Raw genomic sequence first — 54880 nt, forward strand, 5'->3', positions numbered from 1 at the left:
GGTGTACGCCTTGACGATGCCGACGATGCGGTCGAGACGGTTCGGGCCGACGCCGGAGCCGGATGCCGCCCCCGCCGCGGTCGCTGTGGACGAGGTCACGAACGGGTAGGTGCCGTGGTCGATGTCGAGCATGGTGGCCTGGCCGCCTTCGAACACGACGACGTCGCCGCGCTCGAGCGCCTCGTCGAGCAGGTGGCCGGTGTCGGCGACCATCGGACGCACGCGCTCGGCGTACGAGAGCAGGTCCTCCACGATCTCGTCGGCGGTGATGGCGCGGCGGTTGAAGATCTTCACGAGCAGGTGGTTCTTCTGGTCGAGGGCGCCGTCCACCTTCTGGCGCAGGATGTTCTCGTCGAACAGATCCTGCACGCGGATGCCGACGCGGTTGATCTTGTCGGCGTAAGCGGGGCCGATGCCGCGGCCGGTGGTGCCGATCATGCGCTTGCCCAGGAAACGCTCGGTGACCTTGTCGAGCGTGCGGTGGTACTGGGTGATCAGGTGCGCGTTCGCGCTGATCCGCAGCTTGGAGACGTCGACGCCGCGTGCCGACAGCGCCTCCAGCTCGCTGAACAGCACCTCGAGGTCGACCACGACGCCGTTGCCGATCACGGCGTTGACGCCGGGGGTGAGGATGCCGGAGGGCAGCAGATGCAGGGCGTACTTCTCGTCGCCGACGACGACGGTGTGCCCGGCGTTGTTGCCGCCGTTGAACTTCACCACCCAGTCGGTGCGCTCACCGAGCAGGTCGGTCGCCTTGCCCTTGCCCTCATCGCCCCACTGGACGCCGACGATCACGATTCCTGGCATGGGTGGACCCCCCTGATGCTGCCGCTGTTCGCCGGGGTTGCACCGGCCGATGAGCTGGCCCGAACGGGCGACCCCATCCTATCGGAGGGGTGATTCCGGCTCGGGGAACCGCTCGGATCAGGCGCCTCCGTTGCCCTCGGCTCGCTAAGGTGACCTGCGGAGGCGAACATGACGACCTGGTGGCCCATCGCGCGGCTCGTGGCAGCGGCGCTCATCCTCGCGGCGATCCTCGCCCAGCTGCAGCGCACCCTCGAGATCGCGCTGCGCGCCGAGACGCCGTGGGCCTCGCACCTGCCCACCGTGATCACCAACTTCTTCAGCTTCTTCACCATCCTGTCCAACCTGTCGGCCGTGCTCGCGCTGTTCATCGCCGTCGTCTGGGCGTGGACGGCGGGACGGGATGCCGTCGCCGAACCGCGGTGGCTGGCGATGCTGCTCGTGTGCGCGAGCACCTACATGATCATCACCGGGGTCGTCTACAACACGCTGCTGCGCGGCATCGAGCTGCCGCAGGGCCAGACCGTGCCATGGTCGAACGAGGTGCTGCACCTCATCGGCCCGCTCTTCCTGCTGCTGGACGTGCTCGTCGCCCCGCGGCGCCGCGCCCTCCCGTGGGCGACGGTGCTGGCCGCGGCGGTCTTCCCGATCGTGTGGGCGGTGTACACCCTGGTGCGGGCGAACATGATCGTCTCGCCGGGCACCGGCAACCCGTACTGGTACCCGTATCCGTTCCTCGACCCGCACCAGCCCGGCGGGTACGCCATCGTGGCCGTGTACGTCGTCGGCATCGCGGCCGTGATCATCGGTGTGAGCGCGGCTGTGGTGTGGGCGGGCCGCCGACGCGCGCAGCGGGTCGGCGACGTCGACGAGCCTCTCGCCCTAGTGGATCGGGAATGACCGAGAACCTGCTCGGCTCGCTGTTCGGCGACGTCCCGCCTCTGCGCCGGGACGCGCGCCGCAGCCTGGTGGCGGCTCCGCTCCCCGCGGCGGCGCCGGTCGCTCACGCCCCGGCGGCCCGCCCGCAGGGTGCGCTCGCCCCCACCCGGCTTCTGTTCGCGGGCGTCGCCGCGGCCGTGGCCGCCGTGGTCGCCATTTCGGGCGGCATCCTGCTCGGTGGCGGCGGTGACGACCCGACGTCAGCCGCGTTCACCGTAGAGTCGCGAGAAGCGGATGCCGCCGAGCCGGCGCCGTGCGCGGGTGCGCGCGCCGGTGAGGGCGGAGGTCTGTCCGGTCTCGCCCGCTGTCGGGGCGTCGCGGAGCCGGCGGCGACGGATGCTCCACGGCCCGCGGAGACGATGTCTCCGGTGGGTACGAGTCCGCATGCCGAGGCGCCGAAGTCCGGAGAGACCCGCGCGCCGGCGCCCCTGCCGGAGGCCCCCGGCGCGGAGGGTCAAGGCGCGGAGGGTCAAGGCGCGGAAGGCCCGGGCGCCCAGCACCCGCCGGCGACCCCGCCACCTGGGCCGGGCGCGCCGGCACCGGAGACCCCGGCACCGAGGCGGCCGGCCCCGCCGCCCGCACCGGACCCGCTGCACTTCCTGGGGCTCAGCGAGAACCACACGGTCGGGCTGCTCGGCATCCGCGTGCTCGGCGGCTACACGCTCACGGTCAGCGGAGAGCCGGGCGCGACGGCATCCGTCAGTTACGGCGGCGAGCCTGCCGGGTCGCTGACGTTCGACGCCACCGGCCGCGGGTCGATCACGTTCGGACGCTCGCTCGTCGACCTGGGGCTCGACAACCCGATGATCCGGGTGGCCTACTCCGACGGCACCGCAGGCGCGGCTATCCAGGCTCGCCGCGACGACATCTGAGCGCTCCCGTTGGCGCACTGCGTCCCGAGTGCACGGCGGTGCAGTCGGGACCGGCCCCGGTCACTCCTGGCGGCGGTCAGCGCCCGGGCGTGAACCGGATCGGGAAGCGCACCGGCCCGGTGTTGCCCGACACGGGCAACCACTCGCCGGTGCCGTCAGGCTCGGCATCCGGCATCCGCTGGGCGAGCAGCGGCAGCGCGACCGACATGTCGGTGCGGGCGACGAAGTGGCCGAGGCAGTGGTGGATGCCGCCGCCGAAGCCGGAGTGCAGCGGGCGATCCTCGACGCGCAGGTCGAATCCGGGCTCGTCGCCCATCTTCGCCGGATCCGTGCCGATCGCGTGCGACAGCACCTGCACGATGCCGCCCTTGGGGATGTGCAGGCCGTTGAGATCCACGTCCTCGAGCGCCTCCCGGGTCACCCAGGTCACCGTCGGGTTCACGCGCATGACCTCCTCGACGGCCCGCCCGCCAAGCTCCGGTCGCTCGGCCAGCAGCGCCCACTGATCGGGATGCGCGAGGAAGGTCTGCAGCGCGAGGCCGAGCTGGTTGCGGGTGGTCTCCATGCCGGCGAACGCGAGGAACACCAGCGCGACGCTGAGCTCGCGGCGGCTGAGGGCGTCGCCGTCCTCGTGCGCCTGCACCAGCGTGGTGACCAGATCGTCCCGCGGGTGCGCGATGCGGTCGGCGATGACCTCTTCGATGTAGCCGGTGAGCCCCTCGAGGGCTGCCTCGATGCGGGGCAGGTCGTCACGGACCCGGATGCCGAAGGACTTTCCGAGATCGTCCGCCCAGTGCGCCACCTGCGGCCACTCGTCATCGGGCAGCCCGAGCAGGTAGCAGAGGATGCGGGACGCGTACGGCTCGGCGAACTCCGAGACGAACTCGACGCGGCCGCGCGGTGCGAAGGCGTCGATGAGCTCGTTGGCGAGCGCCTGGAACCGTGGGCGCATGGCCTCGATGGTCTTGTTGCGGAACGCCGGGCCGAGGAGCTTCCGCAGCCGCAGGTGGTCGGCACCCTCCAGGCTCAGCAGCGTCTCACCCCACCACTGCTGCCACGGCCCGTCGTGGATGCCGTTCTGTGCCGGCCAGCGCGCGTTGCCCTGCTGGAAGCGCCGATCCTTGAGCAGCGCCGTGCCCTCCTCGTAGCGCAGCACCGCCCAGCCGTACGGCGTCTCCGCGTACCAGCTGGTGTCGCGGGCCTCGTGCACGACGTCGGAGTTCACGTCGAAGGCGGTGTCGGCGAGGTCGAGGAACGGCACTGTCCGGCTCATGCCGCGATTCTAGGGGCGGACGGTGCGGTCGCAGGTCCCCGTGACGGCGCCCGCGACGTCGTTGCCGCCGCCACCGGCCTGGACGCCGGCGGCGCAGCGCAGGTCGGCGCCGATCGTGGTGTCCACCACGGTCGCGCCGTGTCCGCCGTCGATCGCGAGGGTGCCCGCGATCGTCGAGACCTTCACGACCGAGCCGCCCCGCGGGTCGAGCGTGAGGTCGCCCCCGAAGGAACCGTCGATGACGACCGCCTCCTCGGCGCCGCTGATCTCGACCGTCCCGTCGAACGACCCGCCGACCAGCTTGACGACCCGGTACGAGGTGAAGCGGAGATCGTCCGCCGCCGTGACGCCCTCGAGCACGCACGCCTCGCCCTCGCCGCGAGAGGACTCGGCGCAGAGCACGTCGGCCGCCGCCACCGGGTCGACGGATGCCGGGGAGGCGGGCGCCGCCGCCGGAGACGACTCACGGGTCCCACCCGTACCGGCGCCGCCGCCCGAGGAGGGCGCGCAGCCCGCGAGGACGGCGGCGGCGAGAACGGCGAGAAGCATGGCGCTGGTGTGACGAGGCATCCGACCATCCTCTCCCGACGGTGCGGCGGACGACGATTCGGAGCGACTCCGGGTGGGGAGCGCTCCCCAGCCGTACGCACGCGTGCGACGGTTACCCTGTACCCGGGGGACACCTATCGTCGCCGGTCCCCCGGTTCGCGAGGAGAGTGCCGATGACCGACTTCCCTGTGCCTGCGCCCGCCGCGGCCTCACCGCCTCCTCCCCCGGCGCCCACGCGTCCCTCGACCCCCACGAGCGCCCCTGCGCCGACGAGCGCCGGATCCCGGCATCCCGCCCCGACGCAGGCGGAGCTGACCCGCGCGCACGAGATCCTCAAGATCATCACCGACTCGTACGCGGTGAAGATGGTCGGGCAGGACCGGTTGCGCACCAGCCTGCTCGTCGCCCTCACCGCGGGCGGGCACATCCTGCTGGAGAGCGTGCCGGGACTGGCGAAGACGACGGCCGCCTCCACCCTCGCCGACACGGTCAAGGCCAAGTTCAAGCGCATCCAGTGCACCCCCGACCTGCTGCCCAGCGACATCACCGGCAACCAGATCTACGACGCCTCGTCCGGCACGTTCCGCACGGTGCTCGGCCCGGTGCACGCGAACTTCGTGCTGCTCGATGAGATCAACCGCTCCAGCGCCAAGACGCAGAGCGCCATGCTCGAGGCGATGCAGGAGCACCAGACCACCATCGGCGGGGAGGTCCACCCGCTTCCCAAGCCGTTCCTGGTGATCGCCACCCAGAACCCGATCGAGCAGGAGGGCACCTACGAGCTGCCCGAGGCGCAGATGGACCGCTTCCTGCTGAAGGAGATCGTCGAGTACCCGAGCCCGGCCGAGGAGTTCGAGATCCTGAACCGGATCGACTCCGGCGTGCTCGACCCCGACCGGCACGTCCCGGGCGCGATCAGCCTCGACGACGTCGAGGAGCTGCAGGACATCGCGTCGCGCATCTACGTCGACCCCGCGATCCGCAACTACATCGTGCAGCTCGCCTACGTCACCCGGAATCCGGGTCCGTACATCGGCGAGGAGCGCGCCCGGTTCATCAAGTACGGCGCCAGCCCCCGCGCCAGCATCGCATTCCTGCAGGCGTCGCGCGCCCTCGCGCTGCTCAACGGCCGCGCGCACGTGCTGCCGGAGGACGTCCGCGCCCTCCGCCACCTCGTGCTGCGGCACCGCGTGCTGCTCACCTTCGAAGCGGATGCCGAAGGCGTGCGCAGCGAGGAGATCATCGACCAGATCTTCGCCTCGGTCCCCACGCCCTGACCCTTCGACAGGCTCAGGGCCCTTCGACAAGCTCAGGGACCTAACCAGGACAACGAATGCCGATGCTGATCACCCAGGTGAAGAGCAAGCTCTTCATCCGCTCATCGCAGAAGTCGATGCACGCGCTGGACGGCGCGTACGCCTCGCTGCTGCGCGGGCGCAGCCTCGACTTCGAAGACCTCCGGCCCTACGAGTACGGCGACCAGGTACGCGACATCGACTGGCGTGCGACCGCCAAACAGGGCGCTCCCCTGGTCAAGCGCACCCGCGCCACGCGGATGCACACCATCCTGTTCGTGGTGGATTCCGGCCGCGGCATGAACGCCCTCGCCGAGGACGAGCGCCCGAAGCGCGAGCTCTCGGTGCTCGTCACCGGTGCGCTCGGGTTCCTCACCGTGCGGCACGGCGACGACTTCTCCATCGTGTACGGCGACGCGTCCGGCATCCGGCGTCTCGCACCTGGGCGCAGCGAGGGCGCCCTCGAGCACGGCCTGCGGGCCATCGAGAAGGCGACCCGCGAGAGCACGGCGCCGAGCGACCGCGACGGACTGCTGCGCTACGTCGCCCGGCACATCGCCCGCCGCATGATCGTCGTCGTGGTCACCGACGAGGCGCCCATCACCGACGAGACCGAACGGCTGCTGCGACGCCTCGATGTGCAGCACGACCTGCTCTGGATGACCCTGCGCGACGCGCCGCCGGTGCTTCCCGCCGGCCGCCCGGCCGCCCGCCGCCGCGACGTGGACAGCAGCTGGGCGGTGCCGGACTTCGTGCACGGCGACCCCGACGTCACCGCCGAGCTGGCCGCCAGGGAGGCGGCCGACACGGCGCACCGGCACGAAGTGCTGCGCGGGATGGAGATCACGCACACCGAGATCGGCGGGCAGGATGCCGCTGTGCCGGCCCTGCTCACCATGCTCAACAGGAGGTCGCATGCCCGCCGCTGACGAGCTGTATCCCCCGGTGCAGTACGGCTGGGGATGGGTGGCGCTCGCGCTCGGCGTCCTCGTGCTGCTGGCCGCCGCCGCCTGGCTGGTGATCGCCCTCACCCGACCTCGGCGGACCATAACGCTCGCCGGCGCCCCCGCGTATACGCCCCTCACGGCCGATGTCCTCAGCCGGCTGCGCACCGAGTACCTGACCGACGTGCAGCGCGTCGAGGACGCATACCGTGCCGGGAATATGGACCCGCGACGCGCCAATCTCGAGCTCAGCCGTCTGGTGCGCCGGTTCGTGAACGAGTACTCCGGCCTCGAGGCGCCGGTGCTCGCGCTCGACGACCTGATCGCCCGCGGCGTCGACCCCGCGCTCATCGACGCCATCCGCCGGCACTACTACCCGAGCATCTTCCAGCGCGGCCCGGCCATCGACCCCGTCTACGGCGCCGAGGCGGCGCGCAGGGTGGTGACGACGTGGCACTGAACCAGTGGTGGATGCTGCTCGTGGCCGCCGGCGTGCTGGTCGTCGCGATCGGTCTCGGCGTGCTGCTGGGCCTGCGCAGCCATCGCCGCACCGACCCCGGTCAGGCGGCCCTGGTGTCGCGTGCCGAGCGGCTGCGCACACTCCCGTCGTTCCGGTCGTCGGTGCGGCGACGCATGGCGATGCTCGGAGGCATCCTCGCGCTCGGCGCGGTGGGGGTGCTGCTCGGCGGCGTCGTCGCGGCTCGCCCGATGGCGCCGAAGACCATCCAACCCATCGACACCAGCCGGGACATCATGCTGTGCCTGGACGTGTCCGGCTCGATGTCGGACGTCGACGTCGAGGTGCTGGACGTGTTCCTCGAGCTGCTCGAGGGCTTCGAGGGCGAGCGGATCGGCCTGACGATCTTCAACAGCTCGCCGGTGCAGGTGTTCCCGCTCACCGACGACTACGCGTTCGTGAAGGAGCAGCTCAGCCGCGTGCGCGAGAGCTTCGACTACACCAGCGAGACCCCCGAGCACTGGGTCGGCACACTCAACGGCCCCGGGGCGTCGCTGATCGGCGACGGCCTGGCGGCGTGCACCCTGCGCTTCGACCACGCCGACGACGAGCGCAGCCGCTCGGTGATCCTGGCCACCGACAACGAGCTCGCCGGCGCGTCGATCCTCACCGTCGAGGAGGCGGCCCAGTACGCGACGGCGAAGGAAGTGCGCGTCTACGCCATCAACCCGGTGCAGGGCAAGGACGCCCAGGTCAGCGCCGAGCTGACGAACGCGGCCGAGCTCACCGGCGGGCAGTCCTACGCCCTGCGCGACACCACGACGGTCGGCGACATCATCGCCGAGATCCAGAAGCAGGAGGCCACGGCCCTCAAAGGTCAGGCGCAGGTGATCCGGGTCGACGACCCCGACCTGTGGATCGCCGCGATGCTGGCGGGCGTGCTCGGCTTCCTGGTGCTGCTGTGGAGGGTGCGCGCATGATTCTGCACCCCGTCCTGCATCCGCTGCTGCTGGTGCTGCTGTGCGCGCCGCTCGCCTACCTCGCGGCACGAGGTCTCATCCGACGCCCGGCAGCGGGGAGCGGTCAGGCGCCGCGCTGGATCTGGGCGGTGCGCCTGGCGATGGTGCTCGTCGTGTTCGGGATGCTGCTGCGCCCCGGCATCCCTGGCGGCACCGCACAGACCCTCGCGACCGACACCGACATCGTGCTCGTCATCGACACCACCGCCAGCATCGTCGCGGAGGACTGGGACGGCGACCGCCCGCGCCTGGACGGCGTCCGCGCCGACGCGCAGTCGATCGTCGACGAATACCCGGGGGCGCGTTTCTCGCTCATCACCTTCGACGCGGCGGCCCAGCAGCGTCTGCCGCTGACGACGGATGCCACCGCGCTGATGTCGTCGCTCGACGTGCTGCGCCCCGAAGTGACCGATCAATCCCGCGGCAGCTCGATCGGGATCGCGAACCGGATGCTGGCCGAGACGCTCTCGGCCGCCGCGCAGTCCGCGCCGGAACGCAGCCGGATGGTGTTCTACTTCGGCGACGGGGAGCAGACGGCGTCCACCGAGCCGGAATCCTTCTCGTCCAGCGCGAAGTACGTCGACGGCGGCGCGGTGCTCGGGTACGGCACCACCGAGGGCGGCCCGATGAAGAAGACCACCGGGCGGCTCTCGACGGGCTCGGGTGCCCAGGCCGAGGACGAGTACATCCAGTACCAGGGCGAGCCGGCGCTGTCGGTGCGCGACGAGGACAACCTGCGGCGCATCTCCGAGCAGCTCGGGGTGCCGTACCAGGCCCGCTCGGCCGACGCAGAGATCGCGCTGCCGGAGGCCCCGACCAGCACGACCGACTATTCGGTCTCGGGCGAGGTCGGCAACGTGATCGAGCTGTACTGGATCCTCGCGCTGGCGCTGATCGGTCTCATCGCGGTCGAGTTGGTGCGCGCCACCCAGCAGGTGGTCGGCCTGCGCGGGCTGACCGCGCCCGCTCCCGCTCCCGCTCCCGCTCCCAGGAAGGGAGACGCGCGATGACCCTCGTCGTCGAGCAGCCGACCGCGCCGACGCAGGCGGATGCCGCAGCGGCACTCCTCGCCGCGAACCGGCGTCGCCGCCGGGTGCGGCGGTGGATCGCGATCGGCACCCTGCCGCTGACGCTGGCCGCCCTGTTCTTCGTGGCCAAGGTGCTCAGCATGTACGCGTTCGCCCACCACTCGATCAGCTCGTTCATCGTCGGCGGCTATGCGGAGTCGGAGGCGGCCGCCCGAGGGCAGGACTGGCTGAACTGGTTCGAGCAGTTCAAGGCGCCGTACAACATCGGCACCGCGCTGGCCGGAGGGGACTCGCTGCCGCAGGCCCGGTCCGAACTGGAGGAGGCGCTGCCTCTCGCCCAGGGCCTGGAGGTCTGCTACGTCCGCATCAACCTGTCGCTGGTGATGGAGCGGATGGGTGATGCGGCGCAGGCCGATGGCCGCGCCGCCGCAGCGGCCGAGCTGTACGGCGAGGCCCTGCAGATGACCGTGGAGACTCCCGAGGAGTGCAGCAGCGAATCCGCCCAGGAGCGATCGCCCGACCCGAACCGGAACATGAGCGACACCCTCGAGCAGAACGAGCAACGCCAGCAGGAGAAGCAGCAGAACAGCCAGCAGCAGCAGAACCCGGACCAGGGCGGCGGTGAGCAGCCGCAGGAGTCCGAGGAGCCGCAGCCGTCGCAGGAGGACCTCGACGACATCGAGGACCGGCTCAACCAGGGCGCCCAGGAGCGCGAGGACCAGCTCGACGGCGACCAGGGCGACGGCGGGGGCGGCGGGACGGACAAGCCATGGTAGAGAAGCAGCGCACGAAGTACGTGGGCGGCTCCGAGGGGGCGCCGCCGCTGCCCCCGCCCGGCGGATATCACGGGGCGCGGCGGGTCGCCGCATCCCTGGACGCCGCAGCGGGCCTGCCCACGGCACCCGGCGCGACGGCATCCGGCTCGGTGACCTACACCGACCCCCAGGTGGGCGAGCGGGGGACGAACACGATCGGGCTCGCGGCGATCATCGTCACCGTCCTGTTCACCATCGCGCTGCTGATCATGATGGGTGCCGGCGGCACCGACGCACTGTACGGTCCGACCCTGCTCGTGGTGCAGCTGGTCGTCGTCGGAGTGATCGTCGCTGCCCTGCTCACCCGGCGCGGGCGGATGCTGGGGGCGATCTCCCTCGCGGTGACGCTGGTGCTCAACGTGGCCACCGTCGGCGCGCTCGGCACGCTGGTGTCGGCCGCGACGCACGACTACGACGGCACGAAGAGCGAGGAGCAGCGGCACGAGCAGGCGTATCCCGGCATCAAGGGCGTTTCGGAGGGGCAGATCCTCGACCAGCCGTCGCTGGAGAGCGTGCAGGCCGAGGGCGATGCGCTGATGGCGGCGATCCGCGACCGGCTGTCGGACGAGTTCGGGTACACGTGGGTGCAGAGCAGCGAGGTCGACGTCAGCCCTGAGCGCAACGGCTACGGCGGCGAGTCGATGCTGAAGCGGTACACGTCCACATCGTGGACCACCGAGCAGCCCGTGCAGGACAACGATCGCAAGCGCGCGGTGATGGCGGTCATCAGCGAGGTGCTGGTCGAGCGCGGGATGTACGAGCTGTACGCACTGAATCAGCGCGGCACCGGCATCTCCGACGACATGATCGCGAAGCTGTACGGGTCGGCCGACGAGGAACGCCAGCACACCTGGGAGTACTACAGCGACACCTACCCCGACCCCCTGCGGTTCTACGCGAACGTCTACGACCTGTCCAAGGACACCACCGGCGACTTCCGCATCCAGCGGCAGGCACTGGCGGATCAGACCGGCGAGCCGCTCGAGGGCGTGCAGCTGACCATCTTCGGCCGGCAGCTGCTGAGCGAGAAGGACCGCGCGGAGTTCGAGGAGCGGATGCAGGAGTACCCCGGGTTCTAGGGGGCGTCTGCCACTCGAATGGTATTCTGATGGTATGAAGACCACCATGGACAAGGCCGGCCGGATCGTCATCCCGGCTGCCATCCGTGAGAAGGTCGGGCTCGTCCCCGGCCCGGTCGACGTGGTGATGGACGGAACGGGCGTGCGCATCGAGGCCGAGGCGACGGGCCGGTTCGTGGAGCAGGACGGCAGGCTCGTTCTGCCGGCAACCGGCAGCGCCCTGACCGACGACGACGTCCGCGAGTTGCGTCTTGCCGACCAGCGCTGATCTGCTGCTCGACACGAGCGCGGCGGTCGCCCTGCTCGCCGCGGATCACGCCGCACACGCGGTCATGCGCGAGGCCTGCGCCGGTCTGGTGCTCGGGCTCGCCGGCCACGCCCTGGTGGAGACGTACTCAGTGCTGACCAGGCTGCCCCGCCCCGATCGCGTGAGCGCCGCGGAAGCGGCGCGCGCGATCACCACTGAGTTCCCCCGCTCCGTGGCGCTTCCCGAGACTCTGGCGCTCAGTGCTGTCGCCGACCTCGCAGCTGCCGGCATAGCGGGGGGCTCCGTCTACGACGGGTTGGTCGGGCTCGCCGCCGGCCACGCCGGCATTCCGCTGATGACGCGCGACCGCCGGGCGCTCGGCACCTACGCCGCGCTCGGCGTGGACGTGCGACTGGTCTGAGCGTCACGCGCCACGGGCGGCCGCGGCCCCGCCGATAGACTGGAACGCATGTCCAAGGTCCTCCAGTCCCTCCCCGTCGGCGAGCGCGTCGGCATCGCGTTCTCCGGTGGTCTCGACACCTCCGTCGCCGTCGCGTGGATGCGCGATAAGGGGGCGGTGCCGTACACCTACACCGGCGACCTCGGGCAGTACGACGAGGACGACATCGCCTCGATCCCGGGCCGCGCGCTGGAGTACGGCGCCGAGACCTCGCGCCTGATCGACTGCAAGACGGCGCTGGTCGAGGAGGGCTTCGTCGCCCTGTCCTGCGGCGCCTTCCACATCCGCTCCGGCGGCAAGACGTACTTCAACACCACCCCGCTGGGCCGCGCCGTCACGGGCACGCTGCTGGTGCGCGCCATGCGCGAGGACGGCGTCGACATCTGGGGCGACGGCTCGACCTACAAGGGCAACGACATCGAGCGGTTCTACCGCTACGGCCTGCTCGCCAACCCTCGGCTGCGGATCTACAAGCCCTGGCTCGACGCCGACTTCGTCACCGAGCTGGGCGGGCGCAAGGAGATGAGCGAGTGGCTCGTCGCGCACGGCTTCCCGTACCGCGACTCGGCCGAGAAGGCGTACTCGACGGATGCCAACATCTGGGGCGCCACGCACGAGGCGAAGACCCTGGAGCACCTGGACGTCTCGCTGGAGACCGTCGACCCGATCATGGGCGTGAAGTTCTGGGACCCGTCCGTGGCCATCGACGCCGAGGACGTCACCGTCACCTTCGACGGCGGCCGCCCCGTGGCGATCAACGGCACGGAGTTCTCCGACCCGGTCGCGCTCGTGCAGGAGGCGAACGCGATCGGCGGCCGGCACGGCCTGGGCATGAGCGACCAGATCGAGAACCGCATCATCGAGGCGAAGTCGCGCGGCATCTACGAGGCCCCGGGCATGGCGCTGCTGTTCATCGCCTACGAGCGCCTCGTCAACGGCATCCTGAACGAGGACACCCTCGCCACCTACCACGAGCAGGGCCGGCGCCTGGGCCGCCTGATGTACGAGGGCCGCTGGCTGGAGCCGCAGTCCCTGATGCTGCGCGAGTCGATCCAGCGCTGGGTCGGATCCACCATCTCGGGCTCGGTCACCATCCGCCTGCGTCGCGGCGACGACTGGACGATCCTCGACACCGTGTCGCCGAACCTGTCGTACGCCCCCGAGAAGCTGTCGATGGAGCGCGTCGGCGACGCGGCCTTCGGCCCGGTCGACCGCATCGGCCAGCTCACCATGCGCAACCTCGACATCGCCGACTCCCGCTCGCGACTGGAGCAGTACGCCGGTCTCGGCCTGGTCGGCGGCGCCACCGGCGAGCTCGTGGGTCGGGTCACCGCCGGCGAGGCGGGCGAGATCACCGAGGCGGTGCACGGCTCGGTCTCCGAGGCCGACGAGGCGCTGACGGATGCCGTCGACTCGGCCTCCGAGGGCGCGGCGTTCGACTCCGGCACGGACTGACGGCCGCCGGCCCCAGTTCACATCGGGGCCGACACCCGACATTCGCGTTCACAACTCAGGAACGATCGGCGATTCCAGGCCGAAAGCGCCGGATTCCGGGCACCTTGCCCCCGGTTGTTCCTGAGTTGTGAACGATCGCGCCTCGGAGCCTGCGAGTTGCCTGAATTATCTTGCACACTAGTGTGCAGGATAGCTACGCTGGTGGCATGACCACCCGTGCTCCCCGCCGCGACGGGCTCGAGAACCGCTCCGGCATCCTGGATGCCGCCCGCGCCGCGCTCGCCCTCGACCCGCACGCCTCGGTGGACGCCATCGCCCGCACCGCAGGCCTGTCGCGACGCACCCTGTACGGGCACTTCGACGACCGCGACGCCCTGATCCGCGAACTGATCGCCACCGGCGCGCAGCGGTTCAACGTCATCGCGGCGTCGGTGAGCGACACCGACAGCCGACTCGCGCTCGCCCGCCTCGCCGCTCGACTGTGGCGCGAGGCTGCGCACGTGCAGGTCGCGGCGGCGCTGGCTCTCGACGACGCGCACGTCGCTCAGACCGCCGAGGCGCTCGCACCGCTGCGCCGCACCGTGGCCGCGCTGGTCACGCGCGGTCAGGGCAACGGCTCGTTCCGTACCGACCTCGCCGCGCCGACGCTCGCGCGGCTGATCGAAGAGGTCTCGCGCACCGTGGTCTCGCGCACCGACGCGTCCTCCCCTGCCGCGGCCGACATCGCGGTGCGCACGGTGCTGAGCATCGCCGGCATGTCCTGGCGCGAAGCGGACGCACTGCTGCGCGAGCACCCCGATGTGCTCGCCGAGGACGGCGACCCGGAATGAGAGTCGTCCTGGAAGGCGTCAGCAAGGGCCGTCGAGGGCAGGCGCTGCCCGGGACGACCCTCGAGTTCGAGACCGGACGCGCGCACTTCGCGCACTGCGAGACCGAGCAACGCCCCACCGTCCTCGGCCTCATCGCGTCCGGACGGATGAAGCCGGACACCGGGCGGGTGACGATCGACGACGACGCGGATGCCAGGCGGCTCCGCCGCAGCGTCGCGCTCGTGGATGCACCGGACGTCAGCGATCCGCACCCCGGTGTCACGCTCGCGGCGGTCGTCGGCGAGGAGCTGATGTTCGCGGGCCGACCGGCCACACCGCTCCACGCGCGTCGCTGGCTGCGGAACCTGGGCTACGACGAACTCGCAAGCGCCCCGTTCGGCACCGTCGACCCCGCCGCTCGGGTGCGGATCCTCTGCGAGCTCGCGGTGCTGCGCAGGGGCGTCGAAGGCCTCGTGATCGTCCACCCCGACCGGCACGGCGGCGGCCCGGACGGCTGGACCCGCATCGCCCAGGAGTTCGCCGACCGCGGCTTCGCCGTGCTGGTGATCGTCGGCGGCTCCGCCGCGGCTGCGATCGAGCGGATGCCGGACCTGCATGCCCTGGAGGAGGCGATCCCTCGATGAAGGTGCCCTCGATGATCGCGGCGGAGCTGCGCCGACTCACCGCCAGCCCGATGGCGGTGGTGGCGCTCATCGCCCTGATGTGTGTGCCCATCCTGTACGGCGGGCTCTACCTGTGGGCGAACCAGGACCCGTACGGCAAGTTCGCCGAGGTTCCCGTCGCGCTGGTCGTCGACGACGAGGGCGCCACGACCGGCGCGGCCACCGGTGGCACCGCCGAACGCGTGAACTACGGACACGACGTCGCCGACGAGCTGATCGAAGGGCACGCCTTCGACTGGAAGGTGATGAGCTCGGCCGAGGCCGCGCGCGCTCTGCAGGACGGCAGGGTCGACTTCACGGTGCGGATCCCCGCGGACTTCTCCGAGGCGCTCGTCTCGGCTTCCGGCGCCGACCCGCGCCGCGCTCTGCTCGAGCTGGAGACCAACGACGCCAACAACTACCTGGCATCGTCCATCGGTACGCAGGCGGTCGAGAAGATCCGCAGCTCCGTGTCGGAGATGGTGAGCGACACCGCCGCGGAAACGTTGCTGACTGCACTCAGCGACGTGCGCGACAAGCTCGGCGAAGCCGCCGCAGGGGCCACGCAGCTCACCGATGGCGCCGGCACGGCGGCATCCGGCAGCTCGGAACTCGCGTACGGCAACACGCGACTGGCATCCGGCACGGCGCAGCTGGCCGACGGCGCCCGTCGGCTCGCCGACGGTGCCCGCCAGGTGCGCGACGGCAACGCCGAGCTCGCGCAGGCGGCGGATCGGGCCGGCTCGGCCGTGCAGAGCGCCACCGACGCGCTGCCGCAGGTGCGCGCGGACCTCGCCGCCCGCATGGCCGACCAAGGCCTCGGTCAGGAGCAGATCGACCGGGTGCTCGACGGTCTCGACCCGCTCGGTGACCGCCTCCGCGACGGCAACACCGCCGTGCAGGATGCCGTCGAGAAGGTCGACCAGCTGGCTGCGGGAGCCGCGAGCGTGGCATCCGGCGCCGAGACGCTCGCCGTAGGCACCGGCACCGCCGCCGATGGCGCCGCCTCCGCCCGCGACGGCGCCATCGCGCTGCGCGACGGGCTGGCGACACTGCATGACGGCACGGCCTCGCTGCGCGATGCCCTGGCGTCGGGACAGCAGCAGATCCCTCCGTCGACTGCAGACCTGCGCTCCGCACAGGCATCGGTGATCTCCGACCCGGTCACCGTCTCCGCCGAGAAGGTGGCGTCGGCCGAGCACTATGGCGCGGGGCTCGCCCCATTCTTCGCGGCGCTGGCGGCCTGGATCGGCATCTATGCACTGTTCCTCATCGTCAAGCCGATCTCGCGTCGCGCCGTCACCGCACTCCACTCGCCGTTGCGGATCACCCTCGCCGGGTGGCTGACCCCCGCGCTGTTCGGCGCGCTGCAGATGGTGGGCCTGCTCGGCGTACTCGCGATCGCCCTCGGGTTCACCTTCCACAACGCGCTGGGCACTCTCGGGGTGATGATGTTCGCGTCGGCGACGTTCGCCGCTATCATCCTCGCCCTGAACGTCTGGCTCGGATCGGTCGGCCAGTTCCTCGGTCTGGTGCTGATGGTGCTGCAGCTCGTCACCGCGGGTGGGACGTTCCCATGGCAGACGCTGCCCCAGCCGCTCGCGGCGCTGCACCACGTGCTCCCGCTGGGATTCGTCGTCGACGCGATGCGCCAGCTGATGTACGCCGGAGGCGATATATCCCGCGCATGGAGCGATCTTGCAGTGCTCGGGATCTGGCTGGGCGGCGCGCTGACGCTCGCCGCCGCGGGCGTCACCCGCATGACGCACCGGCGCACGCTGCGGGACCTGCAACCGAGTCTGATCGGCTGATCCCCGCCGACCCGTGGGTGCGGATAGGATGCCAGGGCGCGCGTCGCCCGAGACGCGTGCCGGACTTCGTGGGACGGAGTCCCACCGCTCGACCGGGAGTCCTCGCTGATGACGACAGAATCCGCGGCATCGTCCGCACCCCGCCCTCCGCTCGCTGTGCGCGTCGGGCGGATGCTGTTCGTCGTCGTCGCCGCCCTGGTCGTGCTCGCCGTGACCGCTGCATTCCTGCTCACCTGGACGATCCACCGTTCGTTCCCGCAGACGTCCGGCGCGCTCGAGGTGAAGGGCCTCCAGGGCGAGGTGACCGTGCAGCGCGATGCGCGCGGCATCCCGACCATCACCGCGGAGTCGCCGCACGACCTGTTCTTCGCGCAGGGGTTCACGCATGCCCAGGACCGGTTCTTCGAGATGGACTTCCGTCGGCACGTGACCTCCGGCCGGGTCGCCGAGATGTTCGGAGAATCCCAGGTCGCGACCGACGCGTTCCTGCGCACGCTCGGGTGGCGGCAGGTGGCAGAGCAGGAGGTGGAAGCTCTCGACGAGCAGACCAGCGCGTACTACGAGGCGTACGCGGACGGGGTCAACGCTTATCTCGCCTCGCGATCGGGTGCCGACCTCTCCCTGGAATATGCCGTCATCGGCATCCAGAATCCCGACTACCGGCCCGAGCCGTGGGAACCCGCCGATTCCGTCGCGTGGCTGAAGGCGATGGCCTGGGACCTCCGCAGCAACCTCCCCGACGAGACGGCACGCGCGCAGTTGGTCGCCGCCCTCGGCGACCCCGCGGATGCCGAGACGCGCGCCCTGGTCGAGAAGGTGTATCCGGACTATCCGTTCGACAAGAACCCGGTGATCGTGCCCACCATCTCGACGGTCGACCCCGTCCCGACGGAGGGGACGGGCGCCGCCCCGGCCGCGCACACCGACGACGACAGCGACGACGAGGTCATCGCCGATGCGCTCTCCACCGTGCAGTGGCAGGAGGCGTCGGACGTCATCGAGGCCGCGAGCATGCTGCTGGAGGGAGCGGGCGAGGGCATCGGTTCGAACTCCTGGGTGGTGTCGGGCGACCTCACCGAGAGCGGCAAGCCGCTGCTCGCGAACGACCCGCACCTGGGAGCCTCGCTGCCGTCGGTCTGGTACCAGGTGCAGCTGAAGTGCGAGAAGGTGGGCGACGAGTGCCCGTTCGACGTCGGCGGCTTCTCGTTCTCCGGGCTCCCCGGCGTCGTGATCGGACACAACGATCGGATCGCGTGGGGATTCACCAACCTCACCACCGACGTCACCGACCTGTACATCGAGAAGGTCCAGGGTGACCAATACCTGCGCGACGGCGCGCTGGTTCCGCTGGCGGTGCGCACCGAGACGATCACGGTCGCCGGTGGCGACGACGTCGAGCTCGAGATTCGCTCCACGGTGCACGGGCCGATCATCTCCGAGCTGACCGGCGACATGACCGCCATCGCCGACCGCCCCGTCGTCGCGCAGGGCGAGGGCTTCGCCGATCCGGGGGCCGAGGCCGACACGGAGTACGCAGTGAGCATCCGGTGGACGGCATTGGAGCCCGGCACAACCGCCAGGGCGGTCTTCGCGCTGTCCACCGCGCAGGACTTCGACGACTTCCGTCGTGCCGCCGCCCTGTTCGACGTGCCGGCGCAGAACCTGATCTACGCCGACGTCGAGGGGAACATCGGTTACCAGGCGCCGGGGCGGCTGCCGATCCGTGGCGCGGGCAACGGTTGGGTGCCGCAGCCGGGCTGGGACAGCGCGTACGACTGGAAGGGGTTCATCCCGTTCGAGGAGCTGCCCGTGTCGTACAACCCCGACGAGGGATACATCGTCACTGCCAACAACGCGATCGTGGGCGACGACTACGAGCACTTCCTGTCGCAGGACTGGGACTACGGCTACCGTGCGGCCCGCATCGCGCACCTCATCGAACGCGAGGCCGCCGTGGCGCCGCTGACCGCGCAGGACATGCGCGACATCCAGGCCGACAACGAGATGTGGATCGGCGAGCAGCTCGCCGTGGCGCTGGACGACGTCGCCGTCGACGGAAAAGGACCGAAGGCCGCCGTCGAACTGCTGCGCACCTGGGACGCGCAGAACGACGCGGACTCTCCGGCCGCCGCTTACGCCAACGTGCTGTGGTCGAACCTCGCGCACAATCTCTTCCTCGACCGGGAGGTGCCGCTGCCAGTGGACGACCAGGGCCGCCTGTTCGCCGTCGTCGACGCTCTGCTCGACGACCCGTCCGACCCGCTCTGGACGAACGAGCGCATCGACGTGGCGGGCATGGCGGAGATGCTGGAGTTCTCCGCCGAGCAGGCGTATGAAGAACTGCGCGACCTGCAGGGCGAGGACGTGACGCGGTGGAACTGGGGATCGCTGCACGCGCTGCCGTTGCGCCACTCCACGCTCGGCTCGTCGGGGATCGCGCCGATCGAGATGCTGTTCAACCGCGGTCCGTACCCGGTCGGCGGTGGATCGTCGGTGGTGAACGCCACCGGATGGCTGCTGGGCGAGTCGTATGCCACCTCGACCGTGCCGTCGATGCGCATGGTCGTCGACCTCGACGACCTCGACGGCTCGAGCTGGAACCATGTGACCGGCGCCAGCGGGCACGCCTTCCACCCGAACTACACCGACCAGACCGAGGACTGGGCGATGGCCGTGCAGCAGCCGTGGCCGTTCTCGAAGAAGGCCGTCGGCCGGGCCACCGTGGACACCCTGCTGCTCCGTCCGGCCGGCTGACCGACCCGGCTGCGCCGCGCAGTTGTTCACAACTCAGGAACGGTGGGCCGGATCCGGGCCGGAACCGCCCTTCGGGCCTGAGTTCCGGCGGTTCTTCCTGAGTTGTGAACACCGCGCGCGCCCCGCCCCGCCGCGCCTCTCGGCCGGAGTGCCTGAATGACCTGTCGCAACTGCTCGCGGAGCCGGTCGGGCGCCTCGAAGATGTCGGATGCCATCGGCCGGACCGTGACGTAGCCCTGCATGGCCGCCGCAAGGTCGCGCAGTCGATCCTCCCGTTGCTTCTCCCAGCCCTCGTGGAACTCCTTGCTGTCGCACTCGATGATCAGCCACCCCTCGACGAGGAAGTCCACGCGCCCGACGCTCGGGATCACCACCTGCGTCTGGAACCGCACGCCCAGGGCTCGCAGGATCAACCGCATGAAGGTCTCAGATCCGGACTCCGCCGCGCCGTCGACGAGCTTCAGCAGCACCGCGAAACGCGCGGGCAGTCGCTCGAACAGTGTCTCCAGCTGACGCACTGTCATCAGCCGGTGATGGACGACGCTGTCCAGCGTCGCGAGTGCGGCGCGCAACGATTGACAGCGCACGGACTGCAGCACGGCGTCGGCGAGCGCGACGACGTGAAGCGGGGCTCCGTCGGCGGCCCACGCTCCCCAGTGCAGCCGGACACCGCCGGGCCGCTGCGGCAGCCGCCCGGCGTTCGGCGGGACGTGGATGTGGACGGTCGGCGCGGCGAGGACGAACACGCCGATCATCTCCAGCAGCGACAGGCAGCACAGCCGCCCTCCCGCGCGCACCGCGTCGGCGATCGCCGGGTCGACGTCCGGGAGGGCGTAGCGGTTACGCCGCAGGCGCAGCAGCCGGCCCGTGCGGACCGCGGTCGTGATGTCGCGGGGGCGCCAGCCGGCGTCGATGAGCTCATCGCGCCGGAAGACAAGGCGGGCATAGGTCTGCAGGAGTCGCTGACGGACGGTCTGTCGAGTGGTCATGGCGGACAGGATGCGCCCGCGGTCTCGGCACCCGGCGGCCGATTTCCACGCATTGTGGGCAAGTCACGCTGCCGCCTGATTGTGCAGAGGCGTTCATAACTCAGGAACCGAGCCCCCTGATCGCCGGTTTCCGGGTCGAATGCGCCGGAACCGGCCGGGTTCTCCTGAGTTGTGAACGCCACACCGGGCCGACGGTCCGATCCGGGCACCCCCGGTAACGTGGAGGGATGCCGGAACGCCTGCTCGCCCCCGAGGACACCGCGGCGACGGTCGGAGAGTTCGCGCACGGCGGCGCCACTCTGGTGTTCGAGGACTTCGGCGAGAGCCGCCATCCGATCGTGCTGCTGCATGGCATCGGGATGGGCCGCAGCGTGTACGTCGACCTGGTCTCACGACTGTCCGGTCGGGTCATCGGCCTCGACCTGCCGGGTTTCGGCGAGGCGCCGGAGCCCGAGCGCACGCTGACCATGGAGCGGCACGCCGACCTCGTGGCGGCGTTCCTGCGCGACCGGGAGGTCGACGGTGTCGTGGTCATCGGCCACTCGATGGGCAGCCAGATCGCCGCGGAGCTCGCGGTGCGGCACCCCGCCCTCGTCGCCGGCCTCGTCCTGGCAGGACCCACCGTCAACAGTGCTTCCCGCAACCTGCGCGCGCAGGCCGGGTACCTGCTGTTCGACCTGCTCCACGAGCGGCCGATGGTGCTGTGGCGCGGCGCGCGCGAGTACCTGCGCGGCGGGCCGCACCTGATCCGCAAGATGCGGGCCACGATCGTGCACCGCCCGGAGCGCATCTACCCTCGCGTCGCTTGCCCCACCCTGGTGGTGCGTGGACAACGCGACCCGCTCGCGCCGATGACGTGGTGCCGTGAGATCGTGGATGCCATTCCGGGCGCCCGGTTCGCGGAGATCCCCGACCACGGCCACGGCACACTGATCAGTGATTCCGGCGCCGCGGCGAAGCTCATCGACGAGTTCGTCGCGAGCCTGTAGCCGCTCCTCACCCCGCCGCCGGCGGCGTCCGCTTCGACTCGTCGTACTCGTCCACGACGAGGGTGTGCGCCGGAATCGCCCCGTTGCGGTAGGCCTGGCGTCCGACGATGTGCGCCGAGAGCGGTGCCGTCGCGAACTGCATCAGCACGACCGGCGCGACGATGAGCATCCCCAGCAGGATGCCGCCGACCGTGCGCTGCGACACCGCGATCGCCAGGCAGATCAGCACCAGTCCCAGCACCTGCGGCTTCGTGGCGGCGTGCAGGCGGCTGGGCACGTCGGGGAAGCGCAGCAGACCGACCGCCGCGGACACGCACAGCGCCGCGCCGATGAGCACCAGCGTCACCACCGTGGTGTCGACGAACGCTGCCGGCAGTTCGGTCTCGAGGAGGTCGGCGAGGTTCATGGAGCGGTGTTGTCCCTTCGCGCGACGTACCGGGCGACGGCGATCGAGCCGAAAACGCCCACCGCGGCGATGGTGAGCAGCACGGGCAGACTGCGCGTGTGCCCGTTGATCGCCATCTCCGCGCCGAGCACGCACATCACCTCGGTGAGCAGCACGTCAGACGCCACGGCGCGGTCGAGGATCGACGGACCGCGCACGATGCGGATCAGGCACAGCAGCGCGGCGACGCCGAACACCGCCATGATCAGCACGAGCATCACGTTCATCGCTCTCCTCCCCTGCGCTCATCCTCGCGCAACGCGCGGTGCTGCGCGGGCGTTCCCAGGGCGCGGACGATGCGGCGCTCCCAGCGCAGCACCTTGCCCCGGAACTCGTCCACGTCGGCCTTCGTCCGCACGCCGATCACGTGCAGATAGAGGATGCGACGGTCGCGGTCGGCCTCGACCACGAGCGAGCCGGGGATCAGCGACGACGTCACCGCGACATGCGTCATCACGATGTCGTCGGCGTACCGCAACGGCACGCCGATGATCGCCGCCCCCGGCTGGCGGCGGAAGTCGAACACCTGCACGGTGACGGCCGCGGCCCCCGAGACCACCGCTCCGAGGAACTGCAGCACGAACAGAAAGGCGTGCCACACGTTCACCCGACCCACCAGTTCGACGGTCGGCAATCGGAACACCCGCGTCACGAACACCGCCACCACCAGACCGGATACCAGTGCCAGCGGCGTGAACTGGTGCCACAGCAGCATCCAGAGCACGACAAGCCACAGCAAGAACGGGATCTGCAGGGCCGCATCGCGCAGCAGGCTGCGACGGGAGTCGTGGATCATCCGCCGGCCTCCTCGTCGAGCTGCACCAGGCTGACCGGCTTGAGCAGGTTGACGCCGATCCGCTCACACACCGCGTACAGCGGACCGGCGAACACGGTGAGTGCGAGGGTCACCGCGACCATGCCGCCCGTCGCGACGTTCATGATGGCGGGGATCCGCCGGGTGGAACCCTGCTCGTCGGCGGCGGCGGCGTTCCCGAGATAGGCGAGCCGACCGTCGATCTCGGCCGCATCGTCGTCTTCGCGCCAGAAGGCCAGATTCCATGCGCGCATCAGCGCGTAGAGGGTGAGCAGGGACGTCAGGATGCCGCCGAAGATGATCACGATCATGAGCGGCGTGCCCACGGCGGCGGCCGCCTCGAACAGACCCACCTTGCCGATGAACCCCGAGAAGGGCGGCAGTCCGCCGAGGTTCACGGCCGGCACGAAGTACAGCACCGCCAGCAGCGGGGCGGCCTTCATCAGGCCGCTCACGCGCAGGATCGACGTGCTGCCCGCCTTCCGCTCGATCAGGCCCACCGCGAGGAACAGCGTGGTCTGCACGACGATGTGGTGGACGATGTAGTAGACCGTCGCGCCGATGGCATCCGGGGTCACGATCGCCAGCCCGAAGATCATGTACCCGACGTGGCTGACGAGGGTGAACGACAGGATCCTCTTCAGCTCCGCCTGCGCGACCGCGCCGAGCACGCCGATGATCATCGTCGCCAGCGCCACCACCAACAGCAGGGTGTCGATGCTGTTCTCCGCGAAGAGCTGCGTCTCGGTGCGGATCAGCGCGTACACGCCGACCTTTGTGAGCAGTCCGGCGAACACCGCGGTGACCGGGGCGGGGGCGGTGGGGTACGAGTCCGGCAGCCAGAACGACACCGGGAAAATGGCGGCCTTGATGCCGAACGCGACGAGCAGCATCAGGTGCAGTACGAGCTGGGTCTCCTGCGGCAGCTGCGCCACGCGCTCGGCCACCTGCGCCATGTTCACGGTGCCGACCGCGCCGTAGATCATGGCGATCGCGGCGAGGAACAGGATCGACGACACCAGCGACACGACGATGTAGACCGCCCCCGTGCGGATGCGCGACTCCGTGCTGCCGAGCGTGATGAGCACGTACGACGCGACGAGCAGGATCTCGAATCCGACGTACAGGTTGAACAGGTCGCCGGCGATGAACGCGTCGAAGATGCCGGCCGCCAGGATCAGGTACGACGGGTTGAAGATCGAGATCGGGGTCTCCTCGACCCCGTCGGCGGCGCCCTGCCCGATCGAGAACAGCAGCACCGCGAGCAGAACGATGCTGGAGACGAGTACGAGCAGCGCCGCGAACCGGTCGACGTACAGCACGATGCCGAAGGGCGTGGGCCATCCGCCGACCGAGACGGCGATCGGACTGCCCTGGTCGACGGCGACCAGCAGCACAGTGGCGATGACCGAGACCGCCCCCAGCGTGCCGGCCGAGACCGCCACCTGCAGCCGCGGGCTGCGTCCGAAGACCAGCGTGACCGCGGCGCCCAGCAGCGGCAGGGCGACGAGAAGCGGGACGAGCGCGCTCACGACCGATCCCCCTCTCCCCCGGCGTCGGTCGGCACGTCCACAGGTGCGTCGTCCTGGATCGCGGAGTGGTCGCGCATGTGCAGCACGGTGATCGGTGCGGTGTCGACGCCCACGAAGTCGGTGGTGGCCGAGTCGTCCTCGGTGCCGGCCTCGTCGTCGAACATCTCGTCCTCGGCATCCGTCCGCTCGCGCAGCGCGATGTCGGCCTCGTCGTCCTCGACCGTGTCGGCCTGGCCCAGCTGCCAGGAGCGGTAGATGAGCGCGAGCAGGAACGCCGACACGGCGAACGTGATGACGATGGCGGTGAGGGTGAGAGCCTGCGGCAGTGAATCGCTGGTATGGCCCTGCGCGCCGAAGAACGGCGCCGTGCCGGGGACGCCCATCACGACGAGCAGGAGGAGGTTGACCGCGTTCCCCAGCAGCAGGAAGCCGATCAGCACCCTGGTCAGACTGCGCTCCATCATGGCGTACACGCCGCAGCCGAACAGCACGGCCATGATCACGATGAGGGTGAGGGAGACGTCCATCAGAGCCGCACCCCCCGCTCCTGGCCGGCGCTCCGACCGTCGGCGGCCGCATCCTGTCGGCGCGCCTGTGCCTGGCGGTCGACCTCAGCGCCGAGGCTGCGCAGCACGTCCAGCACCAGGCCGATCACCACCAGGTAGACACCGGCGTCGAAGATGGTCGACGAGACCAGCTCGAGGTGACCAAGCACCGGGACCTCGGCCTGCCACACAGTGCTCTGCAGCGGTGCCATACCGAAGAAAAGCGGCACGACAGCGGAGCCCGCCGCGAGGATGAGGCCACCGCCGAGCAGGCGACCGGCGTCGGCCGGCGCGGCGGCTCCGAGCTCCCACCGCCCTCCGGCGATGTAGCGCATGACGAGCGCCATCCCCGCGACAAGGCCCCCGGCGAAGCCGCCGCCGGGGCTGTTGTGCCCGGCGAACAGCAGGTAGATGGACACCACGATGATGGTGTGGAACAGGATGCGCACGATCACCTCGAGCAGAATCGAGCGGTTCTCGGCCTTGACCTGCTGCCCGCCGACCAGCCAGGCACGTGGTGCGTCGCGGTTCTCGGCGGTCTGGAAGCGCACCCCGTCGGTGGTCTCCACGAGCGGGCGTCCCGAGCGACGCCGACGCGTCTTCGGCAGCGTGCGGGTCGCCGACAGCAGGTCGGCGCGGTGGGTGACGAAAACAAGGGATGCCACGCCGGTGGCGGCCAGCACGAGCACACTGAGCTCGCCCATGGTGTCCCATCCACGGAGGTCGACCAGCGCCACGTTCACGACGTTGCGGCCGTGTCCGAGCTCATATGCCATTTCCGGAAAGTTCACCGAGATCGGCTCGGCGACGCGCGCCTGGGTGGCCACGATCGCGACGAACGCCATCGACACCCCGACCGCGATGGCGAGCACCGCCCGCGGCGCGCGCCCGACCGAGGCGTTGTGCTCGCCGAGGCGGGCCGGCAGACGGCGCAGCACCAGCGCGAACGTGACCAGGGTCACGGTCTCGACGAGGATCTGGGTGAGGGCGAGGTCGGGCGCGCCGCCGGTGGCGAACAGCACGACCATGCCGAGGCCGGTCACCGACACGAGCACCGCGCCGGTGTACCGCTTGCGGGCGCGCACCGCCACGACCGCTGCGGCGGCCATGATCGGTGCGACCACCAGCTGTACCGGCGTGTGCCAGGCGGACAGTTCGACGCGTTCTGGGGCCGCCGCGACCAGCGCCGTGCCCTCGGCGGCGACCAGCACGATGAAGATCGTCCCGACGTAGAGCGGAAGCGAACCGCGCTGGGTCACGCTGGTGACCAGCACCGAAAGACGGTCGACACCCCTGACCACGGCGTAGTAGGCGTCTCCGGCGGTGAAGGGCAGCAGTCGCGCGCCCTGTGCCGCCCCGGAGCGGGCGCCGATCAGGAAGAGTCCGAGGCCGAGCAGCACGGCGGCCGCCGACACGAACAAGGCAGGTTCCACTCCGTGCCAGAGCGCGAGATGGGCGAGACCGTGTTCGGCCTCGGTCGAAGGCGGGAGGCTCACGGCGTATCGTCGCAGCGCGACGTCCAGCGCGGGCGCGCCGATGCCGCAGGCGATGGCGAGCCCCGCGAGCAGGATGGGCGCTGAGAGGAAGCCGACCGGCGGATCAGGCCATGCCGTGTCCGGCATACTCTCGCCGTCCGCGTCCCTCTTGCGCCAGAACGCACCCCAGACGAAGCGGATGCCGTACGCCGCCGTCAGCACGGAGCCGAGCACCACGCCGGCGAGCGCGACGAAGCCCCACGCGGACCCGGCCAGCCATTCGTCGATCAGCGCGGTGAGCCCGGCTTCCTTGGCGACGAAGCCGATCGTGGGCGCGACGCCCATCATCGAGGCGACCGAGATGATCGCCGCGGTGGTCATCACCGGCGCCTGCCTCCCGACGCCGGACAGCTCGCGGATGTCACGCGTGGACAGCTGGCGGTCGATCACACCGACGATGAGGAACAGCGCCGACTTGAAGAGTGCGTGCGCGACGACGAGGGCGATGCCCGCGAGTGCGACGGCGGGCGTGCCGAACCCGAGCATGACGGCGAAGAAGCCGAGCTGGCTGACGGTGCCGAAGGCGAGGATGCGCTTGAGGTCGGTCTCGCGGAACGCCTGCCATCCTCCGAGCAGCATGGTGAGCACGCCGAGTCCGATCACCATGGGCTTCCACGGTGCGACGGTGGCGAACCCGGGCGCGAGTCGGGCGATGAGGTAGATGCCGGCCTTCACCATCGCTGCCGCGTGCAGGTAGGCGCTGACCGGGGTGGGAGCGGCCATCGCACCTGGTAGCCAGAAGTGGAAGGGGAACAGCGCCGACTTGCTGACCGCGCCGACCAGGAGCATCACGACCGCGGCGTCCACCACCGGACCGGTCGGCGCCATCGCGATCAGCTCCCGGATGCTGGCGGTGCCGGCATCCACCACCAGCACGATCGCGCCGACGAACATCACCAGCCCGCCCAGGGTGGTGACGAGCAGCGCCTGCAGCGCCGCGCGGCGGCTGGCGGCGCGGCGGCGGTAGTGCCCGATCAGCAGATAGGAGAGGATGCTGGTCAGCTCCCAGAACATGACCAGCATGATCAGGTCGTCGGTGAGCACCAGGCCGTACATCGCGCCGGCGAAGGCGAGCAGCACGCCGGCGAACGGACCGACGCCCGTCGCGTCGTCGTGGAAGTACCAGCGGCAGTACATCAGCACCAGGGCGCCGACGCCGGTGACGATGAGGGTGAGCACCCAGCCGAGCACGTCCATGCGCAGTGAGAGGTGCAGGCCGAGCTGCGGGATCCACGCGTAGTCGGTGAACGGCACCGTGTCGGGGTCGAGCACGGCCGGGGTGCGCATCACCGCGTGCACGAAGGCCGCGGCAGGCACGAGCGCGCCGATGAAGAACGCCCGGGCTCCCAGCCAGCGCACCAGCACGGGCAGCAAGAGGGCCCCCGCGAGGAACACGGCGAGGAGCAACGGCATCGGCGGCTCCTCTGTCGCGTCGGGGCCTCTCGGCGCGGCGGGCGTTCGCCCTCAGTCTACGCGGCGGGCGGTGCCGCCGTCGTGCCGGGGCGGAACGTGCACGCGAAGTGCACCGACCGACCGGGCTCCCCCGCCAGCATCCTGGCGACCTGCTCCCCGGCCGCGCGCCCCTTCTCGAGTGCCGGCTGCTGGATGGTGGTGAGGCGCTGCCCGCCGAGTCCGTCGACGGCGATGCCGTCGAATCCGACCACGGTGAGGTCGTCGGGCACGCGCAGCCCGCACTCCTGCGCGGCCCGGATGGCGCCCACGGCCAGCAGGTCGCTCTGCGCCAGGATCGCCGTCGGCCGGTCCGCACGCAGTTCGCCGGCGTCGTCGAGCAGCAGCGCGCGGGCCGCGATCATGCCCTCGTCGATCAGACTTCCGGCCGCGCTCACCGCCGGTGCGTCCGGGAACACCTCGCGCAGACCCGCCAGCCGGTCCAGCGCCACCTCGACGGTCGCGGTGGCCAGACGCTCGACCGTCACCGGGCCGCGGATGCGCTCGATCTCCAGCGCCAGGGTGATGATGCCCACCCGGCTGTGCCCGAGATCTGCGACATGACGCGCCATGGTCGCGGAAGCGGCCCTGTTGTCGAGCGTGATCTCCGGCATCCCTTCGACGCCGGTGCCTTCGATGACCACCACCGGCAGTCCTCGTCCCCGCACCCCCTCGACCGCCTCGCGCGTGCGGGTCGAGCAGCCGAGCAGCACCAGCGCGTCGACCGGCGCCTCCGCGATCGGCGGCGCTTCGGGCACGCGCGGGTCGTCGCGCAGCAGCAGGAGCCCGACGCTGGCATCCGCGAGCGCCTCGGTGAGCCCCTCCATCAGCACCGTCGTCACCGGGTCGAGGAAGGCGTGCCGCAGGTCGGCGCCGAGCACCACCCCGACGATGCCGCTGCGCCCCAGCCGCAGCGAGGCCGCGCGCGGGTCGGGCCCGGAGTAGCCGAGATCGGCGGCGGCGGCGAGCACCTTCTCGCGGGTCGCGTCGGCGACCTTGACCTTGCCGCTGAACACGACGGATGCCGTCGACGTGGACACCCCGGCGGCGCGCGCGACGTCGGCGATGGTCGCACGGCGGCGGGTGTTCGTCATCTACCGAGGGTAACCCGGGCGGGGCGGGGCGTCGCCGCCTGTGGCGGAGTCTTTCGAATCGATTCGATACGATGGTGCGATGGACACCGCCCTGACCCGCTCGCAGTTCGTGCGCTGGCGCGCCGCGATCTTCGCGATCTTCCTCGCCAGCGGGCTGTCGATCGCGACGTGGGCGTCGCGGGTGCCCAGCATCGGCGAGGCGCTGCAGATCGACAAAGCGCAGATCGGCCTGCTGCTGCTCGGCATGGGCATCGCCTCGATCGTCGGCATCTCCACGAGCCCCGCCGTGATGGCCCGCACCGGCGCGCGGCTCGGGATGCTGCTGACGATGATCGCCGTCGCGGCCGGGGTCGCCCTGGTCGGCGTGGGCGCCGAGGTGTTCGGCTCCGCAGCGGTGGTGGTCTGCGGGCTCGTGCTGTTCGGCTTCGGCAACGGATCGCTGGACGTCATGATGAACGTCGAGGCGACGGCGGTCGAGCAGCAGATGGGCAGAACGATCCTGCCGGTGTTCCACGCGTTCTTCAGCTTCGGCACCGTGATCGGCGCCGGTATCGGCGCACTGGCGGCGCAGGCGGGCGTCGGTGTCGCGTTGCACGCGGTGGTCATCGGCGCCGTGATCCTCGCGGCCGCGGTGGTCTGCTTCTTCCAGGTCCCCGCCCGCGAGGCCGCGCTCGATCCCGCCCCCGACGAGAAGCCGGACTGGCGCGAGCGCATGCACACCGCACTCGAGGCGTGGCGCGAGCCGCGGACCTACGCACTCGGCGTGGTCATGCTCGGCATGTCTTTCGCCGAGGGTGGCGCGAACGACTGGATCGCGCTCGGCGTCGTCGAGGGACACCATGCGGATGCCGGCATGGGCGCCCTCGCCCTGGCCGTGTTCTCGGTCGGGATGACTGTCGTACGACTGGCCGGCGGTCCGCTGGTCGACCGGTTCGGACGTGTCGCAGTGCTGCGCGTCCTGGCGGTCGCGGCGGCGGGCGGCATCCTGCTGTTCATCCTCGCCGAGCCGTTGCCACTGGTGCTGCTGGGTGCGGCGCTGTGGGGCGTCGGCGCCTCGCTCGGCTTCCCGCTCGGGATGTCGGCGGCCGCAGATGACCCCGCCATGGCGGCGGCACGGGTGAGCGCGGCGGCGACGATCGGCTACATCGCCTTCCTGGGCGGCCCGCCGGTCCTCGGTCTGATCAGCGTGCACATCGGTCTGCTGAACACGCTGTTCATCCTGGTGGCGCTCGTCGTGATGTCCGGGCTGTTCTCGGGGTCGGCGCGCCCGCTCCCCCAGCCGGAACCCGCGCGGACCGCGACGAAGTAGGCTCGTCGGGTGCGTCTCGTCATCGCCCGCTGCTCCGTCGACTACACCGGTCGCCTCAATGCCCACCTGCCCCTGGCCACCCGCCTGCTGGTGCACAAGGGCGACGGCAGTCTGCTCGTGCACTCGGACGGCGGCAGCTATAAGCCGCTGAACTGGATGAGCCCGCCGTGCTCGCTCGCCACCGAGGAGCCCGGCGAGGAGGAGTCGGCGGCCGGCGTCCGTGAGGTATGGCGGGTGACCCACAAGAAGACCGGCGACGCGCTGCGCGTGCAGATCTACGACATCGTGCACGACTCCAGCCACGACCTGGGGATCGATCCCGGCCTGCAGAAGGACGGCGTGGAGGCCGACCTGCAGCGGCTGCTCGCCGAGCAGGTCGAGTTGATCTCCGAGGGCGCGACCCTGGTCCGCCGCGAATACCCGACCGCGATCGGCCCGGTCGACCTGCTGGTGCGGGATGCCGACGGCGCCGCGATCGCGGTGGAGGTGAAGCGCCGCGGTGACATCGACGGCGTCGAGCAGCTCACCCGCTACCTGGAACTGCTGGGGCGGGATCCGCACCTGGCCCCGGTGCAGGGCGTGTTCGCCGCCCAGGAGATCAAGCCGCAGGCGCGGGTGCTCGCCGAGGATCGCGGCATCCGTTGCCTCGTGCTCGACTACGAGGACATGAAGGGTCTCGAGTCGGGGATTCCGCGACTGTTCTGACGCCGCCCAAGTCGGGTCTCAGTCTCGGGCGGAGCGGAACAGCGACCGCAGCACGAAGAAGACGACCACCCCGCCCTCAGCCCTACCCGGGGGTGGGGATGAACATGACGCGTCGGGTGGGGTGGTCGGTGTAGTGGCGGCCGAGGGGGCTGGTCCAGTGGATGGAGCCGTCCGCGGTCTGACGCGCGGTCCACCGGTGTGCGTCGGGCACGTCGGGGTGTTTGAGGGCGTGGTGGGTGAGGCAGAGGTGGCTCAGGTTGTCGGTGGCGGTGGGGCCGCCGAGGGCGTGGTCGTGGTTGTGGTCGATCTGGCAGCGGTAGACGGGCATGCGGCAGCCGGGGAACCGGCAATGCTGGTCGCGGGCGCGCAGGAACCTGCGCATCGGCTCCGTGGGCGTGTAGGTGTCGGTGCTGGTGACCAGGCCGGTGGGGTCCAGGAACAGGCGGGTCCAGCCGGTGTGGTTCCCGGCAAGATGGCGGGCGATGTCCGGGTCGAGCGGCCCGTGCCCGTCGAGGGAGGCGGGGTGGTCGTCGGCGCCGGTGAGGGTGGTGGCGTTCACGGTGATCTGGATGCGGGCGGTGATGTTGCCCAGTGCGGGGCCGTGCACGGTGGACGGGTCGGTGGTGAGCAGCAGGTCGGTGAGCAGGTCCGCCCGCATCTGATCCAACGTGCGGGTATCCGCTGAGAAATGGATCACATCGGGATGCTCCCCCGCGTCGGCACGCACCCGAGCCAGAATGCCGGCCACTTCGGGGTCGTTCATCCACTCCCACGGATCCTCTCCGGCAGACTCCGCGCCGGGTGGGGAGCCGCGGTCGCATCCGGGCGGTGGGGGTGGGAAGGGGTCGGTGGTGAACGTGTCCCCGTCACCGAAGATCACGTCCGCCGCAGCCTCACGGTCGCCGTCGGCGGGCGTGGCGTCCGTCTCAGCGTCTGCTTCCGCTTCCGGCTCTTCCGCGGCCTCGGACCCGCTCTCGTCGTCGTCGGTGATGACCGGTTCGGGTTCGTCCTGTGCGGCGTCGGTGTGGGCGCGGTGTTCGGCTTCGGCGAGGCGGATGGCGAGCAGGATGGCGTCGATGTCGGGTTCCCAGTCGGCTTCCTGCGCGATGCGGGTGAGCCGGTCATGGATCGCCATCGCCAAATACTCCGGCAGGATCGCGGTCAACAACGCCAACCCGTCCCCGACCGAGCGCACCGTCACGCTCCGTTCGGCTTTGGCGTTGCGGTGCCGTTCGGTCACGCTCTGCCCGGCCAGGGCGGCGGCGACCTGCCGGGCGTGCGCCCGCGTCCGCATCGGGGAGTCGGTCTCGGCGACCACCAGCACCGCGGCCTGGTACAGGTCGATCACGTCCGGGTCGGCCTGGCCGGCGCGGATCGCGGCAGTGATCGGGGACAGGGCGCGGGCGATCTCCCGGGCATGCGCGGCGTCGATCCGACCCTCCTCGAACGCAGCCCGCACCGCGGGCAGCTCGTCCATGACGGTCGCCGCGTCCAGGAACGCGTACTCGACCGCCCCCTTCGACACCCGCCCAGCCGCGGAGTACTCCGCCACCATCGACCGGTAGGTCGAATCCCGATGCGCCGGATTCTCACGGATGTCCTCATCCAGCATCCGCATCCGCTCCGCCGCCAACCCCGCCAACCGAGCCTCCAACTTCGCGATCTCACGACGAGTGGACACCCACTCATCCAGCAGCGCCTCCCGCCGCTCGAGATCCAGAAGCTCCATCGCCATACAACCAGTTTAGAACATATGTACGACGCCGGCAAGGATTTCGCGCAGGAATCTCTAGGCTGTTTCCATGGCCGTCTCCCCTTATTCCTGCATCCTCTGGGACGTCGACGGCACGATCGCCGATGCGTCCGCCGGCATCCTTCCCCGCCTGCGCCAGGTGTTCGCGTCGTACGGCCTGCCCGACCCCGCACCGGAGTCGCTCGTGCAGTGGATCGGGCCGCCGATGTTCGAGTCCTTCCAGCTGCGCGCCGGCATGACGCCCGAGCAGGCGCAGGAAGCGGTCGGGCGGTATCGCGCACTCGCCGCGGCCGACGGGTACGCCTCGTCGGTGACGATCTACCCCGGGATCGCCCAGCTGCTGCGCGAGATCGCGGATGCCGGCATCCCGCAGGCCACCGCGAGCACCAAGCCCGAGAACCAGGTGCGCGCGATCCTCGAGCACTACCGCCTCATCGGCTCGTTCACTGCCATCTCGGCCGCCCGCCCCGGCATCGCCGGCCAAACTGACGGCAAGTCCCAGGTGGTGGCGTGGGCGCTCGAGCGTCTCGCCGCCGCGGGGGCCGATGTCAGCTCCCCCGTGCTCGTCGGCGACCGACACCACGACGTCGATGGAGGCGCCGAGCACGGCATCCCGGTCATCTTCGCGGAGTGGGGATTCGGTGAGCCGGAGGAAGCCGACGGCGCCACCCACCGCGCGGCCGACCCCGACGCCCTGCGCGTCCTGCTGCTCGGAGCTCCGGCCCGACGCTAGTCGCGGCCCGCCTCGATCGCCGCCGCCACGGCCTCGGGCTGGTCGAGATGCGGGATGTGACCGGCGTCCTCGATCACGTACACCTCGGCCTGTGGCATCCGCTCCCCCAGCGCACGAGCGGATGCCACAGTCATGAGGGCGTCCCCCTCCCCCACCACGAACGCGGTGCGGACGCCGCTGCCGACGAGATCGTCGTCCAGCCGCATCTCGGGACGCCAGCCGCGCAGCGTCGTCACCTCCCGCAGGATCTCGCGGTTGGCCGCCGCCCAGCCCGGCATCCGCATCGCCGCCAGCGCGACTTCGAGGATGTCGTCCGGGACCCGCTCCGGGTGTGCGAGGTATCCGCCGAAAGCCTTCCTCCGGACGCTCTCGGTGTCGCGCGGCATCATCCGGGAGACCGCCGCGCCGATCCCCGGCGTCGCCCACAGGCGGAGGAACAGGCCCGGATCGGGGAACAGCCCGCCCGCCGCGCCGGCCAGAACGAGCCGCTGGACGCGGTGCGGATGCGCGGTCGCGAAAGCGATCGCGACGAAGCCGCCCATCGACCCGGCGACCAGTTCGACGCGGTCGAGGCCGAGCCCGTCGAGCAGGCCGGCCACCCAGTCCGCCGAGTCGCGGCGGAATCCACGCGCCCGCAGGTCGCGCGGGTCGGACAGGCCGAACCCGGGCCGGTCAGGGATCAGCACGCGACCCGAAAGCCGTCCCGCCAGCGGCGCCCACTCGGCGGTCACACCGACCCCTCCGTGGATGAGGAGGGTGGCGGTGCCCGTCCCGACGTGGAGCACGGCGGTCGAGCGCCCCTCCGCGTCGACGATCGCGCGCTCCTCGGCGTGGAAGCCGCGCATCTGGAAGACCTCTCGGCGCAGACGGCGGAAGCGCGCCCGCTCGTCGAGGTCCTCCGAGACTTGGGTCGACATGATTACTCCTGCGCGTCGCATCATTGCGTTACGCCGTAACGTAATGCCGTTTCGATAGGATGTCAACCATGGGCCGTCCTCGCGTGCACGACGAAGTCACCGCCGTCCGCCTGCTCGACGCGGCGGAGGAGATTCTGGAGTCCTCCGCGCTCGACACCCTCTCGATCCGCTCACTCGCGGCCGCGACCGGGACGAGCACCCGAGCGGTCTACAGCACGTTCGGCTCGAAGCGGGAACTGCTCGCCGCGCTGGCCGGACGGGCGTTCACCCTTCTCGAGCGGGACGTCGACGCGTTGCCGGTGACCACGGACCCGGCATCCGATCTCGTCGCAGCCGGGCTGGCCTTCCGTCGTCTCGTCACCGAGCATGCGGCGCTGTTCCGCGTGGCATTCCACGACAGCGAACCGGCGGAGGCGACGTGGCCGGAGGTTCGACCGTTGCAGCAGGCCGCGCTCACCCGGTTGCGAGCGCGGATCGCCCGGGTGCTGCCGGAGGACTCGACGGATGCCGTGCTGCGCACGCACACGGTGACGTTCCACGCCCTGTGTGAGGGGCTGGCGACGCTCCAGTTGCGCGGGCTGCCGGTTCAGGACACCTGGGAGCAGTCGCTGCGGCTCCTCGTGCGCGGAATGCGCGGCGAGCGCGCGCGGCCGTGACACGCACCGGCCCCAAACGCACGAACTCCCCGCCCGGACGACATGGTCCTGACGGGGAGTCCGGTGGTCTCCGCCTCAGAGAGGACGGATGTTCTCAGCCTGCAGGCCCTTGGGGCCCTGCGCCACATCGAACTCGACGCGCTGGTTCTCGTCGAGCGAGCGGTAGCCGTTGGACTGGATGGCGGAGTAGTGCGCGAAAACATCGGCGCCGCCGTCGTCAGGGGAGATGAAGCCGAAGCCCTTCTCCGAGTTGAACCACTTGACCGTGCCCTGGGTGCTCATTTACTGCCGTTCTGCTGATTGCTATGCCGAAGCAGGATGCGCCGGCTGAGCTAACGCTAGCCCAGGGGACCCGCACCGCAATACCGCTTGACAGAAGGTGACACAAACGTTGCACGACCATCGAGCGCGGGCAAAGAAGTGGCCCTCACCGCGGGGGGAGCGATGAGGGCCGAAGACGACCGGAGGGTGCGTCGCAGATCAGCATACACGGATTCCGAGAAGTTTGTCCCCCAAAAGGGGGACAAAATCACGGAACGGTGCGATGATGTTGTCACGGCAATCCCGAACAGACCCAATGGGGACGGATCAGCGAAGGAGAGCCAAGGTACGTGCAGTGATCGTCGTTCGGGCGCTGGGGATGTCCGATCGCCGGCTGGGGAGCAGCGAAGACGATCGATCCCAATGCATGCACCTTCAACATAGGGGAGGGGCAGGCCGAGGTCCATGGGGTTCGGCCTGTCATGACTCGTCGGGGATCGCAGGTTCGAGGAAGAGACGGCGGCACAGCGAGGCACACCGCCTCTCCTCGAACCGCCCTCGGATCAGCCCGCCCAGCGCACTGCTTCCCCCCTGGTCAGGCGCGGTTTCATGGCGTGCGCCGACCCCGGTCCTTCCGCTCTCCGGCATCTAGCGCGCTGCAGTCGGCTCTGTCAATCCCGTGGTCGCTGCGCGCTCGCGGTGACACGCTGGCATCTCCACTGACCGAGGGGTGGCCACCCGCCTCCCCGGACGAAGGGAGCGACACCATGGGCGCCATGGACGATGCCAAGCACAACATGGAGAAGATGGCCGGCAAGGCCAAGGAGGGCCTCGGCGACGCCACCGACAACGAGGACCTTCAGGCCGAGGGCAAGATGGACCAGGTCAAGGCCGACGCCAAGAAGGTCGGCGACGACATCAAGGACGCCTTCGACAAGTGACTCGCCTCCGGTGAGCCCCGGGGCCGCGCGCCAGATCTGGCCGGCCCTCGAGCCTTTCGGATGCGCCGTCGACCCTTGTGGTTGGCGGCGCATCTGCGTCCACCGCGGTCGCTGAGCATCTCGCGCCGCGACACCACCGTCGCCCAGAGGAGGCCGGGATGCCGCACGCCGTTCGATTCGGAATCGAGGAGGAGTACGTCCTGCTCGACCGGGATGCCCTGGTCCCCGTCTCGGGAGGTGATGACCGGTATGCGATGTTCGGGGAGGTTCCCAACGGCGGGCGGATCTGCGCCGAGTACCTCAGCAGCCAGTTCGAGTGCGCCACCACCCCGCTGACCTCGCTGCAGGACGCGGGGGAGCAGCTGATCGGCATGCGCGCGCTGCTGGGCGGGTTCGCCGCCGAGCGACACGCGTTGCTCGGCGCGACGGGGTCGCCGTTCGCCACCGCCGGCAGGGCGCAGATCTCCCCGTCACCGCACTACGACGACGTGTTCGAACTGCTCGGCCAGCTCACTCAGGAGCACGAGGTCAACGGCATGCACGTGCACGTCGAGGTCGCCGACGACGAGGAGCGCGTCCGCGCGCTGAGGCGCGTGCGCTCCCGCCTGCCGGTGCTGCTCGCCCTCAGCGCCAACTCCCCCTTCGTGTACGGGATGCACTCGGGGCTGGAGAGCTGGCGCAGCGTGCTGATCCGTCGCCTGCCGGTGTCGTGGAGCCCGCCCGCGTTCGCGGATGCCGACGACTACCACCGTGCGGTGCAGCGCCTGGTCGACATCGGCGCGCTCCCCGTCGCATCCTCGGCGTCGTGGGCGGTGCGCCTCTCGGAGAGTTACGCCACTGTCGAGGTCCGCGTGGCGGACGTGCAGCTCACCGTGCCCGATGCGCTGCTGCTTGCGGCACTGATGCGAGGCATCGTGTGCACCTCCGACCTCACCGACGAACGCCAGCGCGAGGAGGAGCTGGACGCCTCGATGTGGATGGCGGCGCGCCACGGCATGGACGCGCGCTTCCTGACCGTCGACGGCGGGCTGGAGACGGCGTGGGATGCCGTGGGGCGGATGCTGTCCGGCATCCGCCCCGCCCTGCGCGAGTTCGGGGACGAGGATTTCGTCGACGACCAGCTGGCGCGGATCCGCCGGGAGGGGACCGGATCGCGCCGGCAGGCCGCGGCGCACGCGGCAGGGGGAGTGGACGGGCTGCGCGCTCTCTACGCCGCCGGGGCGGCGCCGCATCGCTAGCCTGAACGTGTGGTGATGCTGAACAAGGACATGACGCTGTGCATCTCGCTGTCGGCGAGGCCGAGCAACAACGGCACGCGGTTCCACAACCATCTGTACGAGGCGCTGGGGCTGAACTGGATCTACAAGGCCTTCGCGCCGACGAACCTAGAGGAGGCGATCGCCGGGGTGCGCGGCCTCGGCATCCGCGGGTGCGCGATTTCGATGCCCTATAAAGAGGACGTCATCGCGCTCGTCGACCGGATGGACGCCTCGGCGACCGCGATCGACTCGGTGAACACGATCGTGAACGACGACGGGGTACTGACCGCGTACAACACCGACTACGCCGCGATCGCGCAGCTGATCGAGCGGAACCCGCTGGACGCCTCGAGCACGGTGCTGCTGCGCGGGTCGGGCGGGATGGCGAAGGCCACCGCCGCCGCCTTCCGCGACGCCGGCTTCGCGAACGTCACGATCGTGGCGCGCAACGAGGCCGCCGGGCGCGCTCTCGCCGACCTCTACGACTTCTCCTGGATGCCGGACCTCGGCGACGCGACGGCCGACATCCTCGTCAACGTCACCCCGATCGGGATGGCAGGGGGAGCGGATGCCGACGCGCTGGCGTTTCCGCCGGCCGCGATCGAGGCGGCATCCGTGGTGTTCGACGTGGTCGCGCTGCCCGCGGAGACCCCGCTGATCGCAGCGGGCCGCGCCGCCGGGAAGACCGTGATCACGGGCGCCGAGGTGGCGACGTTGCAGGCTCTCGAGCAGTTCGTGCTGTACACCGGCATCCGTCCGTCGGAGGAGCAGGTGCGGGCCGCCGAGCAGTTCATGCGCGCCGGGCAGTAGCGGCGTTTCTCTTCGCGTTCAGGTGGCCGAAACGGCCGGTATCCCGCGGTCGAAGCGGCATTTCGCGACCCATTTCAGTCGATACGACCGACCGGGGACAGCGAGCGGGGGAACGAAGAAGGCCCGGGTCCTCGGACCCGGGCCGTCGTGTGCGCGAGGGGGGACTTGAACCCCCACGCCCTTGCAGGCACTGGCACCTGAAGCCAGCGCGTCTACCTATTCCGCCACTCGCGCATGTCGCGTTCCGCAGAACTCAACCTGGAAAGACTAACACGTGCGCGCGCGTGCCCGAAAACCGGCGACGCCCTCACCCCCGCGAGACTTACGTTCCAGCATGAGACAGCACGACAGGCGTCATGTCTCACGCTGAAAGAGAAGTCTCGCGGGCGGGGACGGGGTGGGAAGGGGGCGCGGGGGCGGGTTTTCAGCCGGGCTGGCTACGATGTCCCTACCGGTCGGCATGCCAGAGGAGCCCCGTGGGACTACTTGACAGCTTTGAGAAGGGTCTTGAACGCGCTGTGAACAGCGCCTTCGCCAAGACCTTTCGCAGCGGCATCCAGCCGGTGGAGATCGCCTCGGCGCTCCGCCGCGAGGCCGACACCAATGCCGCCGTGGTCAGCCGCGACCGCATCATCACGCCCAGCGAGTACCTGGTGCGCCTCAGCCCCGAGGACGATGAGCGCATGCGCGGCCTCGGCCGTGCGCTGCACGAGGAGCTCCTCGCCCTGCTGACCACGCACGCCCGCACGCAGGGCTACAGCTTCGCCGGCCCGCTGCGCGTCGTCATCGAACCGGACGAGCGCGTCGCCACCGGCACCGTGCGCGTCAGCTCGGGCTCGGTCGAGAGTCGCGTCTCCTGGCAGGCGGTCATCGAGGTCGCCGGCACCCAGCATCCGCTAACCGCCGCCCGCACCGTCATCGGTCGCGGCAGCGACGCCGACATCGCCATCTCGGATGCCGGATCCAGCCGCCGCCACGCGGAGGTGCTGTGGGACGGCGAACGCGGCATGCTCCGCGACCTCGGGTCGACCAACGGGACGAAGATCGACGGACAGAAGGTCCGCGAAGTCGCGTTGACCCCCGACACCCGCTTCACGATCGGTCGCACCGAGCTGGTGTTCCGCGTGGTTCCCGTCAGCGCGTCCGGTTCCGAGACCAGGGGAGGCCTCCGATGAGCGAACTGCTGCTCCTGGTGCTGCGCATCGGCTTCCTCGTGATGCTGTGGTTCTTCGTGTTCGGCGTCGTCTACTCGCTGCGCGCCGACCTGTTCGGGGTGCGTGTGCGCAAGCTGCCGGCGGATCAGGCCGCCGCGGTCCCGGCATCCCCGGCCCAACCCGCCCGACCGTCCGCGCCGGCCGGTCGCAGCGGCCCGCCCACCCGCCTGGTGATCACGTCCGGCCCGAAGACCGGCCTCGAGGTGCCGCTCGGCACCGAGCCGATGTCGATCGGACGCTCCAGCGAGTCCGGCCTCGTGATCCGCGACGACTACACCTCCAGCCACCACGCGCGCCTCGCCCTGCGCGGCGACACCTGGACGATCCAGGACCTCGGCTCGACGAACGGCACCTACCTCGCCGGCGAGCGCGTCGGCGACAAGCCCCGGCCGGTCGCCGTCGGAACGCCCATCAAGGTCGGCGCCACGACATTCGAGCTGCGGTCGTAAGGGCGTCTCCGCAAGATGGTCTTCGAGGGCTCGAGCGCCGCGATCTCCCACACCGGGAAGGTCCGCTCCAACAATCAGGACTCCGGCTACGCCGGAGCGAACCTGTTCGTCGTCGCCGACGGCATGGGCGGCCACGCAGGCGGTGACGTCGCCTCGACCCTCGCGATCAGCCGCATGGAGGGCCTGGACCACGTCTACCCGTCCACCGACGACGCCCAGGCCGCGCTGCAGGCCGCCGCTACGACGGCGGCCGCCGACCTGGTGCGCGCGTCGAAGGAGCGCCCCGAACTGGCCGGGCTCGGCACCACCCTGAGCGCGATCATCATGGTCGACGAGTACGCGGTCATCGGACACATCGGCGATTCGCGCATCTACCTGTTCCGCGACGACGAACTCACCCAGATCACCACCGACCACACGTTCGTGCAGCGCCTGGTCGACTCCGGCCGCATCACCGTCGAGGAGGCCCGCTACCACCCTCGGCGCTCGGTCCTCATGCGCGTGCTCAGCGACATGGACATCGACCCGGAGCTGGACATGTTCGTCATGCCCACACTCCCCGGCGATCGGTGGCTGCTGTGCTCCGACGGCCTGTCCGGCGTCGTGGACGAGGCGCACATCTCGAAGGCCCTGCGGCTCGGGCTCGCTCCCGGACGCACCGCCGACAACCTGCTCAAGCAGGCGCTGGACGGCGGCGCTCCCGACAACGTCACCGTGGTGCTCGTCGACGTCGGGGGAGCACACCCGCTGTCCTCCGGCACCCCGACGGTCGTCGGCGCGGCCTCGAACCCGTCCGAGCTGCCGGTCCCGACCGCCCGGCCGTCGCTCACCGGCTGGCTGCACCCCGTGCTGCAGGCGGCGAACGAGCCGACGCACTTCGAGCCGGATGCCGATTACTTCGAGGAGATCATCGAGGAGGACCGGCGGCGCGCCCGCCGCCGCCGCGCCGCCTGGCTCGCCGCGCTGATCGCCGCCATCCTCGCCCTCGTCGCGGGCGGCTTCATCGCCTACAACTGGACCCAGACCCGCTACTTCGTCGGCGCCGACGAGGACAGCGTGGTCATCTACCGTGGCGTGCAGCAGAACCTCGGACCGATCGTGCTCTCCACCGAGGTGAAGGACACCGGCATCCTGCTCGCCGACCTTCCGCAGTACCAGCGGTCGTCGGTGGAGCGCACCATCAACGCGCGTTCGCTCGCCGACGCCACGGCGATCACCGAGCGCCTGGCCACCAGCGTCCTCCCGCCGGTTCCGGAATCGACGCCCGACCCGTCCCCGACTCCCGCCGCCACGACGGAGGCGCCCGCACCATGACCGCAGTGACCGCCGACACCAGCGTCATGAAGGCGCTGAAGAAGATCCGGATGCCGCAGAAGCAGCGCAACCGCGAGTTCTGGCTGCTCCTGTTCGCCTGCGCGATCTCGGGTGCGGCTCTCACGCTGGTCCAGCTGGGGGCGCTCGGCACGATCGACCCGATGATCCTCGTGATCGGCGGCTGCCTGGCGGCGCTGGTCTTCGCGCTGCACGTGGTGCTGCGCGTGGTGGCATCCGACGCCGACCCGTTCGTGCTGCCCATCGCGACGCTGCTCACGGGGCTCGGCATCGCGATGATCTACCGCATCGACATCGCCAAGCAGCTCACCGGCTGGGACGCGTTCTCGACCAAGCAGCTGGCGTGGACCGCGATCTCGATCGCCGGCGCCATCGCGGTGGTCATCGCGCTGCGGAACTACCGCGTGCTGTACCGGTACACGTACATCTCCGGCCTCGCCGGCATCGTGCTGCTCATCCTGCCGTTCATCCCCGGGCTGAAGGCGACCGGCGCGAACGCGGACGTCTGGGTGTCGCTGGGCGGGTTCATCTCGTTCCAGCCCGGTGAGCTGGCCAAGATCTGCCTGGCCATCTTCTTCGCCGGCTACCTGGTGCGCACGCGAGAGAGTCTCAGCTCGGTCGGCAAGAGGTTCCTCGGCGTCACCTGGCCGCGCATGCGTGAGCTCGGACCCGTGCTGGTGGTGTGGTTCCTGTCGCTGCTGATCATCGTGGTGCAGCGCGACCTCGGCACGGGCGTGCTGATCTTCGGCATGTTCATCGCGATGCTCTACGTCGCCACCGGCAAGACCAGCTGGGTGCTCATCGGTCTCGCGGGCGTGGCGACGGGAGCGTTCCTGGCCACCCGCATCCTCGCGTACGTGCAGCGCCGGTTCACCAACTGGCTCGACGCGTTCGACCCCGACATCATCGAGATGCGCGGCGGCAGCTACCAGCTGGTGGAGGGCATCTTCGGCCTGGCGCACGGCGGCCTGATCGGCACCGGCTGGGGTCAGGGACGGCCGCAGGTCACCCCGCTCGCGCACAGCGACTACATCATCCCCAGCCTCGGCGAGGAGCTCGGCATCGTCGGACTGTTCGCCATCCTCTGTCTGTACATGGTGTTCATCAGCCGCGGCCTGCGCATCGGCCTCGCCGGCCAGGACGACTTCGGCAAGCTGCTCTCCACCGGGTTGTCGTTCACCATCGCACTGCAGGTGTTCATCATGGTCGGGGGCGTCACCCGCGTCATCCCGCTCACCGGTCTCACCACGCCGTTCCTCGCCGCGGGTGGATCGTCGCTGGTGGCCAACTGGCTCATCGTCTCGCTGCTGCTGCGCATCAGCGACGGCGTCCGCCGCCAGCCGAGGGTGGTGATCGGATGACCTGGACCCGACTCCGAGCACTCCGAGGGGGTGCCGCATGACCAAAGAACTGCGCCGTCTCAGCTTCGTGATCCTCGCGATGTTCCTGTCGCTGTTCGTCGCCGTCAGCTGGATCCAGGTCGTCGACGCCGACCGGCTCGCCCAGAACCAGGCGAACACCCGCACCCGACTGGACAGCTACGAGATCCAGCGCGGATCGATCATCGTCGAGGACACCGCGATCGCCACCTCGGTGCCGACCGACGACCGCTACCAGTACCAGCGCGTGTACCAGGACGGGCCGATGTGGGCCGCCGTCACCGGTTACTACAACCCGGCTCTGCAGTCGGCGACCGGCATCGAGCGCGCTCTCGGTGCCGACCTGTCCGGCACCGGCTCGAACGCGTTCTTCGCCGAGATCGAGCGGATCGTCTCGGGTCAGCCGCAGCAGGGCCTGAGCGTCAAGCTCACCCTGGATGCCGCCGCGCAGCGCGCCGCGTGGGAGGCGCTGGACGGGCTGCAGGGCGCGGTCGTCGCGATCGAGCCGTCGACGGGACGCGTGCTCGCGATGGCATCCACCCCCGGGTTCGACACGAACGCGCTCGCCTCGCACGACACCAACGCGGTCAACGCCGAGCACGACCGCCTGGAGGCCGACCCGGCGAACCCGCTGTACAACAGGGCGATCGCCGGCAACCTCAACCCGCCCGGCTCGACCTTCAAGGTCGTCGTGGCCGCAGCCGCCCTGGCGACCGGGGAGTGGACCATGGACTCCACGCTGCCCAACCCGGCGCGCTACACGCTGCCGGGTACCTCCACGCAGATCTCGAACGCGTCGGGCACGACGTGCGGGCCGGGCGAGACCACCACGATCGCCACCGCGCTGCGGCTCAGTTGCAACATCCCGATGGCGGAGCTCGCCGCCGAGATCGGCGACCAGGCGATCCGAGAGACGGCGGAGAAGTTCGGCTTCAACGCCGAGCTCGAGATCCCCGTCAAGGTCACCCCGTCCAGCTACCCCTCCGGGCTCAACGACCCCGAGACGGCCCTGACCGGTTTCGGACAGGGCCAGGTGACCGCGACGCCGCTGCAGATCGCGATGGTCTCGGCCGGGATCGCCAACGACGGCGCGGTGATGACGCCGCGCATGGTCGAGCAGGTGATCGGCGACGACTTCGCGGTGCACCGGCAGTTCGAGGACCACGCGTTCGATCAGCCGATCGACGCCGACGCCGCCGACGCGATCACCGCGGCCATGGTGGCGGGGGTCAGGTCGGGTGCTGCCTCGGGTGCAAGAATAGACGGGGTCGATGTCGCCGGTAAGACGGGCACCGCGCAGAACGGCGGTTCCCGTCCGCACACGCTGTGGTTCACAGGATTCGCCCCTGCGGAGGACCCGCAGGTGGCGGTGGCGGTCGTCGTCGAAGACGGCGGTGGAAAGGGTCAATCCGGGTCCGGCAATGCCATTGCCGCTCCGATTGCGAAGAAGGTCATAGAGGCGGTGCTGGGCAGATGAGACCGACGCAGGGTGTGTCGTTCGGTGGTCGCTACGAGCTGCAATCGCGGATCGCGATCGGCGGCATGGGCGAAGTGTGGGAGGCGACCGATCACGTCATCGGGCGCACCGTCGCCATCAAGATCCTCAAGGACGAGTACATGGGGGATCCGGGCTTCCTCGAGCGCTTCCGCGCCGAGGCCCGGCACGCCGCACTCGTCAACCACGAGGGCATCGCCAGCGTGTTCGACTACGGCGAGGAGAACGGCTCGGCCTTCCTGGTCATGGAGCTGGTGCCCGGCGAGGCGCTGTCGACCATCCTCGAGCGCGACGGCGCGCTGAGCGCGGACAAGACGCTCGACATCGTCGCGCAGACCGCCTCCGCGTTGCAGGCCGCGCACGCGGCAGGTCTCGTGCACCGCGACATCAAGCCCGGCAACCTGCTGATCACGCCCGACGGGCGCGTGAAGATCACCGACTTCGGCATCGCGCGCATCGCCGACCAGGTGCCGCTCACCGCAACCGGCCAGGTCATGGGCACCGTGCAGTACCTGTCGCCCGAGCAGGCCTCCGGTCACGCGGCGTCGCCTGCCACCGACATCTATTCGCTGGGCATCGTGGCGTACGAGTGCCTGGCGGGGAAGCGCCCGTTCACGGGCGAGTCGCAGGTCGCCATCGCCATGGCGCAGATCAACGAGCAGCCCCCACCGCTGCCGGCGACCGTGCCGATCCCGGTGCAGAACCTCGTGATGGCGATGATCGCCAAGAAGCCCGCCGAACGGCCGTCCTCGGCCGCCACCGTTTCGCGGGCGGCGCGCGCGCTGCGGCGCGGCGACCTGAACTCGGCCGCGATCGCGGTGCCCGCCATCGCCGGCGCGGGGGTGGCGGATGCCGATGACGCGACCCGCATCCTGACCGGGATGAACGACGGCGAGGATGCCACGCGCATCCTGCCCACCACCGCGCAGCTGCCCACCGAGCAGGCGGCGGCGCGGGAGGAGACCGAGAAGAAGAAGCGCAGCCCGTGGACCTGGCCGCTCATCGCGCTGATCGTGCTGCTGCTGCTGGTGCTGGGCGGAACGCTGTGGGCACTGCTCGCCAACAACGACGGCGGCGGCGACGCCGACCCGACACCGGCGAAGACCACGACCACTCAGCAGACGAAGCCCACCCCGACCGACACCGAGCCCGAGGAGCCGGAGACCGTCGACATCGCGTCGCTCGGTCTGGAGGGCAAGACCTGCGACGAGGCCACGGCGATCCTGCAGGCCGAAAGCCTCGAGGCGAACTGCGTGCCGGGCGACCCGGCCCCCACCGAGGCCGATCAGGGGCGGATCTACCGGGTGGTCACGACCGGCAACCAGCCGGTGGGCTCGACGATCGAGATGATCTTCCACACCGAGCAGACGCCGCTGCCGCAACCGGGCGCGCCGAACCTGCCGGAGACCGTCGAGCAGGGCGGCGAGGCGCAGGTCACCTGGACCGGTTACACCTGCCCGTCGGGTCAGGGCACCGCGAGCGCCTACAACCTCACCGTGCGGGGCGGCGTGTTCGCCGTGAACGGTCAGCCGACGGCATCCTTCGGTGCGAACGACCGCACGGCGACGATCAACGTCACCGGCGCGCCCGGCGAAGCGGTGGTGGTGACGTACACCGTCACCTGCTCCGGCGGCACCGCCGGTGAGCGGACCACCGGTGCGTCCCCCGAGGACGTCGCGTCGATCCAGCAGGCAGCAGTGCTCCCCACTCCCGGGATCACCGAAGGCACCGAAGGGTAGCCTCGTACACAGTGAGCAGTGACGTCTCAGGGGGATCGGAAGTGTCGACAGAGCCGCGCGTACTCGCCGGCCGCTATCGGGTCGATGAGGTCATCGGCCACGGCGGCATGGCGACGGTGCACCGCGGGTACGACCTGACCCTCGGACGCGAGGTCGCGATCAAGATCCTCGACCCGCAGCTCGCGAAGGACCAGACGTTCCGCACGCGCTTCCGGCTCGAGGCGCAGGCGGCGTCGCGCATGTCGCATCCGTCGATCGTGCGCGTCTTCGACGCCGGCGACCCGTCGACCCCGCCGTCCGGTCCCTCTGCGAGTTCGGGCCCGTCCGCGGGGTCGGCGGCCGGCACCGACGAACCGTACATCGTCATGGAGCTCGTGCACGGCACGCTGCTGAAGGACGTGATCGCCCGCGGCCCGGTGCCGGTGGACGACGCGATCCGCTACGTCGACGGCATCCTCGAGGCGCTGGACTACTCGCACCGTGCGGGCGTTGTGCATCGCGACATCAAGCCCGGCAACGTGATGATCACCGACAGCGGCGCGGTGAAGGTGATGGACTTCGGCATCGCCCGCGCCGTCTCCGACTCCTCGTCGACCGTGGCGCAGACCACACAGATCCTGGGCACGGCCGCCTACTTCTCGCCGGAGCAGGCCAAGGGCGAGCCCGTCGACGCGCGCGCCGACATCTACTCGACCGGCGTGGTGCTGTACGAGCTGCTGACCGGCCGTCAGCCGTTCCGCGGCGAATCCCCGGTAGCGGTCGCCTACCAGCACGTCAGCGAGACGCCCGTCCCTCCCACCGAGGTCAACGAGGAGGTCCCGCGGGCGCTGGATGCCGTCGCGCTGCGCGCCATGGCGAAGGACCCGTACCAGCGCTACCCCGACGCGGCCGGCTTCCGCGCGGCGCTCCAGGCCGCCGCGAGCGGAGAGGCGCCGACCCGCAAGGAGATCGGCGCGCTGACCAGCGAGCTGTACGGCCCGAACCCGCGGCACGCGCAGGAGACCGCCCGCACTCTGCGGCAGCTGAGCACCGACACGACGATGACGCGCACGCAGTCCGGCCCGCCGGTGGCGTGGATCTGGGCGGCGGTCGCGCTGCTCGCCGTGCTGGTGGTGTCGGTGCTGTTCTGGGTGGTGAGCATCAGCGTGCGCCCGCCCGAGGTGCCGAGCACGTCGCAGACCGTCCCGAACCTCGTCAACATGACCTCGGACGAGGCCGAGGAGGCGCTGGAGGATCTGGAGCTCGTGCCGGACATCCGCACGGAGGCCAGCGCCGACTTCGAAGAGGGGCACGTGATCCGTTCGTTGCCCAACACCGGCGCGAAGGTGAACGAGGGCGAGTCGATCATCATCTACGTCTCCACCGGTGCGGACACCGTGACGATGCCGGTGCTGGAGGGGCTGTCGACGGATGCCGCGACGAAGGCGCTCGAGGACGCCGGCCTGGTGCTGGGGACGATCCGTCAGGAGAACGACCCCGAGGCAGCCGCGGGCGTGGTGCTGGAGGCCAGCGAGCCCGCCGAGAGCGAGGTCGCTCCCGGCACGGTGGTCAACCTCGTCGTCGCCAACGGCCACGTGATCGTCGACGACATGACCGGCTGGTCGCTGGATGCCGCGCAGAAGGAGCTCGAGGAGCTGGGTCTCACGCCTGCCCCGGTCGAGATCGGCGCGTGCTCCGAGGGTCAGGTCCCGAACGTGGTGTCCGCCATGTCGGTCGCGCCGGGCGAGGTGCCGATCCGCTCCACGGTCGAGCTGCGCTACTGCGTCGCCGGCTGAACCCCGCGCAGCCAGTTCGCCAGCAGCCGGTGACCGCTCTCGGTCAGCACGCTTTCGGGGTGGAACTGCACTCCGAGGATCGGCAGGCTGCGGTGCGCGATCGCCATCACCGTGCCCTGGTCGGTACGCGCCGTCACCTGCAACTCGTCCGGCAGATCGGCTTCGGCGAGCGCGAGCGAGTGGTACCGTCCCGCGGCGAAGGGCGAGCGGATGCCGTCGAACAGCGGAGACCCGTCGTGGGACACCTGCGAGACCATTCCGTGCATGAGCTCCGGCGCCGCGGTGACCGGGGCGCCGAACGCCTCGCCGATCGCCTGGTGGCCGAGGCACACGCCGAGCAGCGGCGTGTGCGTCTCCTCAGCGAGGCGCACGACGTCCACGGACGCTCCGGCGTCGGCCGGCGTCCCGGGTCCAGGGGAGATCAGCACCGCATCGTGCTCGGCCAGCATCCGCCGCCATTCCGGGTCGGCCGCGGCGACGGCATCCGCCTCCACCATCTCCACCTCGGCGCCGAGCTCGCGGAGGTAGCCGATCAGGGTGTGCACGAAGCTGTCGTGGTTGTCGACGACGAGAACCCGCACGGCTCGGGATCGACCGTCATGGGGCGGCGTGTCGGGGTCTGCCGGGCGCGCGGAAGACGCTGCGGTCATAAGGGGAAAGTCTACTGGCCGGACTAGACTGGGCCGCATGGCACGTGACCGCAACTCCGAAGAACCCGCTCTCGAGCGCGCCGAGGGCGAGGAAGCCCCCAACGCCGTATGGTTCAAGCCCGTCATGGTCGGCTTCATGCTGCTCGGCCTGGTGTGGATCCTCGTCTACTACATCTCCGGCCAGCAGTTCCCGATCCCCGGCATCACGGTGTGGAACCTGGCGATCGGTCTCGGCATCGCCCTCATCGGCTTCCTCATGACCACCCGGTGGCGGTGATCACCGGCATCCGCTCTTCGGCGCCCTCTCACCACGGTGAGGGGGCGCCGTTCTTCACCGCTCGGGCTGTGAATAACACGGGTGTAATTCTCCCCACCTGGGGATAGCCCTGTGGATAACTCTCAGATCAGGCTGCTGATGATCAACGGCGGCACGACGAGCACGACGATCACCAGCAGCACGACCAGGGCTGCCAGCAGCACGATCTGCCAGATGCGCTGATCGCGGCGACGCGTGCGCGTGTAGATGTAGGCGACGATCGCGCCCACGACCGCGCCGCCGAGGTGCGCCTGCCAGGCGATCCCGTCGACCACCAGGCCGAACACGAAGTTGATCCCGAGAACGACCAGGATGCCGGTCACGTTGGCGCCGATGTGCCGGCCGATGATGAGCAGGGCCGCCATCAGGCCGAACACCGCACCGGAGGCGCCCACCGTGGCGGTGCGCGGATCGGCGAGCAGGGCGACGGCGACCGAGCCGCCGAGAGCGCTGACCAGGTACATCGTGAGGAACCGGGTTCGGCCGAGCATCGGCTCGAGGCTCTGCCCCAGCATCCACAGGGCGAGCATGTTCAGCGCGAGGTGGACGAAGCCGCCGTGCACGAGGGCGGTCGTGAGCAGTCGCCACGGCTCGAAGGGGATGCCGGGCACACCGATGTACACGTAGAGGGGCGCGAAGAGCAGCGCGCCCTCGATCGCCTGCCCGACGGTGGGGACCATCTGCAGCAGACTGATCACCGACGTCACGAGCATGATGCCCAGGGTGACGGCCGGGCGGCCGCTGCGCGTGATCGCCATCGGACCGCCTCCCCAGGCCCGGCGCGCGCGCCGCTGGGCGGGGGACTCCGCCTTGCCCTGGTCCGCCATGCACTCCGGGCAGATCACCCCGACCGGCGCCTGCGTCTGGCAGGCGGGGCAGATGGTGCGCAGGCAGCGCTGGCAGAGCACGAAGCTCTGCCGATCCGGATGCCGGTAGCAGAAGTTGTCGCGATTGCGCGTGAACTCAGGTGTCGACATCCGGATCGGCTCGCGCTCGTCTCAGACGGCGGTCAGTTCGCGACGACGTCGATCGAGTGCAGCACGACCGGCTCGATCGGCCGGTCGCCCGCGCCGATCGGAACGGCCGAGATCGCGTCGACGACGGCCTTGGAGGCGTCATCGGCGACCTCGCCGAAGATGGTGTGCTTGCCCTGCAGCCACGGGGTCGGGTCGGTGGTGATGAAGAACTGCGAGCCGTTGGTGCCCTCGGGCTTGCCGGTGATCGCGTTGCGGCGCAGGCCGGCGTTCGCCATCGCCAGGATGTAGGGCTCGTTGAAGTTCAGCTCGGGGTGGATCTCGTCGTTGAAGTTGTAGCCGGGGCCGCCGACACCCTGACCCAGCGGGTCGCCGCCCTGGATCATGAAGTTCGGGATGATGCGGTGGAAGATGACGTCCTTGTACAGCGGGCCTTCGCCGGGCTGGCCGGTCGCCGGGTGGGTCCAGGCCTTCGATCCGTCGGCGAGGCCGACGAAGTTGGCGACCGTGTTCGGGGCGTGGTCGCCGAACAGGTTGACGACGATGTCGCCGTGGTTGGTGTGCAGGGTTGCGACGTGGGAAGCGTGAGGCATGGGTTCATTCTCTCAGAGGCCCCCGCGAGCGGGCTGCGTATTGTGGCTGAACGCGAACAGGATTGCCAGATCCCTGCTGGCTCGCAGTGTGTTCTGGTTAGATGAAGCGAGAACGGACTCCGACCGACGGGAGAACAACGTGAACCTCAGCCGTAAGCGCAAGAAGGAACTGCGGAAGCTGCAGCAGGAGGCGGGACGACTGTGGGAGTCGCAGCAGGTTCTCGTCGGCCACGCCGCGGACATCGCCCGTGAGGCCGGCCGCCAGCTCGGCCACCTGAACCGCGAGAAGGTCGTGCCGGTGGTGCAGGACTCCTACAACCGGCACCTCGCGCCGACCGTCGAGCGCGGCATGAAGGTGGGCAAGCACGTCGTCGACGACAAGGTCGTCCCGATCGTGGGCGGCGTCGTGGGCACGGCGCTGTCGGCCTGGGATGTCGCGAACTCGAAGCGTCACGAGCTGATGGGCCACAAGCCGGCTCCGAAGAAGAAGAGCACCGGCCTCGGATCCATCGTCGCGATCGTGCTCGGCGCGGCCGCCGCGATCGGCGTGGTCTATGCCGCGTGGCAGGCGCTGCGCGCCGACGACGAGCTGTGGGTCGCCGACGACCCGCTGTCGCCGCCGAACGCGTGACGACGGATGCCGGAGGTGCGGTCGATCCGCACGCGAGGGTGAAGCATGCCGCGGCCGCGCGCGGTCTCGAGATCGAGATCCGCGAGCGGCCGCACGCTCGCAGCCTGCACGAGGCCGCGGCGCTGCTCGGGCTGCAGCCGTCCGACATCGTCAAGACACTCGTCGTGAAGACGTCCTCGTCGGGTTCGGGCGGCCAGGCCCCCGATTACCTGTTCGCGCTCGTTCCGGGCGGCCGCGCCATCTCATGGCCGAAGCTTCGCAGACTCGTCGGGGTCAACAAGCTGCGGCTGCCCGAGCCGGACCTCGCACTGGCCGCGACCGGCTACGAGCGAGGGACCATCGTGCCGATCGGCAGCAGCCACGACTGGCCGGTGTACGCAGACGAGACGATCGTGGGCCGGCGCATCGCCATGGGCGCCGGAACGCACGGCCACAGCCTGTTCGTCGATGCCGACGATCTCATCCGCGCCTACGGCGCGACCGTCGCGGACATCTCGGTTCCTGAGTAGCGCGGGCTGCCGGCATCCGCTCAGTGGCGGGCGGGGAGCAGTTCGGCCATCCGCAACGCGATGTCGACGAGCTTCACCCGCTGCAGCCCGGCGATCTCGTCGAGCCGGAACCAGCCCGCCATGTCGGTGGATCCGTTGGTCTCGAACCGGAGGGCGCCGCCCGTGATCCGTGCGCGATACACGATGCGCAGCGTGTGCAGCGGGGTGTCGCTGTGGTGCACGCGCTGGCTGGCGGGGATGACGCGGGAGTGGATGCCGAGCAGCTCGGTGGTCTCGATCGCGTAGCCGGTCTCCTCACGCAGTTCGCGGCGCACCGCGACCTCTGGGTCCTCGCCGGCCTCCAGGCCACCACCGGGCATGGTCCAGGCGACGCGTCTGCCCTCGGTCCAGCGCGCGAGAAGAACGCGCCCGTCGTCATCGGTGACGACCGCGTATGCGGCGACCCGCAGATCCATGGATCAACAGTAGTGGGTCGCCGGCCCGCGGCATCCGCCGGTTTCAGCCGCGCAAGCGGTCGAGCGCGGCGGCCAGGCGGGCGACGGTGCCGTCGACGTCGCCGAGCTTGTCGAGGCCGAACAGCCCCACCCGGAAGGTGGAGAACGTCTCCGGCTCGCCGCAGTGCAGGGGAACACCGGCGGCGACCTGAACGCCGTGCTCACGGAAGCGCGCGCCAGTGCGCAGACCCGGGTCGTCGGTGTGCACGACGACGACGCTCGGTGCCGCGAAGGCGCCAGCGGCGACCGACGGCATCCCGTGGTCGGCGAGCAGAGCACGCACCCGGGTGCCGAGGTCGAACTGCGCGCTGCGCAGCGTGTCGAGGCCGCGATCACGGGTCTCGATCATCTGCACGAGATTGTGGGCGAGCGAGTCGGTGGGCATGGTGGCGTGGTATGCCGCCGAGCCGTCGCGGTACGCGTCGGCGATCTTCAGCCAGCGCCCGAGGTCGAGCGTGAAGCTCGTCGATTCGGTCGCCTCCACAGCGGCACGGCCGGCTGCGCTCAGCATGACGTAGCCGGCCCCGGGGGTGCCGCTCCACCCTTTCTGCGGGGCGCTGATCAGCACGTCGACGCCGAGGTGCTGCATGTCGACCCAGACGGCGCCCGACGCGATGCAGTCCAGCACGAGCAGAGCGCCCACCTCATGAGCCGCTTCGGCGAGCGCACGCACGTAGTCGTCGCCGAGCAACATCCCGGCGGCCGTTTCGACGTGCGGAGCGAAGACGACCTCGGGCCGCTCGTCGCGGATCGCCGTCACCACCTCGTCGATCGGCGCCGGGCTCCACGCGGCCTGCGGGTCGGCGTTGTCGGGCCGAGCCGCACACACCGTGGTGGAGGAGCTCACGCGGCCCTCATCGAGGATCTGGGACCAGCGATAGGAGAACAGCCCGTTGCGGACGACCAGCGCGCGCCGCCCCGTCGCGAGCTGCCGGGCGACGGCTTCCATGGCGGCGGTACCTCCGCCGTTGACGATGGCAGCGCTGTCGGCGTGGTAGGTCTCCCGCAGGATCGCGAGCGTCTGGTGCATCACATCGACGAACCGGGCGGACATGTGGTTCAGCGAACGATCCGTGAAGACGACCGAGTACTCCAGCAGTCCGTCCGGGTCGATGTCGGCGTGGGGAAGGCGCATGGGTTCAGTCTGGCAGTTTCGCCGCCGGCATCCGATCAGGAATCGAGAAGCGCCGCCGGACCCGCCGCCCTAGCCTGGTCTTGACCGACCACACGAAGGGAGCGGACATGGACCGCACGGAGGAGACCACGAATTTCACCGCCGAGGAACGCCAGGCCATGAAGGACCGGGCCAAGGAGACGCGCGCGGCGCGCTCTCGCAAGAAGAAGGACCCGGAGGAGATCCGACGGGAGGGTGAGGCGGAGGTGCGCGCGAAACTCGCCGAACTGCCGGACGCCGATCGCGAGCTCGGCGAGCGGCTGCACGCCATGGTCACCGAGACCGCACCGCACCTCGTCCCGCGGACGTACTACGGCATGCCGGCGTGGGGCAAGGACGGCAAGGTGCTGTGCTTCTTCCAGCCGGCGTCCAAGTTCAAGGTGCGCTACGCCACCTTCGGGTTCGAGACGATCGCGAACCTGGACGACGGGAACATCTGGCCGACGTCGTACGCCGTCACGAAGCTGGACGACGACGATGTCGCCTTCCTCGCGGAGTTGGTGCGGCGCGCAGCCAACTGACGGCTCAGCTCTGGCGCGCCTCGGCGGGACCGATGTGCTCGGGGGTGAGCAGGATGCCGCCGCTGGTGTTGGCCGACGTGGAGAGCTCGGTGAGCCACTGCTGGCTGAGCTGCGGAGCCTCCTGCTCGTCGAAGACGAACCGCAGGGGGATGGACGGGTGCAACCACAGGGTCGAACGACCTGGCTCGGCCGTCCCGTGGTGCCGCCAAGAGAGCGTGAAGCTCTCGTTGCGGCGCAGCTTCGTGGCGATCACGACCTTGAGATGAGCGAGCGTGCGGTCATCGATCTCGATCGGATCGGGGAAGTTGCCGTAGTAGATGAGTCCCATTTGGCATAACCGTATGGGCAGGTCGTCGGCCCTGACAACGCGGCGGAACCGCCCACGACGAAAGGCGAAAGCACTGTTCGCGGCGTGGACTCTCCGGCGCCGGAGAGGCTTCGCTCAGTCCTGTTCCAGGGTCTCACGGGGCGAGCGCCCGTACACGGTGCGATAGGCGGCGGCGAAGCGGGTGATGTTGCTGAAACCCCACCGACGGGCGATCGCCGACACCGTCTCGGCAGGGCCGGCGTTGCGGAGATCGCGATGCGCACCGTCCAGGCGCACGCGTCGCAGGTGAGCCGTCGGGGTCGTGTCGAGGGCCCGCCGGAACGCGTACTGCAGTCCGCGCGTGGAGATGTGCACCGCCCTGGCCACGTCGTCGACGGTGATCGGCTCGTGGGCGTGGGAGTCCATGTACTCGACCGCCCGGCGCACGACCGCGGGCGCGCTCAGTCGCGGCTCGGATGCCATCGCCTCCGAGAACGTGGAGGGGAACGTGCTGAGTGCCGTGAGCACCGCGTGGCGGGTCAGGGTCGATTCGATGATCGGGTCGTCGTCCGCAGCCGCGACGGCGTGCATCACGTAATTGAACATGCGGTTCCAGTACCTGCCGGCACCGGGACTCTTGGGGGCGACATCGGTCAGACGCAGGGTCAGCAGGTCGTCGCCCGTCACCTGCCTTGCGACGTGCTGCGCGACGGAGCGGTCGAGGATGATGGCGCTGACATCCGCGGTCTTCTCCCATTGGGCGCGCACCTCCCTGCCGTCGGTGGCCCAGGGCAGGTCGGTGTCGAGGGTGACCCGGCCGCTCATCACGCGTCCCGCGGGAGCCGCCACACGGCACACCACGATCTGATCCTCGGGCTGGACGGACGATTCCACGGTCGCGGTCAGGGCGTACCGGACGACCGACATGCCCTCGACGGCCGCCGAGCGCCACCGGAAGCCGAAGCTCTTCGGGTCGATACGCTGCGCCCGGGCGGAGGGCACGTACTGGGTCCAGATGTGCTCGACGTCGGCGACGTCGCGCGAATCCATCCGGAGTATCTCTGCCAAGCCTGCTCCTCGTCATGTCATCCGGGCGCGCCGAAAGGCGCCCGTTTCAGGGTAAGCAGGATCCGGAGCGGCGAGGGTCGTCCAACCCGTGAAGACCCTGCATGTGCCCAGTCGGCGACCGCGGAGGGTTATCGGCAAGAAAGTGTGGACGGGTCGGGCGTGTCATGATCGTCCTGCCCACCCGGTTCTGAGCCAGAGGCCCTCGCCGGCGTCGAGTCCGGTGTCGTAGAGTGCGGGCCCGACGCGCTCTTG

General features: G+C 70.2%; 56 protein-coding genes and 1 tRNA gene (1 of these 57 running past the window's edge). 35 read left to right on the forward strand and 22 right to left on the reverse strand.

Going from position 1 to position 54880, the window contains the following annotated elements:
* Nucleotides 1-807: the 5' portion of an adenylosuccinate synthase gene (locus tag RIF65_RS12585; protein ID WP_309064972.1), read on the reverse strand. 480 nt of this gene lie to the left of the window's left edge; 807 of the gene's 1287 nt are visible here — the first part of the coding sequence; the start codon lies at nucleotides 805-807; the stop codon falls past the left edge of the window.
* Nucleotides 808-975: 168 nt separating this feature from the next.
* Between RIF65_RS12585 and RIF65_RS12590 the strand changes: the two genes are divergently transcribed.
* Nucleotides 976-1704: a Pr6Pr family membrane protein gene (locus RIF65_RS12590; protein WP_309064973.1), complete on the forward strand. Its 729-nt coding sequence runs from the start codon at nucleotides 976-978 to the stop codon at nucleotides 1702-1704.
* Entirely contained in the window at nucleotides 1701-2615 is a 915-nt protein-coding gene (locus RIF65_RS12595) for a hypothetical protein (RefSeq protein ID WP_309064974.1), read from the forward strand. The genes RIF65_RS12590 and RIF65_RS12595 overlap by 4 nt, the downstream gene beginning before the upstream one ends.
* Nucleotides 2616-2691: 76 nt before the next feature.
* Here the strand turns inward: RIF65_RS12595 and RIF65_RS12600 are convergent, their stop codons facing one another.
* Both RIF65_RS12600 and RIF65_RS12605 read right to left on the reverse strand, forming a co-directional pair.
* Nucleotides 2692-3888 (reverse strand): cytochrome P450, encoded by a 1197-nt coding sequence (locus tag RIF65_RS12600; protein ID WP_309064975.1) that lies wholly within the window; start codon nucleotides 3886-3888, stop codon nucleotides 2692-2694.
* A 9-nt stretch (nucleotides 3889-3897) separates the two neighbouring features.
* Nucleotides 3898-4458: a hypothetical protein gene (locus tag RIF65_RS12605; protein ID WP_309064976.1), complete on the reverse strand. Its 561-nt coding sequence runs from the start codon at nucleotides 4456-4458 to the stop codon at nucleotides 3898-3900.
* Between the two features lie 152 nt (nucleotides 4459-4610).
* Between RIF65_RS12605 and RIF65_RS12610 the strand changes: the two genes are divergently transcribed.
* The 14 genes from RIF65_RS12610 (at nucleotide 4611) to RIF65_RS12675 (ending at nucleotide 19272) form a co-directional block, all read left to right on the forward strand.
* The gene (locus RIF65_RS12610; RefSeq protein ID WP_309064977.1) at nucleotides 4611-5714 is read left to right on the forward strand and encodes an AAA family ATPase; all 1104 of its coding nucleotides are present in this window, start codon (nucleotides 4611-4613) and stop codon (nucleotides 5712-5714) included.
* A 62-nt stretch (nucleotides 5715-5776) separates the two neighbouring features.
* The gene (locus tag RIF65_RS12615; RefSeq protein ID WP_309064978.1) at nucleotides 5777-6661 is read left to right on the forward strand and encodes a DUF58 domain-containing protein; all 885 of its coding nucleotides are present in this window, start codon (nucleotides 5777-5779) and stop codon (nucleotides 6659-6661) included.
* A complete protein-coding gene (locus RIF65_RS12620; RefSeq protein WP_309064979.1) occupies nucleotides 6648-7136 on the forward strand; it encodes a hypothetical protein in 489 nt (162 codons plus the stop codon). The genes RIF65_RS12615 and RIF65_RS12620 overlap by 14 nt, the downstream gene beginning before the upstream one ends.
* A complete protein-coding gene (locus RIF65_RS12625) occupies nucleotides 7127-8113 on the forward strand; it encodes a VWA domain-containing protein (protein WP_309064980.1) in 987 nt (328 codons plus the stop codon). The genes RIF65_RS12620 and RIF65_RS12625 overlap by 10 nt, the downstream gene beginning before the upstream one ends.
* Nucleotides 8110-9162 (forward strand): vWA domain-containing protein, encoded by a 1053-nt coding sequence (locus tag RIF65_RS12630; RefSeq protein ID WP_309064981.1) that lies wholly within the window; start codon nucleotides 8110-8112, stop codon nucleotides 9160-9162. Before RIF65_RS12625 ends, RIF65_RS12630 begins: the two co-directional genes overlap by 4 nt.
* A complete protein-coding gene (locus RIF65_RS12635) occupies nucleotides 9159-9956 on the forward strand; it encodes a hypothetical protein (protein ID WP_309064982.1) in 798 nt (265 codons plus the stop codon). The genes RIF65_RS12630 and RIF65_RS12635 overlap by 4 nt, the downstream gene beginning before the upstream one ends.
* The gene (locus RIF65_RS12640; protein WP_309064983.1) at nucleotides 9950-11074 is read left to right on the forward strand and encodes a hypothetical protein; all 1125 of its coding nucleotides are present in this window, start codon (nucleotides 9950-9952) and stop codon (nucleotides 11072-11074) included. The genes RIF65_RS12635 and RIF65_RS12640 overlap by 7 nt, the downstream gene beginning before the upstream one ends.
* Nucleotides 11075-11108: 34 nt before the next feature.
* The gene (locus RIF65_RS12645; RefSeq protein WP_309064984.1) at nucleotides 11109-11342 is read left to right on the forward strand and encodes an AbrB/MazE/SpoVT family DNA-binding domain-containing protein; all 234 of its coding nucleotides are present in this window, start codon (nucleotides 11109-11111) and stop codon (nucleotides 11340-11342) included.
* Complete coding sequence (locus tag RIF65_RS12650) at nucleotides 11326-11742, forward strand: PIN domain-containing protein (RefSeq protein ID WP_309064985.1); 417 nt, start codon at nucleotides 11326-11328, stop codon at nucleotides 11740-11742. Before RIF65_RS12645 ends, RIF65_RS12650 begins: the two co-directional genes overlap by 17 nt.
* A 48-nt stretch (nucleotides 11743-11790) precedes the next feature.
* On the forward strand, nucleotides 11791-13236 hold the full coding sequence (argG, locus tag RIF65_RS12655) for an argininosuccinate synthase (RefSeq protein WP_309064986.1): 1446 nt from the start codon (nucleotides 11791-11793) through the stop codon (nucleotides 13234-13236).
* Nucleotides 13237-13442: 206 nt separating this feature from the next.
* Entirely contained in the window at nucleotides 13443-14066 is a 624-nt protein-coding gene (locus tag RIF65_RS12660) for a TetR/AcrR family transcriptional regulator (protein WP_309064987.1), read from the forward strand.
* Nucleotides 14063-14689: a hypothetical protein gene (locus tag RIF65_RS12665; RefSeq protein ID WP_309064988.1), complete on the forward strand. Its 627-nt coding sequence runs from the start codon at nucleotides 14063-14065 to the stop codon at nucleotides 14687-14689. The genes RIF65_RS12660 and RIF65_RS12665 overlap by 4 nt, the downstream gene beginning before the upstream one ends.
* Nucleotides 14686-16518, forward strand: a complete 1833-nt coding sequence (locus RIF65_RS12670) for a YhgE/Pip family protein (RefSeq protein ID WP_309064989.1) — start codon at nucleotides 14686-14688, stop codon at nucleotides 16516-16518. The genes RIF65_RS12665 and RIF65_RS12670 overlap by 4 nt, the downstream gene beginning before the upstream one ends.
* Before the next feature lie 108 nt (nucleotides 16519-16626).
* Nucleotides 16627-19272 carry a penicillin acylase family protein gene (locus RIF65_RS12675; RefSeq protein ID WP_309064990.1) on the forward strand — a complete coding sequence of 882 codons (2646 nt, stop codon included), beginning with the start codon at nucleotides 16627-16629 and terminating at the stop codon, nucleotides 19270-19272.
* Nucleotides 19273-19298: 26 nt separating this feature from the next.
* Here RIF65_RS12675 and RIF65_RS12680 read toward each other — a convergent pair whose 3' ends face one another.
* Nucleotides 19299-20261 (reverse strand): endonuclease domain-containing protein, encoded by a 963-nt coding sequence (locus RIF65_RS12680; protein WP_309064991.1) that lies wholly within the window; start codon nucleotides 20259-20261, stop codon nucleotides 19299-19301.
* Nucleotides 20262-20488: 227 nt separating this feature from the next.
* Here RIF65_RS12680 and RIF65_RS12685 point away from each other — a divergent pair, with 227 nt between their 5' ends.
* Nucleotides 20489-21250, forward strand: a complete 762-nt coding sequence (locus RIF65_RS12685; protein ID WP_309064992.1) for an alpha/beta fold hydrolase — start codon at nucleotides 20489-20491, stop codon at nucleotides 21248-21250.
* 7 nt (nucleotides 21251-21257) lie between these two features.
* Here the strand turns inward: RIF65_RS12685 and mnhG are convergent, their stop codons facing one another.
* The 7 genes from mnhG to RIF65_RS12720 are packed head-to-tail and all read right to left on the reverse strand — an operon-like array spanning nucleotide 21258 to nucleotide 28664.
* A complete protein-coding gene (gene mnhG / locus RIF65_RS12690) occupies nucleotides 21258-21656 on the reverse strand; it encodes a monovalent cation/H(+) antiporter subunit G (RefSeq protein WP_309064993.1) in 399 nt (132 codons plus the stop codon).
* On the reverse strand, nucleotides 21653-21922 hold the full coding sequence (locus RIF65_RS12695) for a monovalent cation/H+ antiporter complex subunit F (RefSeq protein WP_309064994.1): 270 nt from the start codon (nucleotides 21920-21922) through the stop codon (nucleotides 21653-21655). The genes mnhG and RIF65_RS12695 overlap by 4 nt, the downstream gene beginning before the upstream one ends.
* Nucleotides 21919-22491, reverse strand: a complete 573-nt coding sequence (locus RIF65_RS12700; protein WP_309064995.1) for a Na+/H+ antiporter subunit E — start codon at nucleotides 22489-22491, stop codon at nucleotides 21919-21921. The genes RIF65_RS12695 and RIF65_RS12700 overlap by 4 nt, the downstream gene beginning before the upstream one ends.
* A complete protein-coding gene (locus tag RIF65_RS12705) occupies nucleotides 22488-24041 on the reverse strand; it encodes a Na+/H+ antiporter subunit D (protein WP_309064996.1) in 1554 nt (517 codons plus the stop codon). Before RIF65_RS12705 ends, RIF65_RS12700 begins: the two co-directional genes overlap by 4 nt.
* Nucleotides 24038-24568 (reverse strand): Na(+)/H(+) antiporter subunit C, encoded by a 531-nt coding sequence (locus RIF65_RS12710; protein WP_309064997.1) that lies wholly within the window; start codon nucleotides 24566-24568, stop codon nucleotides 24038-24040. Before RIF65_RS12710 ends, RIF65_RS12705 begins: the two co-directional genes overlap by 4 nt.
* Nucleotides 24568-27534 (reverse strand): Na+/H+ antiporter subunit A, encoded by a 2967-nt coding sequence (locus tag RIF65_RS12715; protein ID WP_309064998.1) that lies wholly within the window; start codon nucleotides 27532-27534, stop codon nucleotides 24568-24570. Before RIF65_RS12715 ends, RIF65_RS12710 begins: the two co-directional genes overlap by 1 nt.
* Nucleotides 27535-27590: 56 nt before the next feature.
* The gene (locus RIF65_RS12720; protein WP_309064999.1) at nucleotides 27591-28664 is read right to left on the reverse strand and encodes a LacI family DNA-binding transcriptional regulator; all 1074 of its coding nucleotides are present in this window, start codon (nucleotides 28662-28664) and stop codon (nucleotides 27591-27593) included.
* A 79-nt stretch (nucleotides 28665-28743) separates the two neighbouring features.
* On the opposite strand from RIF65_RS12720, the gene RIF65_RS12725 reads away from it, so the two are divergent.
* A complete protein-coding gene (locus tag RIF65_RS12725) occupies nucleotides 28744-29973 on the forward strand; it encodes an MFS transporter (protein ID WP_309065000.1) in 1230 nt (409 codons plus the stop codon).
* A gap of 9 nt (nucleotides 29974-29982) precedes the next feature.
* Nucleotides 29983-30678: an endonuclease NucS gene (nucS, locus tag RIF65_RS12730; protein WP_309065001.1), complete on the forward strand. Its 696-nt coding sequence runs from the start codon at nucleotides 29983-29985 to the stop codon at nucleotides 30676-30678.
* 82 nt (nucleotides 30679-30760) lie between these two features.
* On the opposite strand, the gene RIF65_RS12735 is transcribed toward nucS, so the two are convergent.
* On the reverse strand, nucleotides 30761-32413 hold the full coding sequence (locus tag RIF65_RS12735) for an HNH endonuclease signature motif containing protein (RefSeq protein WP_309065002.1): 1653 nt from the start codon (nucleotides 32411-32413) through the stop codon (nucleotides 30761-30763).
* Nucleotides 32414-32480: 67 nt separating this feature from the next.
* Between RIF65_RS12735 and RIF65_RS12740 the strand changes: the two genes are divergently transcribed.
* Nucleotides 32481-33164, forward strand: a complete 684-nt coding sequence (locus RIF65_RS12740) for an HAD hydrolase-like protein (protein WP_309065003.1) — start codon at nucleotides 32481-32483, stop codon at nucleotides 33162-33164.
* Here RIF65_RS12740 and RIF65_RS12745 read toward each other — a convergent pair.
* On the reverse strand, nucleotides 33161-34081 hold the full coding sequence (locus RIF65_RS12745; protein ID WP_309065004.1) for an alpha/beta fold hydrolase: 921 nt from the start codon (nucleotides 34079-34081) through the stop codon (nucleotides 33161-33163). The two genes, RIF65_RS12740 and RIF65_RS12745, sit on opposite strands and share 4 nt — an antisense overlap.
* A 68-nt stretch (nucleotides 34082-34149) precedes the next feature.
* Between RIF65_RS12745 and RIF65_RS12750 the strand changes: the two genes are divergently transcribed.
* On the forward strand, nucleotides 34150-34737 hold the full coding sequence (locus RIF65_RS12750; RefSeq protein ID WP_309065005.1) for a TetR/AcrR family transcriptional regulator: 588 nt from the start codon (nucleotides 34150-34152) through the stop codon (nucleotides 34735-34737).
* Between the two features lie 75 nt (nucleotides 34738-34812).
* Here RIF65_RS12750 and RIF65_RS12755 read toward each other — a convergent pair whose 3' ends face one another.
* Nucleotides 34813-35019: a cold-shock protein gene (locus RIF65_RS12755; RefSeq protein ID WP_110555044.1), complete on the reverse strand. Its 207-nt coding sequence runs from the start codon at nucleotides 35017-35019 to the stop codon at nucleotides 34813-34815.
* A 755-nt stretch (nucleotides 35020-35774) separates the two neighbouring features.
* On the opposite strand from RIF65_RS12755, the gene RIF65_RS12760 reads away from it, so the two are divergent.
* From RIF65_RS12760 to RIF65_RS12770, 3 genes are all read left to right on the forward strand, one after another.
* Nucleotides 35775-35939, forward strand: coding sequence for a CsbD family protein (locus tag RIF65_RS12760; protein ID WP_375142196.1), 165 nt, complete (start codon nucleotides 35775-35777; stop codon nucleotides 35937-35939).
* Between the two features lie 158 nt (nucleotides 35940-36097).
* Complete coding sequence (locus RIF65_RS12765) at nucleotides 36098-37177, forward strand: carboxylate-amine ligase (RefSeq protein WP_309065007.1); 1080 nt, start codon at nucleotides 36098-36100, stop codon at nucleotides 37175-37177.
* Nucleotides 37178-37186: 9 nt separating this feature from the next.
* Nucleotides 37187-38008, forward strand: coding sequence for a shikimate 5-dehydrogenase (locus RIF65_RS12770; RefSeq protein ID WP_309065008.1), 822 nt, complete (start codon nucleotides 37187-37189; stop codon nucleotides 38006-38008).
* 150 nt (nucleotides 38009-38158) lie between these two features.
* Here RIF65_RS12770 and RIF65_RS12775 read toward each other — a convergent pair.
* Nucleotides 38159-38242 (reverse strand) — tRNA-Leu (locus RIF65_RS12775).
* A 242-nt stretch (nucleotides 38243-38484) separates the two neighbouring features.
* Between RIF65_RS12775 and RIF65_RS12780 the strand changes: the two genes are divergently transcribed.
* From RIF65_RS12780 to pknB, 7 genes are read left to right on the forward strand one after another with little or no spacing between them, the layout of a single operon-like run.
* Complete coding sequence (locus RIF65_RS12780; protein WP_309065009.1) at nucleotides 38485-39183, forward strand: DUF3662 and FHA domain-containing protein; 699 nt, start codon at nucleotides 38485-38487, stop codon at nucleotides 39181-39183.
* Nucleotides 39180-39671: an FHA domain-containing protein FhaB/FipA gene (locus tag RIF65_RS12785; protein WP_309065010.1), complete on the forward strand. Its 492-nt coding sequence runs from the start codon at nucleotides 39180-39182 to the stop codon at nucleotides 39669-39671. Before RIF65_RS12780 ends, RIF65_RS12785 begins: the two co-directional genes overlap by 4 nt.
* A 15-nt stretch (nucleotides 39672-39686) precedes the next feature.
* Nucleotides 39687-40985 (forward strand): PP2C family protein-serine/threonine phosphatase, encoded by a 1299-nt coding sequence (locus RIF65_RS12790; RefSeq protein WP_309065011.1) that lies wholly within the window; start codon nucleotides 39687-39689, stop codon nucleotides 40983-40985.
* Nucleotides 40982-42364 (forward strand): FtsW/RodA/SpoVE family cell cycle protein, encoded by a 1383-nt coding sequence (locus RIF65_RS12795; protein ID WP_309065012.1) that lies wholly within the window; start codon nucleotides 40982-40984, stop codon nucleotides 42362-42364. Before RIF65_RS12790 ends, RIF65_RS12795 begins: the two co-directional genes overlap by 4 nt.
* Nucleotides 42365-42401: 37 nt before the next feature.
* Nucleotides 42402-43859, forward strand: a complete 1458-nt coding sequence (locus RIF65_RS12800) for a penicillin-binding transpeptidase domain-containing protein (protein WP_309065013.1) — start codon at nucleotides 42402-42404, stop codon at nucleotides 43857-43859.
* A complete protein-coding gene (locus RIF65_RS12805; protein WP_309065014.1) occupies nucleotides 43856-45616 on the forward strand; it encodes a serine/threonine-protein kinase in 1761 nt (586 codons plus the stop codon). The genes RIF65_RS12800 and RIF65_RS12805 overlap by 4 nt, the downstream gene beginning before the upstream one ends.
* 11 nt (nucleotides 45617-45627) lie before the next feature.
* Nucleotides 45628-47391: a Stk1 family PASTA domain-containing Ser/Thr kinase gene (gene pknB / locus RIF65_RS12810; protein ID WP_309065015.1), complete on the forward strand. Its 1764-nt coding sequence runs from the start codon at nucleotides 45628-45630 to the stop codon at nucleotides 47389-47391.
* Here pknB and RIF65_RS12815 read toward each other — a convergent pair.
* Entirely contained in the window at nucleotides 47373-48041 is a 669-nt protein-coding gene (locus tag RIF65_RS12815) for an anthranilate synthase component II (RefSeq protein WP_375142197.1), read from the reverse strand. The two genes, pknB and RIF65_RS12815, sit on opposite strands and share 19 nt — an antisense overlap.
* A gap of 37 nt (nucleotides 48042-48078) precedes the next feature.
* On the opposite strand from RIF65_RS12815, the gene RIF65_RS12820 reads away from it, so the two are divergent.
* Nucleotides 48079-48318, forward strand: a complete 240-nt coding sequence (locus RIF65_RS12820) for a cell division protein CrgA (protein WP_309065017.1) — start codon at nucleotides 48079-48081, stop codon at nucleotides 48316-48318.
* A gap of 122 nt (nucleotides 48319-48440) precedes the next feature.
* Here RIF65_RS12820 and RIF65_RS12825 read toward each other — a convergent pair whose 3' ends face one another.
* Entirely contained in the window at nucleotides 48441-49334 is an 894-nt protein-coding gene (locus RIF65_RS12825) for a rhomboid family intramembrane serine protease (protein ID WP_309065018.1), read from the reverse strand.
* Between the two features lie 32 nt (nucleotides 49335-49366).
* Nucleotides 49367-49924 carry a peptidylprolyl isomerase gene (locus tag RIF65_RS12830; RefSeq protein WP_309065019.1) on the reverse strand — a complete coding sequence of 186 codons (558 nt, stop codon included), beginning with the start codon at nucleotides 49922-49924 and terminating at the stop codon, nucleotides 49367-49369.
* Between the two features lie 139 nt (nucleotides 49925-50063).
* On the opposite strand from RIF65_RS12830, the gene RIF65_RS12835 reads away from it, so the two are divergent.
* Together RIF65_RS12835 and RIF65_RS12840 are read left to right on the forward strand one after the other, a co-directional pair.
* A complete protein-coding gene (locus tag RIF65_RS12835; protein ID WP_309065020.1) occupies nucleotides 50064-50555 on the forward strand; it encodes a DNA helicase in 492 nt (163 codons plus the stop codon).
* A gap of 38 nt (nucleotides 50556-50593) precedes the next feature.
* Nucleotides 50594-51064 (forward strand): aminoacyl-tRNA deacylase, encoded by a 471-nt coding sequence (locus RIF65_RS12840; RefSeq protein ID WP_309065032.1) that lies wholly within the window; start codon nucleotides 50594-50596, stop codon nucleotides 51062-51064.
* A gap of 20 nt (nucleotides 51065-51084) precedes the next feature.
* Here the strand turns inward: RIF65_RS12840 and RIF65_RS12845 are convergent, their stop codons facing one another.
* Together RIF65_RS12845 and RIF65_RS12850 are read right to left on the reverse strand one after the other, a co-directional pair.
* Nucleotides 51085-51519, reverse strand: coding sequence for an NUDIX hydrolase (locus RIF65_RS12845; RefSeq protein ID WP_309065021.1), 435 nt, complete (start codon nucleotides 51517-51519; stop codon nucleotides 51085-51087).
* 43 nt (nucleotides 51520-51562) lie between these two features.
* Nucleotides 51563-52693: an aminotransferase class V-fold PLP-dependent enzyme gene (locus RIF65_RS12850; RefSeq protein ID WP_309065022.1), complete on the reverse strand. Its 1131-nt coding sequence runs from the start codon at nucleotides 52691-52693 to the stop codon at nucleotides 51563-51565.
* An 80-nt stretch (nucleotides 52694-52773) separates the two neighbouring features.
* Between RIF65_RS12850 and RIF65_RS12855 the strand changes: the two genes are divergently transcribed.
* A complete protein-coding gene (locus RIF65_RS12855) occupies nucleotides 52774-53253 on the forward strand; it encodes an iron chaperone (protein WP_309065023.1) in 480 nt (159 codons plus the stop codon).
* Between the two features lie 4 nt (nucleotides 53254-53257).
* On the opposite strand, the gene RIF65_RS12860 is transcribed toward RIF65_RS12855, so the two are convergent.
* Both RIF65_RS12860 and RIF65_RS12865 read right to left on the reverse strand, forming a co-directional pair.
* On the reverse strand, nucleotides 53258-53581 hold the full coding sequence (locus RIF65_RS12860) for a DUF7882 family protein (protein ID WP_309065024.1): 324 nt from the start codon (nucleotides 53579-53581) through the stop codon (nucleotides 53258-53260).
* 114 nt (nucleotides 53582-53695) lie between these two features.
* Entirely contained in the window at nucleotides 53696-54628 is a 933-nt protein-coding gene (locus RIF65_RS12865; RefSeq protein ID WP_309065025.1) for a helix-turn-helix transcriptional regulator, read from the reverse strand.
* Nucleotides 54629-54880: the final 252 nt, after the last annotated feature.

It is taken from the genome of Microbacterium sp., from assembly GCF_031180975.1.
Classification (GTDB): domain Bacteria; phylum Actinomycetota; class Actinomycetes; order Actinomycetales; family Microbacteriaceae; genus Microbacterium.

Excerpts from the sequence above, each read along its gene's own strand:
- RIF65_RS12800 (WP_309065013.1), top strand. The coding sequence starts at position 42,402 with ATGACCAAAGAACTGCGCCGTCTCAGCTTCGTGATCCTCGCGATGTTC.
- RIF65_RS12860 (WP_309065024.1), bottom strand. The coding sequence starts at position 53,581 with ATGGGACTCATCTACTACGGCAACTTCCCCGATCCGATCGAGATCGAT.
- RIF65_RS12605 (WP_309064976.1), bottom strand. The coding sequence starts at position 4,458 with ATGCCTCGTCACACCAGCGCCATGCTTCTCGCCGTTCTCGCCGCCGCC.
- RIF65_RS12755 (WP_110555044.1), bottom strand. The coding sequence starts at position 35,019 with ATGAGCACCCAGGGCACGGTCAAGTGGTTCAACTCGGAGAAGGGCTTC.
- RIF65_RS12640 (WP_309064983.1), top strand. The coding sequence starts at position 9,950 with ATGGTAGAGAAGCAGCGCACGAAGTACGTGGGCGGCTCCGAGGGGGCG.
- mnhG (WP_309064993.1), bottom strand. The coding sequence starts at position 21,656 with ATGAACCTCGCCGACCTCCTCGAGACCGAACTGCCGGCAGCGTTCGTC.
- RIF65_RS12750 (WP_309065005.1), top strand. The coding sequence starts at position 34,150 with ATGGGCCGTCCTCGCGTGCACGACGAAGTCACCGCCGTCCGCCTGCTC.
- RIF65_RS12685 (WP_309064992.1), top strand. The coding sequence starts at position 20,489 with ATGCCGGAACGCCTGCTCGCCCCCGAGGACACCGCGGCGACGGTCGGA.
- RIF65_RS12595 (WP_309064974.1), top strand. The coding sequence starts at position 1,701 with ATGACCGAGAACCTGCTCGGCTCGCTGTTCGGCGACGTCCCGCCTCTG.
- RIF65_RS12720 (WP_309064999.1), bottom strand. The coding sequence starts at position 28,664 with ATGACGAACACCCGCCGCCGTGCGACCATCGCCGACGTCGCGCGCGCC.
- RIF65_RS12665 (WP_309064988.1), top strand. The coding sequence starts at position 14,063 with ATGAGAGTCGTCCTGGAAGGCGTCAGCAAGGGCCGTCGAGGGCAGGCG.
- RIF65_RS12700 (WP_309064995.1), bottom strand. The coding sequence starts at position 22,491 with ATGATCCACGACTCCCGTCGCAGCCTGCTGCGCGATGCGGCCCTGCAG.
- RIF65_RS12805 (WP_309065014.1), top strand. The coding sequence starts at position 43,856 with ATGAGACCGACGCAGGGTGTGTCGTTCGGTGGTCGCTACGAGCTGCAA.
- RIF65_RS12850 (WP_309065022.1), bottom strand. The coding sequence starts at position 52,693 with ATGCGCCTTCCCCACGCCGACATCGACCCGGACGGACTGCTGGAGTAC.
- RIF65_RS12715 (WP_309064998.1), bottom strand. The coding sequence starts at position 27,534 with ATGCCGTTGCTCCTCGCCGTGTTCCTCGCGGGGGCCCTCTTGCTGCCC.
- RIF65_RS12635 (WP_309064982.1), top strand. The coding sequence starts at position 9,159 with ATGACCCTCGTCGTCGAGCAGCCGACCGCGCCGACGCAGGCGGATGCC.
- RIF65_RS12845 (WP_309065021.1), bottom strand. The coding sequence starts at position 51,519 with ATGGATCTGCGGGTCGCCGCATACGCGGTCGTCACCGATGACGACGGG.
- RIF65_RS12600 (WP_309064975.1), bottom strand. The coding sequence starts at position 3,888 with ATGAGCCGGACAGTGCCGTTCCTCGACCTCGCCGACACCGCCTTCGAC.
- RIF65_RS12675 (WP_309064990.1), top strand. The coding sequence starts at position 16,627 with ATGACGACAGAATCCGCGGCATCGTCCGCACCCCGCCCTCCGCTCGCT.
- RIF65_RS12735 (WP_309065002.1), bottom strand. The coding sequence starts at position 32,413 with ATGGCGATGGAGCTTCTGGATCTCGAGCGGCGGGAGGCGCTGCTGGAT.
- RIF65_RS12610 (WP_309064977.1), top strand. The coding sequence starts at position 4,611 with ATGACCGACTTCCCTGTGCCTGCGCCCGCCGCGGCCTCACCGCCTCCT.
- RIF65_RS12795 (WP_309065012.1), top strand. The coding sequence starts at position 40,982 with ATGACCGCAGTGACCGCCGACACCAGCGTCATGAAGGCGCTGAAGAAG.
- RIF65_RS12680 (WP_309064991.1), bottom strand. The coding sequence starts at position 20,261 with ATGACCACTCGACAGACCGTCCGTCAGCGACTCCTGCAGACCTATGCC.
- RIF65_RS12660 (WP_309064987.1), top strand. The coding sequence starts at position 13,443 with ATGACCACCCGTGCTCCCCGCCGCGACGGGCTCGAGAACCGCTCCGGC.
- RIF65_RS12630 (WP_309064981.1), top strand. The coding sequence starts at position 8,110 with ATGATTCTGCACCCCGTCCTGCATCCGCTGCTGCTGGTGCTGCTGTGC.
- RIF65_RS12695 (WP_309064994.1), bottom strand. The coding sequence starts at position 21,922 with ATGAACGTGATGCTCGTGCTGATCATGGCGGTGTTCGGCGTCGCCGCG.
- RIF65_RS12620 (WP_309064979.1), top strand. The coding sequence starts at position 6,648 with ATGCCCGCCGCTGACGAGCTGTATCCCCCGGTGCAGTACGGCTGGGGA.
- RIF65_RS12740 (WP_309065003.1), top strand. The coding sequence starts at position 32,481 with ATGGCCGTCTCCCCTTATTCCTGCATCCTCTGGGACGTCGACGGCACG.
- RIF65_RS12830 (WP_309065019.1), bottom strand. The coding sequence starts at position 49,924 with ATGCCTCACGCTTCCCACGTCGCAACCCTGCACACCAACCACGGCGAC.
- RIF65_RS12745 (WP_309065004.1), bottom strand. The coding sequence starts at position 34,081 with ATGTCGACCCAAGTCTCGGAGGACCTCGACGAGCGGGCGCGCTTCCGC.
- RIF65_RS12760 (WP_375142196.1), top strand. The coding sequence starts at position 35,775 with ATGGACGATGCCAAGCACAACATGGAGAAGATGGCCGGCAAGGCCAAG.
- RIF65_RS12825 (WP_309065018.1), bottom strand. The coding sequence starts at position 49,334 with ATGTCGACACCTGAGTTCACGCGCAATCGCGACAACTTCTGCTACCGG.
- RIF65_RS12790 (WP_309065011.1), top strand. The coding sequence starts at position 39,687 with ATGGTCTTCGAGGGCTCGAGCGCCGCGATCTCCCACACCGGGAAGGTC.
- RIF65_RS12645 (WP_309064984.1), top strand. The coding sequence starts at position 11,109 with ATGAAGACCACCATGGACAAGGCCGGCCGGATCGTCATCCCGGCTGCC.
- RIF65_RS12615 (WP_309064978.1), top strand. The coding sequence starts at position 5,777 with ATGCTGATCACCCAGGTGAAGAGCAAGCTCTTCATCCGCTCATCGCAG.
- RIF65_RS12820 (WP_309065017.1), top strand. The coding sequence starts at position 48,079 with ATGGCACGTGACCGCAACTCCGAAGAACCCGCTCTCGAGCGCGCCGAG.
- RIF65_RS12590 (WP_309064973.1), top strand. The coding sequence starts at position 976 with ATGACGACCTGGTGGCCCATCGCGCGGCTCGTGGCAGCGGCGCTCATC.
- RIF65_RS12815 (WP_375142197.1), bottom strand. The coding sequence starts at position 48,041 with ATGACCGCAGCGTCTTCCGCGCGCCCGGCAGACCCCGACACGCCGCCC.
- RIF65_RS12765 (WP_309065007.1), top strand. The coding sequence starts at position 36,098 with ATGCCGCACGCCGTTCGATTCGGAATCGAGGAGGAGTACGTCCTGCTC.
- RIF65_RS12710 (WP_309064997.1), bottom strand. The coding sequence starts at position 24,568 with ATGGACGTCTCCCTCACCCTCATCGTGATCATGGCCGTGCTGTTCGGC.
- argG (WP_309064986.1), top strand. The coding sequence starts at position 11,791 with ATGTCCAAGGTCCTCCAGTCCCTCCCCGTCGGCGAGCGCGTCGGCATC.
- RIF65_RS12670 (WP_309064989.1), top strand. The coding sequence starts at position 14,686 with ATGAAGGTGCCCTCGATGATCGCGGCGGAGCTGCGCCGACTCACCGCC.
- RIF65_RS12785 (WP_309065010.1), top strand. The coding sequence starts at position 39,180 with ATGAGCGAACTGCTGCTCCTGGTGCTGCGCATCGGCTTCCTCGTGATG.
- RIF65_RS12725 (WP_309065000.1), top strand. The coding sequence starts at position 28,744 with ATGGACACCGCCCTGACCCGCTCGCAGTTCGTGCGCTGGCGCGCCGCG.